Origin of the sequence: Pseudomonas sp. RGM2987 (assembly GCF_022952855.1) — a bacterium.
In the GTDB taxonomy this organism is placed as follows: Bacteria; Pseudomonadota; Gammaproteobacteria; order Pseudomonadales; family Pseudomonadaceae; genus Aquipseudomonas.
The window spans coordinates 1-53,304 of the sequence record NZ_JALJDX010000191.1 but is presented as its reverse complement, the minus strand read 5'-3'; the positions used below and the strand labels follow the sequence as shown (position 1 = coordinate 53,304).

39 protein-coding genes and 1 riboswitch are annotated in these 53,304 nt (G+C 59.6%); of the genes, 12 read left to right on the top strand and 27 right to left on the bottom strand.

The genetic code is table 11. The features are described from left to right. Positions 1–573: 573 nt before the first annotated feature. The 3 genes from RGM2987_RS13220 (at position 574) to RGM2987_RS13210 (ending at position 2,975) form a co-directional block, all read left to right on the top strand. Positions 574–798, top strand: coding sequence for a hypothetical protein (locus RGM2987_RS13220; protein WP_053124246.1), 225 nt, complete (start codon positions 574–576; stop codon positions 796–798). A gap of 275 nt (positions 799–1,073) precedes the next feature. After that, positions 1,074–1,556 (top strand): hypothetical protein, encoded by a 483-nt coding sequence (locus RGM2987_RS13215; protein ID WP_245141763.1) that lies wholly within the window; start codon positions 1,074–1,076, stop codon positions 1,554–1,556. Positions 1,557–1,700: 144 nt separating this feature from the next. Continuing rightward, positions 1,701–2,975, top strand: a complete 1,275-nt coding sequence (locus RGM2987_RS13210) for an outer membrane protein transport protein (protein WP_245141760.1) — start codon at positions 1,701–1,703, stop codon at positions 2,973–2,975. 89 nt (positions 2,976–3,064) lie between these two features. Here the strand turns inward: RGM2987_RS13210 and RGM2987_RS13205 are convergent, their stop codons facing one another. The 3 genes from RGM2987_RS13205 to RGM2987_RS13195 form a co-directional block, all read right to left on the bottom strand. Then, entirely contained in the window at positions 3,065–3,616 is a 552-nt protein-coding gene (locus RGM2987_RS13205; RefSeq protein WP_245141758.1) for a glutathione peroxidase, read from the bottom strand. Positions 3,617–3,796: 180 nt separating this feature from the next. Next, a complete protein-coding gene (locus tag RGM2987_RS13200; RefSeq protein ID WP_245141756.1) occupies positions 3,797–5,005 on the bottom strand; it encodes an MFS transporter in 1,209 nt (402 codons plus the stop codon). Between the two features lie 52 nt (positions 5,006–5,057). Further along, on the bottom strand, positions 5,058–5,462 hold the full coding sequence (locus tag RGM2987_RS13195; protein WP_047736511.1) for a MarR family transcriptional regulator: 405 nt from the start codon (positions 5,460–5,462) through the stop codon (positions 5,058–5,060). Positions 5,463–5,904: 442 nt separating this feature from the next. Here RGM2987_RS13195 and RGM2987_RS13190 point away from each other — a divergent pair, with 442 nt between their 5' ends. Beyond that, positions 5,905–6,180, top strand: coding sequence for a LuxR family transcriptional regulator (locus RGM2987_RS13190; protein WP_280639917.1), 276 nt, complete (start codon positions 5,905–5,907; stop codon positions 6,178–6,180). A gap of 56 nt (positions 6,181–6,236) precedes the next feature. On the opposite strand, the gene RGM2987_RS13185 is transcribed toward RGM2987_RS13190, so the two are convergent. The 6 genes from RGM2987_RS13185 to RGM2987_RS13160 form a co-directional block, all read right to left on the bottom strand. Further along, positions 6,237–7,898: a fibronectin type III domain-containing protein gene (locus tag RGM2987_RS13185; RefSeq protein WP_245141754.1), complete on the bottom strand. Its 1,662-nt coding sequence runs from the start codon at positions 7,896–7,898 to the stop codon at positions 6,237–6,239. 6 nt (positions 7,899–7,904) lie between these two features. Then, positions 7,905–11,558, bottom strand: a complete 3,654-nt coding sequence (locus RGM2987_RS13180; protein WP_245141751.1) for a sugar-binding protein — start codon at positions 11,556–11,558, stop codon at positions 7,905–7,907. A gap of 127 nt (positions 11,559–11,685) precedes the next feature. Continuing rightward, a complete protein-coding gene (locus RGM2987_RS13175) occupies positions 11,686–14,574 on the bottom strand; it encodes a hypothetical protein (RefSeq protein ID WP_245141748.1) in 2,889 nt (962 codons plus the stop codon). A 41-nt stretch (positions 14,575–14,615) separates the two neighbouring features. Further along, positions 14,616–17,012, bottom strand: a complete 2,397-nt coding sequence (locus RGM2987_RS13170; protein WP_245141745.1) for a hypothetical protein — start codon at positions 17,010–17,012, stop codon at positions 14,616–14,618. A 35-nt stretch (positions 17,013–17,047) separates the two neighbouring features. Then, on the bottom strand, positions 17,048–19,441 hold the full coding sequence (locus RGM2987_RS13165) for a hypothetical protein (RefSeq protein WP_245141742.1): 2,394 nt from the start codon (positions 19,439–19,441) through the stop codon (positions 17,048–17,050). 31 nt (positions 19,442–19,472) lie between these two features. Continuing rightward, on the bottom strand, positions 19,473–21,269 hold the full coding sequence (locus RGM2987_RS13160; RefSeq protein WP_245141740.1) for a hypothetical protein: 1,797 nt from the start codon (positions 21,267–21,269) through the stop codon (positions 19,473–19,475). A gap of 174 nt (positions 21,270–21,443) precedes the next feature. Between RGM2987_RS13160 and RGM2987_RS13155 the strand changes: the two genes are divergently transcribed. The 3 genes from RGM2987_RS13155 (at position 21,444) to RGM2987_RS13145 (ending at position 27,697) form a co-directional block, all read left to right on the top strand. Continuing rightward, positions 21,444–21,929, top strand: a complete 486-nt coding sequence (locus tag RGM2987_RS13155) for a hypothetical protein (RefSeq protein WP_245141738.1) — start codon at positions 21,444–21,446, stop codon at positions 21,927–21,929. Positions 21,930–22,160: 231 nt separating this feature from the next. Then, on the top strand, positions 22,161–22,646 hold the full coding sequence (locus RGM2987_RS13150; RefSeq protein WP_245141736.1) for a hypothetical protein: 486 nt from the start codon (positions 22,161–22,163) through the stop codon (positions 22,644–22,646). A 41-nt stretch (positions 22,647–22,687) separates the two neighbouring features. Continuing rightward, the gene (locus RGM2987_RS13145) at positions 22,688–27,697 is read left to right on the top strand and encodes an RHS repeat-associated core domain-containing protein (protein WP_245141734.1); all 5,010 of its coding nucleotides are present in this window, start codon (positions 22,688–22,690) and stop codon (positions 27,695–27,697) included. Positions 27,698–27,858: 161 nt separating this feature from the next. Here RGM2987_RS13145 and RGM2987_RS13140 read toward each other — a convergent pair whose 3' ends face one another. The 13 genes from RGM2987_RS13140 to cobO form a co-directional block, all read right to left on the bottom strand. Beyond that, positions 27,859–29,355, bottom strand: coding sequence for a hypothetical protein (locus RGM2987_RS13140; RefSeq protein WP_245141731.1), 1,497 nt, complete (start codon positions 29,353–29,355; stop codon positions 27,859–27,861). 129 nt (positions 29,356–29,484) lie between these two features. Then, entirely contained in the window at positions 29,485–31,695 is a 2,211-nt protein-coding gene (locus RGM2987_RS13135; protein ID WP_245141729.1) for an autotransporter outer membrane beta-barrel domain-containing protein, read from the bottom strand. A 243-nt stretch (positions 31,696–31,938) separates the two neighbouring features. After that, positions 31,939–33,975 (bottom strand): hypothetical protein, encoded by a 2,037-nt coding sequence (locus RGM2987_RS13130; RefSeq protein ID WP_245141727.1) that lies wholly within the window; start codon positions 33,973–33,975, stop codon positions 31,939–31,941. A gap of 192 nt (positions 33,976–34,167) precedes the next feature. Then, positions 34,168–34,899, bottom strand: coding sequence for an adenosylcobinamide-GDP ribazoletransferase (locus RGM2987_RS13125; protein WP_245141725.1), 732 nt, complete (start codon positions 34,897–34,899; stop codon positions 34,168–34,170). Between the two features lie 2 nt (positions 34,900–34,901). Beyond that, positions 34,902–35,477, bottom strand: coding sequence for an alpha-ribazole phosphatase family protein (gene cobC / locus RGM2987_RS13120; protein WP_245141723.1), 576 nt, complete (start codon positions 35,475–35,477; stop codon positions 34,902–34,904). Beyond that, positions 35,474–36,529 carry a nicotinate-nucleotide--dimethylbenzimidazole phosphoribosyltransferase gene (gene cobT / locus RGM2987_RS13115; protein WP_245141720.1) on the bottom strand — a complete coding sequence of 352 codons (1,056 nt, stop codon included), beginning with the start codon at positions 36,527–36,529 and terminating at the stop codon, positions 35,474–35,476. Before cobT ends, cobC begins: the two co-directional genes overlap by 4 nt. After that, complete coding sequence (gene cobU, locus RGM2987_RS13110) at positions 36,526–37,047, bottom strand: bifunctional adenosylcobinamide kinase/adenosylcobinamide-phosphate guanylyltransferase (protein WP_245141718.1); 522 nt, start codon at positions 37,045–37,047, stop codon at positions 36,526–36,528. The genes cobT and cobU overlap by 4 nt, the downstream gene beginning before the upstream one ends. Positions 37,048–37,211: 164 nt before the next feature. After that, positions 37,212–38,663 carry a cobyric acid synthase gene (locus tag RGM2987_RS13105; protein WP_245141715.1) on the bottom strand — a complete coding sequence of 484 codons (1,452 nt, stop codon included), beginning with the start codon at positions 38,661–38,663 and terminating at the stop codon, positions 37,212–37,214. After that, the gene (gene cobD / locus RGM2987_RS13100) at positions 38,660–39,661 is read right to left on the bottom strand and encodes a threonine-phosphate decarboxylase CobD (protein ID WP_245141713.1); all 1,002 of its coding nucleotides are present in this window, start codon (positions 39,659–39,661) and stop codon (positions 38,660–38,662) included. The genes RGM2987_RS13105 and cobD overlap by 4 nt, the downstream gene beginning before the upstream one ends. Continuing rightward, positions 39,654–40,562 (bottom strand): adenosylcobinamide-phosphate synthase CbiB, encoded by a 909-nt coding sequence (cbiB, locus tag RGM2987_RS13095; protein ID WP_245141711.1) that lies wholly within the window; start codon positions 40,560–40,562, stop codon positions 39,654–39,656. Before cbiB ends, cobD begins: the two co-directional genes overlap by 8 nt. Beyond that, the gene (bluB, locus tag RGM2987_RS13090) at positions 40,559–41,209 is read right to left on the bottom strand and encodes a 5,6-dimethylbenzimidazole synthase (protein WP_245141708.1); all 651 of its coding nucleotides are present in this window, start codon (positions 41,207–41,209) and stop codon (positions 40,559–40,561) included. The genes cbiB and bluB overlap by 4 nt, the downstream gene beginning before the upstream one ends. Beyond that, the gene (locus tag RGM2987_RS13085; protein ID WP_245141765.1) at positions 41,206–42,591 is read right to left on the bottom strand and encodes a cobyrinate a,c-diamide synthase; all 1,386 of its coding nucleotides are present in this window, start codon (positions 42,589–42,591) and stop codon (positions 41,206–41,208) included. The genes bluB and RGM2987_RS13085 overlap by 4 nt, the downstream gene beginning before the upstream one ends. Positions 42,592–42,602: 11 nt before the next feature. Then, complete coding sequence (gene cobO, locus RGM2987_RS13080; protein ID WP_245141706.1) at positions 42,603–43,214, bottom strand: cob(I)yrinic acid a,c-diamide adenosyltransferase; 612 nt, start codon at positions 43,212–43,214, stop codon at positions 42,603–42,605. Between the two features lie 74 nt (positions 43,215–43,288). Next, positions 43,289–43,499, bottom strand: a riboswitch (cobalamin riboswitch). Between the two features lie 150 nt (positions 43,500–43,649). On the opposite strand from cobO, the gene RGM2987_RS13075 reads away from it, so the two are divergent. Both RGM2987_RS13075 and RGM2987_RS13070 read left to right on the top strand, forming a co-directional pair. Continuing rightward, the gene (locus RGM2987_RS13075; RefSeq protein ID WP_245141703.1) at positions 43,650–44,234 is read left to right on the top strand and encodes a hypothetical protein; all 585 of its coding nucleotides are present in this window, start codon (positions 43,650–43,652) and stop codon (positions 44,232–44,234) included. 94 nt (positions 44,235–44,328) lie between these two features. Further along, positions 44,329–45,639 (top strand): sorbosone dehydrogenase family protein, encoded by a 1,311-nt coding sequence (locus RGM2987_RS13070; RefSeq protein WP_245141700.1) that lies wholly within the window; start codon positions 44,329–44,331, stop codon positions 45,637–45,639. Between the two features lie 143 nt (positions 45,640–45,782). Here the strand turns inward: RGM2987_RS13070 and RGM2987_RS13065 are convergent, their stop codons facing one another. The 5 genes from RGM2987_RS13065 to RGM2987_RS13045 all read right to left on the bottom strand — a co-directional run bounded on the left by RGM2987_RS13065 (position 45,783) and on the right by RGM2987_RS13045 (position 50,402). After that, positions 45,783–46,316, bottom strand: coding sequence for a C40 family peptidase (locus RGM2987_RS13065; RefSeq protein WP_245141698.1), 534 nt, complete (start codon positions 46,314–46,316; stop codon positions 45,783–45,785). Between the two features lie 166 nt (positions 46,317–46,482). After that, positions 46,483–47,109: an NlpC/P60 family protein gene (locus RGM2987_RS13060; protein WP_245141695.1), complete on the bottom strand. Its 627-nt coding sequence runs from the start codon at positions 47,107–47,109 to the stop codon at positions 46,483–46,485. 267 nt (positions 47,110–47,376) lie between these two features. Further along, a complete protein-coding gene (gene hda, locus RGM2987_RS13055; RefSeq protein ID WP_003178999.1) occupies positions 47,377–48,081 on the bottom strand; it encodes a DnaA regulatory inactivator Hda in 705 nt (234 codons plus the stop codon). 156 nt (positions 48,082–48,237) lie between these two features. Beyond that, complete coding sequence (locus RGM2987_RS13050) at positions 48,238–49,311, bottom strand: AI-2E family transporter (RefSeq protein ID WP_245141693.1); 1,074 nt, start codon at positions 49,309–49,311, stop codon at positions 48,238–48,240. A gap of 32 nt (positions 49,312–49,343) precedes the next feature. Next, positions 49,344–50,402: a DUF2066 domain-containing protein gene (locus tag RGM2987_RS13045; RefSeq protein WP_245141691.1), complete on the bottom strand. Its 1,059-nt coding sequence runs from the start codon at positions 50,400–50,402 to the stop codon at positions 49,344–49,346. A 365-nt stretch (positions 50,403–50,767) separates the two neighbouring features. On the opposite strand from RGM2987_RS13045, the gene purM reads away from it, so the two are divergent. From purM to RGM2987_RS13030, 3 genes are read left to right on the top strand one after another with little or no spacing between them, the layout of a single operon-like run. Then, on the top strand, positions 50,768–51,826 hold the full coding sequence (gene purM, locus RGM2987_RS13040) for a phosphoribosylformylglycinamidine cyclo-ligase (RefSeq protein ID WP_245141688.1): 1,059 nt from the start codon (positions 50,768–50,770) through the stop codon (positions 51,824–51,826). Beyond that, positions 51,826–52,476 (top strand): phosphoribosylglycinamide formyltransferase, encoded by a 651-nt coding sequence (gene purN, locus RGM2987_RS13035; protein WP_245141684.1) that lies wholly within the window; start codon positions 51,826–51,828, stop codon positions 52,474–52,476. The genes purM and purN overlap by 1 nt, the downstream gene beginning before the upstream one ends. An 8-nt stretch (positions 52,477–52,484) precedes the next feature. Beyond that, the gene (locus tag RGM2987_RS13030; RefSeq protein ID WP_245141682.1) at positions 52,485–53,198 is read left to right on the top strand and encodes a DUF3108 domain-containing protein; all 714 of its coding nucleotides are present in this window, start codon (positions 52,485–52,487) and stop codon (positions 53,196–53,198) included. Positions 53,199–53,304 lie beyond the last annotated feature (106 nt).

The window sequence follows — 53,304 nt, the reverse complement described above, 5'->3', positions numbered from 1 at the left end:
TTTATTTTCCGTCCAATCCGCGGGCGATTGCCGCTTTGTTTGCGCCTGATCTTGAAGCCGCCTTCGCGAGCAAGCCCGCTCCCACAGGGGCAAGGCGATTTGAATATTTTTAACCAACGCCCTTCCCATCCGGCATTCGATCCGTTACTATCCGCGCCGTTAGTACCAAGCTGAAAGTCAATTCCGGGTCGAATACATCTCCAACGGTCAGCCCTCCTCACGGGAAGCCTTACCGATAAAAAGAGACCGATCCCCTCGATGGTTTCCAGGTAAACCTTGCGCCAACACAGCCTTTGATCGAATGCGAAGGGTGTTGCCAGGCTCATTACTCTGACCGAACCAACCTGCAAAATTGATCAGGATCTTCACCCAGGGCCCAGAACCTTTGCCCTTGATGTGTTGCCTGCCCTCCTGAGTACCTACCTGCCGGCCCAAGCGCGCACTTTATACAGCGCTCAAACTGGCTGCTTTGTTCCAGTCGGGTTCTTCGTTCGACCAATGGTGGTCGACGTTACTGGAACGTTTTAACGCTGCACGGTTCTTAACCGTGTCAATTGCAGGAACACCCATAACATGTCCAATCAAATCCATGCACAGGATGCTATCCGCACCCTCACCAACGCTTTTGCTCCAATGAACTGCCTGATCATGGCCGCTCGCAAAGGCTGCTTCAGCTTTACCCTGGTCAACGAACACGGCATCGCTCGCCACAGCGAACGCCTGTACCCCGATCAATACTCCAGCGCAGAACCGCTGCAGGCCGTGATCGAGCGTACCCGTCAGGCACTGGTTGCCTGAGACGCAGGAACAGCTGAAACCTCAAAGGCCCCGCCCAAAAAGCGGGGCTTTTTATTGCCTCGGATTTCTCAAACAAGCGCAACGGCGTAAGCACCAAGGGATATAACGGTTATAACCGTTCGCTGAAGATGTTTTAAAAACAGTCCTTTACAGCTGGAATATGACACTACACTTCAAGTCAAGCGGCTTGATCCGCTTCCGGCGGGGCCTGAACCGATCCACCGCTGCCAAGCCCACACCATCAGGCCCTGCCCTTTTAACGTCTCGAGGGGTTTATGGGTATCGCTGCCAGCGAACTGTGTCGATATGTGATCCGCCCGACGCTTCTTTACCTGGAATGTCACAGTGCAACGGCGGAATCGTTGCTGCTGGGCATCGCAGCCAGCCAATCAGCCTTGGGTGCTGCCTTGCATGGCCGACGCGGGCATGGCCTGTATCGCATCACCGAACCCCGCCACCGCGCACTCTGGGATCATTACCTCGCACAGGATCCGGAGCGCGCCAGCCTGGTGCGGGGCCTGGCCAGCCAGCACGCTTTCCTCAGCGGTCCGCACTTGGAATTGACCGTCAACCTGCGCTACGCCACCGCCATCGCCTGGCTTCTGGTGGAAGAACAAAATACCCCGCTTCCCGAAGCCGATGACCTGCTGGGCATGGCCCGGATCTGGCGACAGACGTTTCATCCCCAAGGGCGCCTGAGGGATTTCGCCTGCGCCTGGCAAAGCTGTGTTTCACCTTTGAATCAGGTCGCCTGCTGACGTGGAATTTGGAAAGTTCCTACAACAGTCTCGAATCTGGTCGGATTGTCCTACAAAACCGCTCTAAATCAGGCCATACAAGCTATAGCGCTTGAACGAAAATATTGGTAATTTTCGCCCCGGTGACCATCAGGAGTTCTAACAATGAAAAAAATCATGCTCAAAACCACCCTTGGCCTTGCCGTGACCTTGGCATCCACTCAACTTTTCGCCAGTGGCTTTGCCTTGAACGAACAAAGCATCAGTGGCATGGGCACTGGTTTCGCGGGTCGTTCGTCTTCTGCCGACGATGCAAGCACCGTATTTGGCAACCCTGCCGGCATGTCGCGCCTCAAGCGCCAGCAAGTGACCGGTGGCTTTGCTGTCATTGACGCCTCTACCGATATCGATGACGCCAGCGGCACTCAATCGGGTACCAACAAGGGCGACATGGTCCCCTTCACCGGCGTTCCGATGGGCTATTACGTCAAGCCTATCGACGACCAGTGGGCTTTCGGCCTGGGCGTCTACGCGCCGTTTGGCTTGATCACCGATTATGAAAACGGCTTCCAGGGCCGCAGTTTCGGCAGCAAGAGCGAAGTGAAGGTCGTCACCTTCCAGCCAACCGTCAGCTACGCCTTCAACGACAAGGTATCGATCGGCTTCGGTCCGACCATCAACCGTCTTTCCGGCTCCCTGGAATCGCAGCTGGGCGTACCAAACCTGCCCGAGGCCGGCGTAGAGATCAAGGGTGACGACATTGGCTACGGCTACAACGTCGGCGTGCTGGTCCAGGCAACCGACACCACTCGTGTCGGCCTGACCTACCATTCCAAGGTCAAATATAAGCTTGAAGGCCACACCGAAGTGACCCCCGGTGCCGGCATGCCTGCTGCCCTGCTTACCAACGGTCGCTACGACGCTTCGCTGGACATTACCACGCCTGAGTCGGTGGACTTTTCGGTCACCCAACAAATCAACGATGCCTGGACCGTCTACGCCGGCAGCACCTGGACTCGTTGGAGCCGCTTGAAAGAAATCACCGTGGAAAACGAAGGCACCGGCAGTGGCGGTGGTCTACTGAACCCTGCTCTGGGCACCATCACCGAAGAACAGAACTGGCACGACACCTGGGCCTACGCCATCGGTACATCCTACCAGTTGAACAAACAGTGGGTACTGCGTACCGGCCTGACCTTCGACCAGTCGCCAACCAATAACACCGACCGTTCGCCACGCATCCCTACCGGTGACCGGACCATCTTCAGCCTGGGCGCCGGCTGGAGCCCGACCGACGACCTGACCATCGACGTGGCTTATTCCTACCTGAAGGAAGAAAAAGTCAAGGTCAGCGGCAGCAACGTTCTGGGTCAGTCCTACAACTCTGAGTACGAAAACAGCGCAAACGGCTTCGGCGTCGGTGCAACCTATCGCTTCTGATGTCGCACGGCGAAGCTGAACCCTTCGCCATTCGAAACAAAAAAAGCCCCGCACTCTGCAAAGAGGCGGGGCTTTTTCGTGGCTGGCGATCAGGGCTTGGAGGCAATGGCGGCTTCCACGGCCTTGATGAACTCGGGATCGTCGGGTTTGATCCGGCTGGAAAAGCTGGCGACCACCTTGCCCTGGCGGTCCACGACGTACTTGTAGAAATTCCACTTCGGCGCGCCGGACTGTTCGGCCAAGTGCTTGAACAGCGGGATGGCATCGCTTCCCCGCACCGGCTGCGGTTCGGTCATGGTGAAGGTCACGCCATAGTTGACGTAGCAGACCTTGGCCGTTTCCGCGCCGTCCTTGGACTCCTGCTTGAAATCATTGGACGGCACGCCCAGTACCTGCAGCCCCTGGTCCTTGTAGCGCTGGTTAAGTGCCTCGAGGCTTTTGAACTGCGGGGCGAAGCCACAGAAGCTAGCGGTGTTGACCACCACCAGCGGTTTGCCGGCGAAGCGTTGGCACAGATCAATGGTTTCCTTGGCCCGCAGCTTGGGCAAGGAACCTTCCAGCAGCGGCGGGCAACCCGCAGCCCAGACGGGCCCGGCCATGGCCAGTAACAGAGTCGGAACAGCAAGCCAGCGCATCAGCATGTCGGTATTTCCTTATAAGCACGTCTTCACGACCTTACGCGCCGAGCCCATCGCCGTCCATCGTTCAGCACGTCCCCATGCCCAGTTGCATCAAGGCCAACCCGCCCTGATGCCAGCCCCACCAGGCCAGTGCCAGCAACAAGCCAGCACCGATGCCAAGCAACCACGGGCCGACGCGACTCATGCCGCCCCCACCTGGACCTGCAGGCGCGCCACCGGACGCTCCCGCACCGGCCAGTTCAACGCCGCCGCCAGCAGACTGAGCAGGATTGACACCTGCCAGATCAAGTCGTAGCTGCCGGTGTGGTCGTACACCACCCCGCCCAGCCAACCGCCGAGGAACGAGCCCAACTGGTGGAACAGGAACACGATCCCACCGAGCATCGACAGATTTCGCACACCGAACAAGGTCGCCACCGTGCCGTTGGTCAAAGGCACCGTCGACAGCCACAGCAAGCCCATCGCCATGCCAAACAGATAGGCCGTGGTGGTGGTCACGGGCAGCCACAGGAACAAACCGATCACCAGCGCCCGCAACAAGTACAACCCGGTCAGCAAGCGCGGCTTGGACATGCGCCCGCCCAGCCAACCGGCGGTGTAGGTACCGACAATATTGAACAGCCCGACCAGCGCCAGCACCGTCGTCCCGACGCTCGCCGGCAGATGTTGGTCCACCAGATACGCCGGCAAATGCACGCCGATAAACACCACCTGGAAACCACAGACAAAGAAACCGATCGCCAGCAGCCAGAACCCGGAATGGCTGCACGCCTCGCGCAAGGCTTCAGACAAGGTCTGCTCATGGCCGACGGTGGGCATTGGCGTGTCCTTGAGCATGCTCACCAGCGGCACAATCAGCGCCACCAGCAAACCCAGCACCAACAGCGCAGCCGACCAGCCGAGCCAACCGATCAACCCCAAGGTGCCCGGCAACATGGCGAACTGGCCGAAGGAACCGGTGGCACTGGCGACGCCCATGCCCATGCTGCGTTTCTCCGGCGGCACCGCCCGACCGACCACGCCCAGGATCACCGAGAACGAGGTGCCGGACAGGCCGATGCCGATCAGCAATCCGGCGCTCAACGACAGCGACCACGGCGAATCCGAAAGGCCCATGAGCACCAGGCCGACGGCATACAGAACCCCACCGATCAGCACCACCTTCGCCGCGCCGAAGCGGTCGGCCAGCGCGCCAGTAAACGGCTGCGCCAAACCCCAGATCAGGTTCTGCAAGGCGATGGCAAAGGCGAACACCCCACGCCCCCAGCCGAACTCGGCGCTCATGGGCGACAGGAACAGGCCGAAGCCATGCCGCACGCCCAGGGACAACGCCAGGATCAGCGCGCTGCCCACCAGGACCCAACCACAGGTACGCCACATCGATGTCATTCTTATTCTCCGCTCGCGGGTATATACCCGCTTGTAATCGAACGAGGCGACGTCACGCCAACTCGTCCAGCAAGGCCAGCAATGCCGTGCGCTTCTCGGCGCCCAGCTTATCGATCAATCGTTGTTGCGCCGCCTCCCAGGCCGGCAATGCCGCCGCCAACCGGGCGTGCCCGGCGTCGGTCAGCACTACGATACGATTACGCAGGTCCTCCCCCTCGGCCAGCGCCACCAACCCCTCGCCCTCCAGCACCCGCAGGTTTCGCCCCAGGGTGCTGCGGTCCAGGCCCATGGCCTCGGCCAGGGAAGAGATACTCGGCTGATCCAGGCGCGCCAGGTTGCTCAGCAAAGAATACTGGGCAACATTGATCCCGAAGCCGTCGAGGGCGCCGTCGTAATACCTGCTGACGCCACGGGCGGCGCGACGCAGGTTGATGCACAGACATTGGGAAGGAAGCATGGGTGCGTGTATATACCCGCGATTGCCGGAATGCAAATTTAAATCTTGAAAGGCGCCCCCTGTGGCGTGGGGATTTATCCCCGCTGGGTCGCGCAGCGGCCCCAGATCCTGGACGCAATCCCCCTGATACGCCGCAGGCGATTGGCTTGAGGGCCGCTTCGCAGCCCAGCGGGGATAAATCCCCTCGCCACAATGAAGCGGTCAAACTGTGAAATTTCCAGCGATATCAAGCGCTTCAGCTCACAACTTTCTCAACGAATTCTCACTGGAGCCTCGCACCTGTCATGTCTGACAGGTTTCAGCGGGTTTGAATCGAGCTATAACGAACCCCTGCCTCCGCCCCACAGGGTCTCAAGCCGGGCCGTGCGAACCATGCCATCCAGCAGTAGGAAGATTCCGCCGCCCCCACGCCATCAATGATGATGAATGGGAGATTTCGTTCATGTACCACACCACCGTTGTTTCCGGACACTCATCGCCCTATCAGGATCGCTTCCAGCCTACTGAGAGCAAGCAACCGCAGAAAATCCGACTGACAAACCGCGAGAAAGAGTTCCTGCAATGGAGCGAGGTCGGCAAGTCCTCCTGGGAAATCGCCATGATCGTCGATTGCAGCGAGGCTAACGTCAATTACCACTTCAATAACATTCGCCGAAAATTCGGCGTCAGTTCGCGTCATCTCGCGGGGAAGATTGCGCGTGAGCAGGGGTTGATCTAAGGGATGACCGACAAGATCCCTATCATGCTGGCCAAACCATGCTATATCCAAAACCGTCAGCCTTTCACTTCGACCTCTATTGAAGCTGGCTCGGAAGCGTTCCCAGAAGTATCCAAAGCACAGACGTCAAATGTATACGTGCCTGGTAGCAAGTCTGCCGCGGTGTAGTGAGCCAGAGGGGTGGTGTCGAAATATTCGCAATTGTTGTAAATGACATAACCACACAGACCGATATCATCCGTTGACGCTTGCCAGGTCAATGTCACTGAGTCGGATGTCGACGCCGTCTGAAGAAGATCCTTCGGGACACTCGGCGGCGTCGTATCTCTGGGCGTATAGGTAAGCGTTATCGCCTCGGACAATTGCCCAAAATAATTAAATGTCTGCAGCTTTATTGAGTACTCGATATCGGGAACGAGATCGTCAAGCCTGCATTCCTTGGCCAAAGCTATATTTCTGTACTCTTCATTGATGTTAATCCTGGTACCGGTCACGGCCTCTCCTTCCCCCTGGGTCCACTGCAGTTGGGCTGAAGTTGAAGTCAGGGGCGTGACACTTACATCTGTTGGTTCGAGGGGAGGCGGGACCGGAGCATCCCCAGTGGTTTTGAATACCGTCACAGGGCCAGGAGCGGAAAGGTTTCCATCTGCATCCCGCGCGCGGACGAACACCCAATAATAGGCGCCGCTGATCAATCCCAGGATTCTCTGGCTGGCAACGGGGCTAAGGAAGATATAAGGAAAACCATTTACGAAAACCCTGTAGCCGGTCACCCCTACATTGTCGCTGGACGGCGGCCATTGCAGGTCCACCGACTGATCGGTGATGTTAGTAGCCACTGGTTTTCCGGGCCGGGTGGGGGCAACGACGTCATTCAGGACGGTTTCAAACGTCGTGGTCTCCGATACCTGTTCATCAAGTCCGGCATAGACCTCGAATCTGAAAACATGTGGAGGAGAACCGGGAGACAGTTCATCAAGTTCGAAATTTAAACCCAGCGGCCCCGCTGAAAAGGGCCTGCCGTTAATCGAAACCTCATGGGTCGGCCAGGCGCCATACATAGGGTCCCAGGACAGCCTGCACATGCCGGCGTGGTGTTTCAGTTTCAAATTCGACGGAGGCCTCAACTGCGTTTTAAACGCGACGCAAGTGGGCTCGGATGAACCGGCTGTATTGAAAGCCACGACCTTCACCCGATAAAGAACGCCACTGCGCAAATGCTCCAGATTGAACGCGGGTTGAGGGGGCTGCCCTACAATAAAATCATTGAGATAAACCCGGTAGCGAACGGTATCGACATTGCTGCTCGATGGCGCCCAATCCAGCCTCGCTGACCCAAACGACACTTCAGTGACCCTGAGTGCCCCCGGTTGGCTGGGAGGCGCAGGCCTTATACGCAAGAAGTGAACGCTGGGCTCCGAGACGATGTTCCCGACTGCAATGGCCCTGATATGAACGATGTAAGGAACATCGGCCGTCAGCCCGATCATTACACAAGGCGAGCGCGCCACTATTTTTGCAGGAAAACCCTCCACGGCCACTTCATACCCAATGGCGTTGGGGCACAAAGGGCACGAGGCATAAGGCTCATCCCAACTCAGCGTGACAGCAGCCGGTGCCTGCGTGTCCCTGACAAGGCCTGGCGCGCAGATTCGGGGCGGTGCTGCCGAAGTTGCGGCAGCACTCTGGCAAGGATCATTGACGGACGAGCGATCCATGTCCACTTATCCAGCAGCGCTGATTTGAGTCAAACGACCCAGGGCGTCGTATTCCAGATGACGACCTTCCTCGTCCTGAATCATATGGCCGTCTGCATCGTACTCGAGCAATATTTCGGGCGGATACCCAGGAATCCCGGTATTGGTCACTTTGCGCAGTTGCGCCGGGTCCCGCGCCGGGTCCTGTGTGTCATAGGTATAACGGGCAGTATTGATACCTTCGGGGGACGTCGTGATCACACGGGTCAGATTGTCGATCGCATCGAATCCGAATACCTGGGAGAGGATGCTTTTGCCATAAGGATCGACAGGCGGTTCGCTGCCCTCACAGGTGTAGAGCACCAAACGCCCCCGCAGATCGTACTCGTAAACTTCCTTGCGCAATAACACCTGTCCCTGGCGCAAGGTTCGCTCGCTCAACGCGTCCACTTCGTTATACACCTGGGTCAGTTGCTGCTCGACGCCGTCAAGGTCAAACGTGCGTTGTATTTCTCGTCCCATCCCGTCGTACTCCAGGCGGGTGGTCACGCTTTGCCCGCTGCTGCTGTCCTCGGTGCGAATGGAACTGAGTTGCGCCAGGCTATCGAAGGTAAAGTCCGAAGACGTGGTGCCCAGGCGCGTCCGCTCGAGAAGGTTCGTTGTCCTGTCATAGGTATATGACTGGGTTTGTGCGAGTACGTCGGTGTAATTCAACAGCAGGCCCAGTCGGCTGTACTCATAGCTCATCGCATAAGTACTCCCCTCTTGCACACGCGTCTCGGCTTTCAAATCGCCGGTCGAAAAGTATTCACGGGAGAGCTCCAGCCCACTTTCCTTGCAACTGACAAGTCGAGCGTTTTTCCCATCGCGTATGTATTCGGCCGTAACATCGCCGGGTAAGCGCCGTTGACTGGGCTCCTCGCCCAACTGAGGTTGGTAGACATAATGGATCAGTTGATTGCTGGCAGTGGTCAGGGTCGCCGGTTGGGACTGCCCGGGCTCGTAGGTAAAACGCTGCTTGCGGCCACCCGTGGTCGATTCGACCATACGCCCCAGCCCATCGAAAACCTGTTGGCCCAATTCGATGCCATCGACACTTATTTCGGTCGGCAGGTCATCTGTACTGTGCAGCGCATAACCACGTCGGACGGTCGCTCCACCGGGCAGGACAGTGGTCAGCATGCGATCGAAGGCATCGTAGGTGTACTCGGTCGTTGCATCACGGGCATCGGTCTCCTTGACGGTTCGCCCGAGACCGTCATAACCGTATCGGTGCCGACTGATCAACGTTCCATCGGTCTCGAAGCGCTCTATGCGATCAGGTTTTTCCAGCAGGTTCAGGTAGGTCACTGTCCTGCCGCTGACTTTGGCATCGGTGCCGCTGCCTTCACGCCATTGGGTCTGGATGGGGCCTGACCATTGCGCAGAACCTATCGGGTTGGTTTCTTCATGGACCTTGACCCTGTCCGGCCCAGTGACACTGCACTGCTGGGCCCACCCGTCGTACTCATAGGTGGAGGTTAGCGCCACCTGTAGCGCACCCCGCCAATCGTATTGTGTTTCCTCGATCAGATTGCCCAACCGGTCATATTTCGCCGAGTAGGTCTGACGGTAATCCTGGGCACGCAGGGGGTTGTCGGCGTCATCGCGCTCCTCATACACCGGGCGGTTGAGCCCGTCGACACGGGCCCGGGTCCGGACGCCCTTGACATCAGTCATCACTTGCTCAGCCCGTTGCCCGTCCAGGGCCGTCAGCAGGTAGGAATAACGGCGTGTGGCTTCGAACTCCGGCTCATCCGGTGCAACGGTTTCGGTCTCCACGCGATTCAGCGCATCGTACGTGTAGCGGATCTTCACGCCATTGTCGTCGCGGGTCAGCAGAGGCTGTCCGTGAAGCAATGAGTCCTCACTGACAATCTTCTTTCGAACTTCGAAGCCAGGCGCATCATCGTGCCCAATAAAGGTTTCGGTGGTCTCAAGCACCGTCCCTCCGGCCATCACGCTGGTGAGGGTGGCGTACTCGTACCGTTGCGTACTGGTGGTGCCATTGAGGGTGGTTCGCTGGCTGAGCAGGCGGCCATGCAGGAATGCATCGCCTGGCAGTTCGTGGTATTCGAGCAGGGTCTGCTGCAAGATGGTTTCACGCGTGCCTTCAACCTGCACCAGGGTTTCGCTGTCGACCGCCAGCCAGACCTCCATCCCGCTGTTGATCAGCGGCGGATGGTCCGTATACCGCCGGCGGGTGCTTAACGTCGGCGCTCCAGGCTCGCCTTGGGGCGACGGGATCACGGTTGTGTCCTTGAGGTTGCGCGTGAAACGGTCGGGCGGGCAGCCGTCTTCGCCATTTTTTGAATAGTAGGTGTAGACGGTCTTGATGCCACTGGGCTCGACCTGCTCGGTCTGGTTGCCGTTTTCGTCGTAGGCGCTGACGGCGGTTTCGGCGCGGTACTGGCTCGCGTCATTGTCCAGCTCCCAACTGGTGGTGACAGCCTTGGGCATCTGGAACTGAGGCAACTGGCGCTCGAACGCCACATCCTCGGCGTAATACCGGGTTGCGACACGCAAGACGCAGTGTTCCTGCGTGGTGATTTCTTCAGTCAGCAAGTGGAAGCGGTTGTAGGTGCGTTCCACCCGGCGCGCCGACTGGCCGCCGGCCATTAAGCTGGCGGTGCTGCCGTATTCATAACTGGCGCTCAGTTTGTACAGCGGGTCCATCCCCTCTTCCCAACTGACGGTTGTACCGGCACCGAGGAAATTGTGGGCGGTGTAGCTGTAGACCATCTCGATCATTGTGTCATCGACGTTCGCCTGGCCGAAGTCCGGGTAGCTGCGATGGCGGGTGACCCGTGGCAGATTGGGCCGCGTGACGCCGCCGGGATAGGGATGCCCGTTGTCGGCGTACTCGATGGTTTCACGGCCGCCGACCGGGGTCTTGACCTCGTGCAGGCAGAGGATGTTGCGAATCGGCCCGTTGCCGTAGCCAAAGCGCCAGGAGCCTTTGTCGGGGGTGGGTAGGACAATTTCAGTGACCCAACCGCTGGCGTTGAGCTTCATTTCATAGCGTGCCAGCGCCGCGCCGCCGGGCCCCACGTCAGGGCGCACGAGAAACTCCACCCATTCATCGCCTGTGTGACGATTGATGCGCAGCAGCTCGCCCTGGGCATCGCTGATGCTTTGCAGACGCTGGCCGCCACGGAACGATGCATACGCCAGCGTCAGGCTGTGACCGGTGGGCGCAGTGAGACTCACGGGCAATGCCACCCGGTCGTTCTGGCTACCGCCGACCTGAAGCACCTCGACCAGCCCCGACTTGTGCAGGACGCGATATCGATCACTGCCGAGATTTTCGAAGTGGAAGGTGTCGAGCTTCTTTTCCCGGATGTCCGGAGTCGTCCCGCTCCCAGTGACCTTGAAGGTCTCCCCGGTGCTCAGGGCCAGGATACTGTCATGAGGGGTAAATTGGGACAGGTTGAGGTTCCAGCCAACCCCAAAGCCGGAGTCCAGGGTGTTGATCGGGTTGAAGGTCAGATTCAAGGGAAACGCCGGGCCGCTGAGCCAATTGCTCTGCACCTCGGGCAAGTCGATGGACAGCGTGTATTGACCGGTGCGTGGGTCAACGCCGCCCTGCACATAACTCATGAAACTGAATGCCTGGGAGTGCACGGCACTGGAAGTGGTCATGGTTTATCTTCCTCATTAAATAACAAGTACCGACATGCTCTTACAAAGACCAAAAGAAAAAGTTAATCGCTGGGTTGTCATGAATAACAACCCAGGTCTACCACAGCGCATCAGCTACTTATGCAAGTTATCTTCTAGACAGAACCAACTTGTTACGACTGTCTTCACGGGTCGGCGATTCGAACGCAACCGCCAGGGAATGCCGATTGCCTTCTTCATCGAGCAGGACAAGATGGACAGCGGGGTCGAGTTTCTGACGATACAGCTTTCGCTTATCACCGCCGGCCCGCCCGTCATACCAATATTCCACGTCATCGGTGCGGTGCAGGCTGATCACCAGTTCACCTTGGCCTGGCGGTTCCCCGTCGAATGAGGTCTTCAGGTCTTTTTGGTAACCTCTCATCATCCCCCACAAGTAAGGATCGAACGATAATCCCTCGGGCGCTGGACTGTCGCTATTCTCAAAGTTGGCAGGATTGAAGGCATAGCCGGTGTAGCTGAAATACGTCTCATCGATCAACTCGCTTTCCCACTGGATCGTCGAAATATTGTTTTCAATAAGCAGAGTACTGAAGAGGATCGGATCGATTCCGCGCCGTGAATAACTGAGGTACCAGTAATCAAGGGATTGACGGTAATAGCTGAAGTAATCCCATTCCGGATTCGTCTGACTAGGTGGTTCATCATGCCCGTCGTCATCCGTCGTCTTGCGCTCACGTTTAAACTCATAGTGAGACAGCGCGGGCGCTGCGGGCCTGATGCCCTGCACCGTCACCTCATGGTTTTCCCCTCTGTCATCCGTGGAGTTATGGGTGCCGTAGGGCGAATCGAATCGCGCAAAGAACGTGTGACTACCTTCGCGTGCAACCTGTATATAAAGCTGACGATAACGTACGCCGTTATTTCTAGGCGTCGGTGGCGCCAGCGCCTCCGTTCGCGCCGCTGTCGCTGAAAAGTACCTGAAGCGGTTTCTTGTCTTGCTGACCGCCCAGTGGAGGTCACTGCCGTATTCAATGCCCTCTTGGCCCACCGGTATGAACGGCACTGTATTGTTGGTTATTTTATCGACCAGCCTGAGCGTCGCCAGCTCGGCATCGCTCACCGGTATGTAGATCTCCTGTCCGCCAATGGTGACTGATTGGGTTGCAATGGTGACAATGACGGGAATTTGTTGGAAGCCATTGCTGAAACAGCGGTCCAGGCCGTTATTGACCGCAACTGAAAACTCCGCAAGCTCCAGCCAGCGAGGTTCCGGCTGCACTTGTTCGGACAGCTGGATAATGCTGAAGCCAGATGCTCTGACCACCCCGTTGACCAAGTAGGAACACCTCACCACACTGATTCGGGATCGAGGTTGGGCCGGCGGTGTGAATACCCCATTGCTATCCACGCTTCCTTCGCCGATCACCGCCCATAGGACGTCATCGTCAGGATGCACATCGGCATACAACTGAATCGGATCGCTGGCGGATATCGCTGCGACATAGGACGGCTCGACCGGCAGCGTGTGGGCCGCACGGAGCAACACGATGCTTGCCTCAATTGTTTCGCTGGTCTGCGTATCAGTCACCAGGATCCTCTGGATAGCCAGCGGGTCGGTCTGGCTGGCGGGCGGGGTGTAGGTCGCACGATTGTTATCGATCACCTCCAGCCTGCCTTGCTCCGGCGAAAGCGAAGGCCAGCGCAAGCTCCCACCGCCCAGGGTCGTCACGGTCAACCCGACAGGCGTGGGGGTGCTCCCAACGCCACGCACGGTCACACGTGGCGAAATATTCATGCTTTCGAAAACCCCAAGCACCAGGCCTGAGCTCTTCGCGGGCTTGCCCCCTTTTGTGTATTGCGCGGTTACTATGATCGGCTGCTGCTCTTTACCCATTCGCGTCTGAATTGGCGGCGTATAAACCCCGCTCGACGTGATATCGCCCACAGAGAGTGGGCTCAGGGGGTTGCTGACGCTCCACTGGGCGCTGACGCTGGAGCCGTCGCTCTTGCGCGCGACAAACGTCTGAGGCCTGCCATCACTCTTCAGGCTGATGAACGCCGGCTCGACGGTTACCGTTTCGGAGGTCGGTTCAATATTGCCCAGCACCAGCAAATCATGGGGCGTATGGCGGCCCTTTTCGATGAAGAAATTATCGCCCGGGAACAGCAGGTTCTTCAGTACGTCGAGCTGTACATCATCGAGCAGTTCGATCCATTCCCTGTTCAGCACCAGCGACGCCGAATACAGGTTCTTTCCTCCTGCTTTGTCATCCGGGATCAGATAAGGGAAGTTGCTGCCTTCAACAGGAATTCCGTCTCCATTTTCATCATGGATTTTCAGGCGGACAAACAACAGAACCGCGCCATCCTCCGGGTTCGCTGAAGTCGGGGCCTTCTGCGTACGAATATAGAAGCCGGTGGGGCTCAATGGGTTATAACCACTGAAGTCAAACAGCCCCAATTCGAAAATGCGTTGATCCTCGGGCAGCACCGCCAAGCGACTTTGAATCAATGCCGCCACGTGTTTATCCACTCCAGGCATGCCGCCCAGATTGCAGGTCATCTGCATGTCACTCGACACATCCAGGGTCACCCGCCCGCGCTTGTCCACTTCCCCCACGATCGGGCTGAGGTTGAGCCTCATCTGGATTTTGTAGCCCATGGCTTCAGTAATACTGAAGCTGGATAGCAAGCGTACCGCGCCGCCCCCCATCGGATGACTCCTGGCGGTGTAGGTGCCACTGACGATGTTCAGGGTCAATGTCACCTTGGACTGGTTCAACGATGCCGACTCGAATGACAGCACCGGCTTGCCCAACAGCAGGCCATCCAATGTCATCGATTCCGTTCGATCATCGATGTACGCCACACCGCTGATGGGCGGAATGAAACGTCCCTCATGCAACCAGGTCAGGTATTGGGTTTCCAGCAAACGGTTGAGTTGCTCGCGACCAAACGCGACGATCGCGCCCCACCCATTGGTGATGGAGCGCCCTGCCATATCATTCAGCAGACTTTCCAGGGAATTGGACATCATCATTCTCCAACTATGAGCGGTAACGGCCGGCAGCCGAACTAGTCGTCGGCACGGAGCATCCGCACCGTTTCGGGCACACTGAACAACGGCAACGGCAAGATGATGTAGCCATCATCCGAAGGGCGACCAGTCTGCGGAGGAGGCGTCAGGACGGTGATGACCAAGAATCTGTCCGGCCCCGCAGGGTCCAGCGTCAGCACGCCGGTGACAGCATCGATTCGCGCGGAACCGCCACCCAGCAGCACCCGCCATTGCTCATTCCAATCACCGGGATTGATCGGGCCATCCTCACCCATGATCGACAACTGGAGTTGGTTCTCCGGCAAGGTGGCCGCTTCATTGATCACCACTTGGTGAATTGCCGGCCGGTGCAGCACCAACACACTGGCCGTCTCCCTTACCCCGGTCCGTGGGTTGGTCACTACGATGGTATCGACGGTGGGCGACGATTTCGGGATGGCAGGCCCCGGCACGTAGCTGTGGTCCTTGTCGGCGGTCGGGTTAGGCCGCACTTCAGCCCCCGAGCTCGGATCCTGGATGCTCCAGTCCAACCGCCCGCCATCCGCGGCGCCGGCTGAAACGTCATGGGCCAATGAATCCCCCGCCGTGGCGATCATGATCAGCGGGTTGACGGCCAGGCTGCGCTTCGAAACGCCGACCAGCGCCGAGCTGGTGTGGGTGCCGTCAGTGGCGGTGATCACGACCCGCACGGAACTGCGCTGGATCTGGGCGTCGGTGGGCGGGGTATACAGGCCCGTGTTGGTGATGGTGCCCTTGGGCACGGTCTCGCCGAGGATGTTGCGCACCGACCAGGACAAACCGCTGCGATGCGGCTCGGTGGCAAACTGGTGGGCAACGGTGTGGGGGATGATGGGCTCCAGTTCGGTGATGCTGAAGGCTGACTGTTTGGGGCCGACGTGGCCGAACAGAGCCCAGTCAGTTGGGGTATGAACACTCTGAAGACTTATCGAATCCTCACCGCGGAAAAGCAGGCTGTTAAGGGTAAAAATATTGAGGCTGGGTAAGGTGGAGATAAAACGCTCGTAGGCTGCCCCCAACGTCGCGGTTAACTTATTCTGATAAATCTCGCGAAGTAAATCATAGTCGTCAGCCGTTAAATAGCGCCAGCCAGTCGAGCTCACCAAATATTGTTGCGCATCAATCTGCTCGTTCCTCCTCGCAAAATTCAAATTCCCATTATCAATCAAAAGCTCAAAACTCAGGGAACCCCCATATACAAATAGAACCTCTGCTGATTCGTTATACGTCACACCTTTATATTTACGAAGAATACTAGGTGGCTGCATTTGTGAGCCGACCACAGCCAAACCGCAATACTTTATTTCCCCTCCCTCCCCCACCCATGACGGATGACCGGGCGTAATAAAGGAGAAGAAGGATGGCCCCCCCTCCCAATTATGATAAAATTTTAACTCAAGATTCGGAATCTCAATATCGAACGTAGAATTACTCACCAACCCCCACGGCTCTTTAATTCCCCCTTTCATTCCACGAATGCCATAAAAAACATTGTCGATAATAATATCCCTATACTCAAATTCGGGCAGTTGATTAATTTTCCTCAATCCATTGGCCATAATTTTCTCTTTGACCATATCGCAGGCAAGCAATACCGTTACGGTATGGCCTTCTGGCAGCAAATACTTAAGGTCCGCATTATCGCCAGGCGGTCTGCCATTGGCATCACCCTCCATGGCAACGAAAACCAATACCGCACCTTCGCCCTCGTCTTCATCGGCTAATAGCCTGGCACCAGAGTCTTTTTTATTGTGAGTGCGGATCACGAACTTAGAAGGCTTCAAGAATTGATCAGGTTCAAACCTCAATTCGTTTAATACGAATGTTCGCTGCGCTTGCGGCAACCCCTTGAAGTGGTTTTTGAAACGTTCGCCCGCCACCCTTTGCAAGCGTTCGGATGGCATATCAATCAACCGGTAATTATCGCCCTCCGAAATATCGAGTTCCACCCGACCCGCCGAGGTGACCGAGCCGGTGCTCGCCAGAAGATCAATATCAAACTTCAGCCCAGGCCCATCCAGCACATCTTTCTCGGCAACCCGGGTCAGTGACCACTGTTGGGCGCCTTCCTGTTTACTGAAAGACAGGTGCGTTCCACCTACTTCTTTCATCGTCAATTTAGCCGAAGATTTCTGCAGGCTGGATCCGGCAAACGACAGTCGCGGCGCGTCCATTTGATAGTTATGCAGAAAGTCCTTTTGTGTCGGCGTCGTCGTGTCCCGTATTTCTTCGGTGATCGGCTGCATGAAGTCACCGGTACTGAAGCGGGTGATATACTCCTGCCGCAACACTTTGTTGGTTTCACTGCGACCATAAGCGAGAATCGCTCCCCAACCTAATGTCCGAGGCTCTTCTTTAAGCCAGTCCAATAAAGTATCAACAGAATTGATTTCCATGGCTGAATCCTCTCAACTGAGAATCGAACAGCAATTTATGGGTTGTCACGCAGCATCCGGATCGTTTCAGGCACACTGAACAACGGCAACGGCAAGATGATGTAGCCATCATCCGAAGCACCACCCGGCCTCGCAGGAGGGGCCAACACGGTGATAGCCACAAACCTGTCGGGCCCCGCAGGGTTCAGCGTCAGCACGCCGGTGGCAGCATTGATTTGTGCGGAACCACCGCCCAGCAGCACTTGCCATTCTTCGTTCCAATCACCGGGATTGATCGGGCCATCCTCACCCAGAATCGATAACTGGAGTTGGTTCTCCGGCAGGGTCACGGCGTCGTTGATCGCCACGTCAAGATACGCCGGCCGGTGCAGCACCAACACACTGGCCGTCTCCCTCACCCCGGTCCGTGGGTTGGTCACTACAATGGTATCGACGGTGGGCGACGATTTCGGGATGGCAGGCCCCGGCACATAGCTGTGGTCCTTGTCGGCGGTCGGGTTAGGCCGCACTTCAGCCCCCGAGCTCGGATCCTGGATACTCCAGTCCAACCGCCCGCCATCCGCGGCGCCGGCTGAAACGTCATGGGCCAGTGAATCCCCTGCCGTGGCGATCATGATCAGCGGGTTGACGGCCAGGCTGCGCTTCGAAACGCCGACCAGCGCCGAGCTGGTGTGGGTGCCGTCGGTGGCGGTGATGACGACCCGCACGGAACTGCGCTGGATCTGCGCGTCGGTGGGCGGGGTATACACGCCCGTGTTGGTGATGGTGCCCTTGGGCACGGTCTCACCTAAAATGTTGCGCACCGACCAGGTCAAACCGCTGCGATGCGGCTCGGTGGCGAACTGGTGGGCAACGGTGTGGGGGATGATGGGCTCCAGTTCGGTGATGCTGAAGGCTGACTGTTTGGGGCCAACGTGGCCGAATGCGGCCAGGTCGCCAGGAAAAAAGGCGCTATCCAATCTGACCGAATCGTTGCCGCGAAATAACAAGCTGTTCAGGGTGAACACGTTGATTTCTACGGCGGGTAAAACAAACTCGTCAATAATCGGATCCAACATTTCCCTCAGTTCTTCTACCAGACGTGCTCGAACCTGAGGAAAAATTTTCACCATGCGCGGGTCATCTTCAAACGAACCTAAGGTTCCGCCAGCGGATATCTGCCGGTCTTCAGCCGCAAAGACAATAGTCCCGTCTTCAGGGTTCGCTGTAAACTTCAAACGCCAACGACCCTCCCATCCCGTCCACAGACGGCCAGATGTCACCCCTTCTGGACTAATGGTAACGTTAGTAGCCTGGTGTCCACTGCCCTTCCACTCCAAATACAAAAAACCTGTGGACCCGCCAGCGATACGCCGAACAGTTAGCGTCGCTTCGATGGGGTACGGATGATCAGCATTAGAAAAGCCAATAATCAAACTGAATAACTTGACCAGTGAAAAGTCTCCAGCTGCCGCATTCGGATCACTGTAAAGGGTCTTATTGTGGGTGCGTCTGTCTCCAAAACCCGTCACTTCAGTAAAACCATCAACAGTATGGAACTCCACCCGAAACGGCTCAAAATTTGTACTGATCTTCCTAAGTCCCTCAGTAAATATTTTTCTGACCAGCATATCATTGGCCAACAGCAACGTTGCCGAGTGCCCTTCCGGCAACAAATACTTAAAATCCGCATTATCACCCGGCGGACTGCCATTGGCATCACCCTCCATGGCAACGAACACCAATACCGCACCTTCGCCCTCGTCTTCATCGGCTAATAGCCTGGCACCGGAGTCTTTTTTATTGTGGGTGCGAATGACAAACTTCGAGGGTTTCAGGAATTGATTCGGTTCAAACCTCAGTTCATTTAACACAAATGTTCTCTGCGCTTGCGGCAATCCCTTGAAGTGGTTTTTGAAACGTTCGCCCGCCACCCTCTGCAAATGTTCGGATGGCATGTCAATCAGCCGGTAATTACTGCCCTCCGAAATATCCAGCTCCACCCGCCCCGCCGAAGTGACCGAGCCGGTGCTGGCCAGAAGGTCGATATCAAATTTGAGCCCAGGCCCATCCAGCACATCTTTCTCGGCAACCCGGGTCAACGACCACTGTTGGGCGCCCTCTTGTTTACTGAAAGACAGGTGGGTTCCACCTACTTCTTTCATCGTCAATTTAGCCGAAGATTTCTGCAGGCTGGATCCGGCAAACGACAGTCGCGGCGCGTCCATTTGATAGTTATGCAGAAAGTCCTTTTGTGTCGGCGTCGTCGTGTCCCGTATCTCTTCGGTGATCGGCTGCATGAAGTCGCCAGTACTAAAGCGGGTGATGTACTCCTGACGCAACACCTTGTTGGTTTCATTGCGGCCATAAGCCAGGATCGCTCCCCAACCTAATGTCCGAGGCGCTTCTTTAAGCCAGTTCAATAAGGTATCAACAGAATTGATTTCCATGACAAGTTACCTTTATCAAAAGGAACCGAATTTAGCGAACCAACGTAGCTGTAGTGTCTCTAAAAAACGTAAACGTTTCCCCGCCGTCAAAACTGACGCGCGCTTTTAGTGAGAACAGTTCATCGAGCTGTAACGTTTGCAAAAAAGTTTTCGGCAGCTTTTCCGTTACCTTCTTGCTTCTAAACTCCGCATCTGTCACTGGCCGGGCATTACGCACCGGATAGACGACTGAGCCGGCACTGCTGATACCCGTGGCCTCCATCGTCAATAATTGCCCCTCGGCCATGAAGGGCCATGCGTCGAAGCCCGAGGACTCGATGACCAGATCGGCACCGTTGAAGGGGACGTTGGCCAAGGACATCTGGTTGCCCGTGATGTGCACAGAGGTCGTCGACGGGTAGCGGTTGGCATCCAGCGGCGTGACCAGCAGGTTGAAATGGACGGAGTCCTCACCATTCACCCGGTAGAACACCGGGAAATAGCGGCCTTGCGCGACCGTGGACATGTTGGCCGCAATGGCGGTGGCAGGAATCTGGAAACGCCTGCCCGACACTGGCGTCGTCGTAACATACCGACCATCATTGGGGTGCCCCTCCCAATGCACCTCCACCGTGCCCGAACCGATTTCCGCCGTGTCGGGCACTCTGACGAAAGTGCCGCTGGTACTGGCCGGCCAAATGCCCTGGTTTTCCCCATTCGCGGTCGCACCCTCGACAATCGGGGCCGGCAGATGCAAGGGTTTGCTGATCTCCAACACCAAAGGTTCGGCCGTTTGGGCAGTGCCGGTCCGGGCATACTGGTAAAGCACCTTAACCTGGCCGTTGCTGTTGGCTGTCAGCCATTGAGGCTCGATGGGAAATTCGATGCGTCCGCTGTCCACGGTCGAGGGATCGACCCGCAGTGCCTGGGTGACACTCTTGGACGGCTCGCTCCCCGTCCAGTACAGCAAGACCCAGTCATCCTCCTGGATGTCCGGATAAGCCGGTTTTACCTGAAGGGTAAGCCCCCCTGGATAGTGCCCCGGGTTGATCGGGCCGCCCTCGTGGCCCTTGACCGTAACGGTAGGCAACAAGGCGGAACCGGGCGCCACGATGTCAATTCTCTGCTGTTCAGACTCGCTGTACTGGGCAGGCGCGGACTGTCCAGCGTACTCGACGCGGTAGCTGATCTCGGCATGTTCACCCTGGATGGCGATAATCTCGATAAAGGGCACGGTAAACGTCAGCGGCTGGTGCACATGCTCGGCCCTGATTGTTCTGGGGTCCTGATGCAGGGGTTCTGGTATGCCTTGGAAGTAGCCTTGCCAACGAAAAGTTACGGTGTCTCCGACACTCATGGCCTGGTAAGGCGGTATCACCGCGATGGCGCCTGACGAACCGATGGCCGCAGCGTCTATCGAACGGTCGTGAGATTCTTTTATTTGCGGAACCGGCAGTTTGCTGACGGCGTCAGGGTGTTTTCCGACGTAACAGAATAGGCGAAGCGATTCCGGGCCTTTTTCATTGGGATCATCCGGCGAACCCACGGAATAGGAATAAAGCGCCCACCCTTGATCCAGTCGTTGAAGCAGCTCATTGGGCAGGTTCACGGGCATACCCCGCTGCGGGGTATATCCGCCGTCGACGGTCACCTTCACTTGAAAGTCGCTGAAGTCAATGGCTTCCCCATAGGCGCCGCACCCTTGCCAATTCAGCCAAAGCGTATCGCCGATGCCTATGCCCGGAAATTTGATATAGGTGAGTAGTGGAGCGCTCCGCAATTGTGCCAGATCGATCCAATCACCCGGCTGTAAGGCCGGTATTGCCGGGCGTGGGTTCAAGTCCGCCATTTGATAATCCTCGGACATTCGGATGCGCTAGAACATTGGAAACCACACTCTAGGTTTCCAGACGAGACACTGTCCACTAACAGAACTGTTAGGTTCCAGATCAATCTTAAGGTGATAACGTTGGGCTAATCCTGTGTGTCTCCCCCTTTATTATTGATAGAGACTCTGCCGCCCATGCCCTCCATCAAAGTGATCGTTGCCGCCTTATTGCTGAGCAGCCAACTGACATATTCAGCTACGGCCTATTCAGCGATGGGCACTATCATATTGAGGGATAAGGACAATGCGATTTGCTCTTTACCCGTGCCAGAGCCCGGTCAAAGTAAAGGCTACAGCTTTGTCAATGCGCCATTGCAATGCGAGGGATGGAATAAGAGAGCACGCACCCTTGAACTGGCGGAAGTCCCGTCAGCCACACGGATTATCTTGAGCGATTCAGTTGATTGCGGGAGATACTCCAGTAATTCATGGCTGGTGCTAAAAACCAGAAAGAAACAGACCAATACCTCCATCATTGCAATTGAATACCTTACGACCTTTCAAAAAGACGCGATCATTGAACCGGGCTTACAAATGATTGATTTGCAAATAAAAACCGAATTCAGGGACAAAGTTTCCTGTGTCCATATCACCACGTCGGCGGCTCCTCCCTCGCCGTAGAAGAAGCTCCAACAGCATCATTCAGGTCACGCTCAGGAAGGCTTCCTGGCCTTGAGAGCCGGCGAAACCATGAACATCTGAATGCAATAGGACACCGGCGATCACTCTGTAGATGTCGAAGACAGACACTGTCCACTAACAGAATTGTTAGGTTTCAGGGAGTCGCTCGAGTGATAACGTTGAGCCTAATGTTGCTGCATCCCACCTTTATTCGATAGGGACATGTCAATCATGCATCACATCAAAGCGACTGCTATCGGCGTATTGTTGGGCATCCACCTGATTTATTCAGCTGCGGCCTATTCTGGAACGGGCACCATTATATTGAGAGACAGTCAAGAGGCTATTTGCTCTTTCCCCCTGCCGGAACCTGGCACAACCCAACGATACAGTTTTCTCTTTGGGCCGGCACCGTGCAGGGATTGGAGTAACAGAGCGCGTACTATCGAATTAGCTGAAATCCCTTCAGCTACCACTATTCTCCTGACCGAAACGGGCGTGTGTTCGAAGACCGAGAACCTCTCATTTATTTCACTGAAAACCACAAAAAAGCAGACCAACACCTCCATCATTGCAATTGAATACCTCTCGACCTTTAAAAAAGATCAAATCATTGAACCCGGCCTGCAAATGGTTGACCTGCAAATAAAAAGCCCACTCCGTGACAAAGTTAACTGCATCGAAGTAACAACATCAGCCACACCACCCCCGCCTTGATTGTGTTCGGCATCTGACTATTCATTTATGAGAAACGGACCATGACTACTTCCAAAGCCGTGAATTCCCAGGCGTTCGGTTTCATGAGTTATGTACAGGGCGGCGTTGACCCACGTACCGGTCAATACACCGTGTCCATCGACTTGCCCGAGGTCAAGAACAATTGGCTCAGCGGCCCGGCGTTTCCGTTGAACCTGACCTTCAACCCGATCAACACCCTGGACTCCGGCTTTGGGGTTGGCTGGAACCTCAACCTGTCCCAGTTCACGCCCCATGACAGTATTCTGGCCTTGAGCACTGGTGAAACATTCAAGGTCACGGGCAGCGGGGCGACACCCGACATCCGGGAAAAGAAACTCGATACCTTCCACTTCGAGAACCTCGGCAGTGAGCGCTATCGCGTCCTGCACAAGTCGGGGATGGTCGAGGTGCTTCAGGTCGGTGGCAGCCAGAATGACCGGGTGGGGTTGCCCGTGAGCATCACCGCGCCCACCGGCCACAGCCTGACCCTGGCCTATGCATCGTTCCGTGGCGGCCAGCGTCTGCAAAGCATCAGCGATGCCCAGGGCGAGCTGCTGCGCATCAATCGTCACACAGGCGATGAATGGGTGGAGATCCTCGTGCGCCCCGACGCCGGCCCCGGCGGCGCGGCCCTGGCACGCTATGAAATGAAGCTCAACGCCAGCGGCTGGGTCACCGAAATCATCCTGCCCACCGCCGACAAGGGCTCCTGGCGCTTTGGCTACGGCAACGGGCCGATTCGCAACATCCTCTGCCTGCACGAGGTCAAGAACCCGGCCGGCGGCCGTGAAACCATCGAGTACGCCGACACCGGGCACCCATATCCCGGTGGCGTCACACGCCCCAACCTGCCACGGGTCACCCGCCATCGCAATTATCCCGACTTCGGCCTGGACACCGCCGATGACACGATGGTCGAAATGGTCTTCAGCTACACCGCCCATAACTTCCTCGGTGCCGGCGCAACCGTCAGTTGGGAAGAAGGGATGGACCCGCTGTACAAACTGAGCGCCAGCTACGAGTACGGCAGTACCGCCAGCTTGATGGTCGGCGGCAGCGCAGTACGCCAGGTCGAGCGCCGCTACAACCGGTTCCACTTGCTGACCGAAGAAGTCACCACGCAGGAACACTGCGTCATGCGTGTTACAACCCAGTATTACGCCGAAGACGTGGCGTTCGAACGCCAGTTGCCTCAGTTCCAGATGCCCAAGGCTGTCACCACCAGTTGGGAGCTGGACAATGACGCGAGCCAGTACCGCGCTGAAACCGAGTTCAGTGCCTATGATGAAAACGGCAACCAGACCGAGCGGGTCGAGCCCAACGGCATCAAGACCGTCTACACCTATTATTCGAAGAACGGCGAAGACGGTTGCCCGCCGGACCGCTTCACCCGACGCCTCAAGGACACCACCGTGTTTCCCTCGCCCCAGGGCGAGCCCGGCGCGCCGACCCTGCGCACCCGCCGGCGTTATGCGGACCATCCGCCGCTGATCAACAGCGGGATGGAGGCCTGGCTGGCGATAGACAGCGAAACCCTGGTACAGGTAGAAGGCGCCCAGGAAACGACCTTGCAGCAGACCCAGCTCGAATACTACGAACTGCCGGGGGACGCGTTCCTCCATGGTCGCCTGCTCAACCAGCGAATCATGCTCAATGGCACCACTAGTACGTATCGGTACGAGTACGACAGGCTCGCCAGCGTGCTGGCCGGTGAGACGGTGCTGGAGACCCGCGAGCTGTTCACCGGCTTCGACGGCATCGAGAAAACCATGTCCCGCCAGGACTCGCTGATCACCGGCGAAACCGTGCTGTCCAACGATCTCGATGGCGTGCAGTTGCTTCGCCAGTACGACGTGCTGGGCCGGGTGATCAAGGAGACTGTCTCACCTGCGTCGCCCGATGCCCGGGCCGAACGCATTTTCACCTATATGTTAGCCAACGCAGACGGACAAAAAGCTTCGCAGAGCATGACAGACGTCAAGGGCGTCACGACTTACAGCCACTTCGATGGCCTGGGACGCGTGGTCTACCAGGAACGGGCCGAGAAGGCCAAAGCGCCCCGCCAGGTTCTGACCGCCGCGTACGACAAGCTGGACAACCTGATTGAAGAAGTCCACTACGACTGGCTGGACGACAATCCCATGCCCCTACGCCAGGGCTTTGAGTACGATGCCTGGGGGTTTGCCCACCGTGTGACCCAGGCCGATGGCGTCGTGAGCCGCTACCTGTGGTCGCCGTTTGGCCGCAAAGGGCCGACCGAACACCGCTGGCTGGAAACGCCGGACACAGAAACGGCGATGCTCATCAGCAACCTGACCGCAGGCGAGTACAACGAATTCGGCAAGCTCGACCGTAGCCAGCGCTTCGACGCGCAGCCGCTGATCGAGCGGTGCCACGAACAGCCAGAACGTCCGGTCGCGGAACATTTGCGCCAGTTGCTTGAAACGAGCGGGCTGCCCGTCGTGGGCGCGGTCGAGTACACCTATGACGGCAAGAGCAACTGCGTCCGGCAAAAAGAGCTGACCGACGGCCAGGAGCGCACGACGCACTTTGCCTACGACGCCCATGACCGCATGAAAACCACGACGCTGCCTGACAACACGCTCATCAACCGGACGTTTGCCGCGCATTGCATTGACGAGCAGATCACCCGCCTCGCCGTGAAGGCCAACGCCAAGCCGGAAGTGGAACTGGGCACCCAGTCGTTTGACAGCCTCCAGCGCCTGACGGAGCGCCGCGTCGGCCCGATGGCCAACCCACGCATCGAGGCGTTTCGCTACACCGGCGGTCAGATGCAGCCCAACCAGCGGATCACACCGGCGAACGATATCTTCGATTACGAATACAAGCCCGAACTGACCCAACAACCGTTGGCGATCATCACTTCCAAGGATGAATCGGCGACGTATGTCTATGACCTCAAGACTGGCGCAATCACCCGTGCGCAAAACACTCATGGTCAGCGCGAATATCGCTACGCCGATACCGGTGAGCTGGAATACGAAAGCTGGACCGACACCGACGGCACACGGATGGAAACCACTTACCGGACCTCCCTGCATGGGCGGCAGATGCTGCGCAGTCATACGGACGGCCTGGACACCCGCTACACCTACGACGATGCCGGACGCGCCGAAACAGTCAGCCAAGGTGCGCTGCAGGCCGAGTTCGCCTACGACACACTCGGCCGCCTACACCGCACCACGACCCGCAGTCCACAATCGACCCTGACCGCCGACGTCAAGTACGACACCCTGGGTCGCGAAATTGAACGGACGTTGGCATTCAACGATCAGCCGCCACGGGTCATTACCCAGGCCTGGCAGGACGACAATCACCTCAAGGAGCGGCACGTCTTCCTGGACGGCCAGAACCTGCTCCACGAGGAGTTTGCCTATGACGCGCGCAGCCGGCTTATCCAGCATAAATGCACGGGCAGCACCCTGCCCAAGGACGCCTATGGCAATGCCATCGCCAGCCAGGTGTTCCGGTTCGATGAGCTGGATAACCTGCTACGAGTGACCACCCAATTCGCTGACAACCTCACCGACGTTGCGGCGTTCACCTATGACGCCGACGATCCTTGCCGGTTGGAGCGCATCACCCACACCTACACCAGCGGCGGCTACCCTGCCCTCCTGGAATTCAGCTACGACGCCAATGGCCATATGCTCAATGATGACCAGAACCGGCAACTGGTCTACGACAACCATGGACGCCTGGTGGCGGTCAAGGATGCCCAAGGGCAGACCCTGCTGAGCTATCGCTATGACGGGCATAACCATCTGGTGGGCGTTCGCCGGGGTAACGAACAGGAAACCCTGCGGTTCTACCAGGGTTATACCCTGAGCCACACCCTGCAAAACGGCACCGGCACCCAGTACCTGTTCCACGATGAGCGCCCTCTGGGTCAGCAGTCCATCAGTGATCATGACCAGGCCGTCTTGCTGATGACCGACGCCAGCCCTAACGTCATCGGAGAATGCTCGCAGTCGCAGGTGCGCACGGCCGTCTACAGCGCCTACGGCGTGCGCAGCAGCGATGACGAATTGCAAAGCCTGCTGGCCTTCAACGGCGAGGTGTGTGAAGACGAGAACAACTGGTACCTGCTGGGGCGCGGCTATCGTGTATACAACCCCAACCTGATGCGCTTCCACAGCCCGGATTCCTACAGCCCGTTCGGCGAGGGCGGAACCAACCCCTATGCCTATTGCCTGGGCAACCCGGTAGCGCTTCGCGATCCGACCGGGCATCGGGTCAGGGGTAGTCGTCCGGATAACCCGGACTATATCGACCCTATCGAGCAGCCGAAGCAGAAATTTTCCTTCTGGGAGAAGATGGGCTTTTGGGTCGCTGCCGCTGTGACGCTGGTTTTGGCGGCCGCTGCCGTCGTGGCAACCGGGGGTGGGGCCGCAGCGGTTGTCGGTTTAGTGATAGTGGGCATCGGAGCGGTAGTCATGTCAGTTGGAGCGGCAACAAATAACATGAACATGGTATCGATTGGCGGCATTCTGCTTGCGATAGGCGGGCTCATAAGTGGTGCTTCTTATATAAAATTCAAATTCCCCGGGGCTGGTGCTGGAGCAGGGGCGGGGGCTGGTGTCGGGGCTACGGCTGGGGTTGGGACTACAGTTGCATCTGTAAGTAAAGGAAGTATGGGTTATGCGAGTCAGGTGAAACTCCCTCGTGTCAATACGCCTATGAACAACGCCAAGGCTCAGCCAAATCATGCCATTCGTAATATCGAGCCCGTCGCTCAAAACTCCAACCAGACGAGTAAGTTTGGGTTAGGCAGTGCCCAAGCCTATCCAGGCGATGATCCAACGATCGACTATAGCGATACTGATATTAGCCGCCGCAACAGTATCACGGGTAACGAGGGCGTTGGCGGTAAAGATTCAAACACCTCTAGCCATGTCCCAGGCCCACCAGCGCGAGAAATATCCAATGCGATAGCAGGAACCTTGAACACACTGCAGAGGAAACAGAAAGAACGGAATACGATTTTAACCAACGGAGTTTGGAGCTGAGGGACTTTTCTAAAGTGTCAACACCTAACACCACCAGGTATAAAACCTAACAGGTTTATACCTGGTGGCGGTCTTTCATATCCTTGAAAAGCAAAATCCACTCTCGCCCCTCAACATGGCCATTTGTTTAAATACTGATAGAGTGCCTTCATCGCGCACTCTCACCCCACCAACGTCAATTGCAACAACGGGAAATTAGGCGCTGCCAACGGCGGCCATGTCTGCCCGCCATCGAAACTCACATAAACCTTTCCGGTCAACGGCTTGTTGCGCTGCAAAGTGTTCAAGAATATTTTGGACACCCTGACGTCCGTGCTGAACCCAATCCCGACAACCATCTCCTGCGCCGTCACCGGGCGCTTTCTCACCGCTTCGAACGAAGAATCCTGGCCTGTCGTGCTGACGCCGGTCATCGTGATCAGGACCCAATGGTCCGTGGTGATGAGCGGCCATTTTTTCAGGGTCAGCCGGGCGCCTTCGGGCGCCACTGAGTTGTAGCTCAAGTTGCCACCGGAAAGGCCGTCGCACTGGACGGCCTCGAGTCGCTGGCTGGGAAGGGTTTGCACTTGCAACTGACGGGTTGCGGACAGGTGTTCCTGCTCCCTGGCGTCAATCACCCCATAGGACACCGGCAACGCCCTGCCGATATGCGCGGCCAGGTACGGCATGTCGACCTGATAACGACGCGAGCCGGAACTGACAGGTTGCTCCACCCGGGTCGCACCCAGGGTTCCCGGCTCCCCCCACTGCACCCAGACCTTTTCACCAGGGTAGATCACCGCCTCTGGCGGCACTTGCACAATAACCACGCCGTTCAGCGGCACCAATGGGTCCAGTGTCTGTTGCTGCCCGGCCCCAACAGCACCTTCGACACTGGGCCACGGCAACACACGCGGTATCGGCGTAGCCTCCACCCCCAGCTCAACCGGCTCGGAACGCAGGCTCAGGTTGCCCGCGCGGTCCTGCACCTCGTACCACACATACCGCCAGCCATCGCCCCCGTCCCGAATCAGATCACCTGGGATCGTGACTTCCACGGGATCGGCATAGTTCTGGTCATCGAGTTCGATGACCCCGCCCTGATCCTGATTACCCGGCGTGGCTCCCCAGTACCAGGTGATTCGGTCCCAGGGTCGGGGGGTCGTATAGGGCGGCAGGTTGGCCCTTACCTCATCGTTGTTCAATTCGAGGTAATGGGCCGTGAGCTTGTTGGGAGGCAGAACTTCAGGGGGGAAAACCAGTTCGCTGCTCGTCGCCAGCACCGCAGGAGTCGTATCGAGGGTAAACGGCAAATCAGCAGATTCGTCCATTTCGTTGTTAAAGGCCTTCGCTGTGTAGCGCAGCCGGTGCTGCCCATCATTGCCGCGCAACAGCCGCTGGGGCAACGTCACAAATTGGTCGGACTCATCGATAGGTGCGCCATACCAGCTTCGGGAATCCACTGGATTGACGTCGTCGTCCAGGAACAGTTCGACTGATTCTTCACCCTCAGTCGGATCGGAGTAGTTCCACAGCTCAAACCAGACCTTGAGGTCGGCGTGTGTGCAGGCTTCCGGGAGCAGATTGATTTCACCGCCAGGGACATCAGGCAACAATTCGTCGATGCGCGGCGCAAGCAACTGGCGGTTGGGAGAGGGGGTGATCGTGGGCTTGCTCATGAACATGACTCCCTAAAAAGCGCGAGGAATACGAGCTCGTGGCCCGACTCCCCGCGTCAAATGAAAGAACATCAAACTCGCGAAACTTTTTGCAGCCTTCTCCGCCGCCGGTCGCCCTCAGCCATTGGATTACCAGCTATAACGCACGCCCACGTTGGCTCCCCAGGGTTGGTCGATCTTATTGCCGTTGCTGTAATCGAAATCGGCATGCACCGACACCTTGTCGGTCACCGTCATGGCCACCCCCGCACCCAGCTCGCCACGGGAACCGGAGAGGTCGTTGTTGAACGCGTTATCGTTGACCTTCACTTCGTTGTTCTTGGCGAATTCATGTGCGTAGGCGGCACGAAGATAAGGCTGCACCACTTTGCCCTCGCCCAGGTTGAAGTTACGCCCGACCGTCGCACCGACTTTGCCCAACAGCGAATGCGTGCGGTCGCCTTCGGCGGACAAACCGTTGTCCAGGTCGTAGTCCTTGCCCTGGATAATCACCCCCGACAATTGCGTATAGGGTTCGACAAAATAGTCGTCGGCCAACTTGATGTGACGGCCAAACTCCAGGGATGCGCCGACACCATGGCTGTCATAGTTGCCCTTGGTCTTCTTGCCGTCGCTGAGTTGTACCTTGGACTCGTTCTGGAACCGGTTGAACTTGAGCACGCCGTCAAAGTAGTAGCCGCTGTCTTCATCCAGCCACGTGGTGTAGGCGCCGAGGTAGTAACTGTCGACTTCGCCTGTCGTCCCCCGACTCAAGTCCAGGTCAGACTTGCTATAGCCGCCCAACATCCCCACCAACCACTGGCCATCACCCATCGGTAACGGTGCGTCGGCACCGAACGACAGGCCCTGTTGGGTTTGTTTGTAAGCCACCCCGGAGCTGGCGTTGACATCGAACTTGTTGCCGTAGGTACGAATCCAGCCACCGGCCTTGCCCTGATCCCTGCGCACTTCGCCCATGCGGCTGCGCAAGGTGGAGAGCTCGCCGTACCAGACGGTGGGTGCGGCATTGAACAGCGCGATCACCGATTGGGTGCCGGGGCTGATGATTTTCGAAGCGGTGTTCAGGTACCAGTCGTTGTCGCCTTGCTTGATCAGGTTGTAGGAGTAGGCACCCAGGTCTACCTCACCGCCGTACAAGGAAAACTGGGCATCGCCACCGCCGATGTGAACCACCGGAATGGAAGCGGCCGCACCCGGCTCGGAGCCGCTGCTGTCCAATGCCACCTGATGGCTACCGGTGGCTGTCCCGGTCACGGTCAATGTATCGACCTGGCCCGTGGCGAAGTTGGTGTGCATGAAAAACGTGCCGTTGCCCGACAGCTCACCCACCGTCAATTTGAAGAACTCCCCAGGGTTGCCGAACTGGATGCCGCCGCCGTTCATGGAGAGCTTTTCCACCTCGCCATCGCCAACCATGATCCAGCGGGCGTCGTTGTTGACCGCCAGGCTCTGGACGTTTTCCAGGCGACCGGTGAGCGTCGCAAAGTTGTCGAAAACCACGTCAGCGCTGCTGCCTTGCTCCACGATGATGTCACCGATCAACTGACTGTTATCGGCCTTGAAGTTCGCCGAAGAGCTATTGACCACTTCCACCAGCGTGCCGTTGCCGCCCACCAGGGTCGAACCGTTGTTGACTTCGACATTCACCCGTTCGTCGTTGGTCTGGGTCTGACCATCAATGAAGATCGCCGAGCCGGCCAGGCCTTCGACGTGGGAATTGTTCAAGATCAAAGCGTTGTCGGCGGACAGGTTCAGGTCGGCGAACAGGTACACCCCGTTGCGCCCTCCGACGATGCTGCTGTCAGTGGCGGCTATCTGACCGCCGAAACTTTGTACACCGACGCCATTGGCGTTGCTGCCAGTGACCGTGGAACCCTGGAGGGTCAATTGGCTCAGGGCGCTGAGGCTTGCCCCTACTCGCCCGCCGATGATTTCGCTGTCGCTGACCACTGCACTGGATGCCCTGTCGGCTGAGCGGGCCAGACGCAGCCCAACGTTGCTGCTGACGATTTTGCTGCCATTGGCGATGGTCGCGGTGCTGCCGGTTAGATCGAGCCCGTTGGCATTGCCTTGGGCAGTGACCTGAGTGTTGCTCAGGTCGATCGTCGATGCTCCAGACGCGCGGATATGATGAGTAGTGGCACCGTTGGCCGTCAGCTTGCTTTCAGTCTCCACCAGGTAATCGTCGATCTTGGTGGAGGCATCAATAGTCTTGGACGTACCATTTTCAATAAGTGTCTGGGCCAGACCGGTCGGGCTGAGCAGCAGCAAAGGCGCGAGGGTCACAAGCTTGAGGACACGCGCGAGGGGGGTGATGGAGAATGAGTGGCTGACGGGCATGGATAACTCCTGGATGAACAAGGCTGTCTGGCAACCGTCGAGCCTGGCGCTTCATTGCCTGGGTCCGAACGATCAAAGGCGGCAATCCTAAGCACTCGCTTCCTGGATATATGTAGGATTTATCTCTGCATTCGTAAGACTTTTCTCATCATTTCCGTACGAAACATCACGTAGGCGCCTCCTGTGTGACGTTGAATCAACAAGCGCACCCGGGCGACAAACGCCCGGGTGCCAGTGACGAGGTCAAGGCCCGGGGACCCTCGGGATCTCGCACGGTTCGTTCAACCCGTGGAATGCTGTACGAACCGTCAACGGCGTCGATTCAAGCAACTCCAAACCGTCATGGTGGGAATACTGGACCTTCACCCGTCCCCTGCGGCTCGGATTTTCGTTAAAAAGCGGCAGGATATGGGTTGTATAAGGTTCCACTCGAATGGTGAAGCCCGTGAGCGGCGTGCCGGCATCACCCAGCACATAATCTTTTTCGAATTCCGCATTGTCGATCGGATCTTCAGGGGCGTTCAGATCCGATCCTCTCATGGGGGTGAAGACGAAATTGATTTCGTCACCATCCTTGAGCACGCCGGTGAGGTCAGGAATGTCGACCCTGAGCGCACCATCGTCTTCAAGGGCCTTACAGCCTGGCCATGGGTTCGTCACCGGATCGATGGTCGGGAAACTCGCAGGCGGGAGCTCAACCGCAATGGCATTGACATCCACCTCGGTTTTTGTAGACGTCAGATCATTCTCAAGGCCTGTCACCCTCAGGCGATAATACACTGGTACTACCGAGCCATTACCGCCGCCCTTGATATAGGACCAAGGGATTTCAACGGTTTGACTCCGGCCCGGTACATGTTCCGGATTTGAATCATCGAAGATGATCTGGGCCTCAACGACACGAGTACCATTCCAGAAAAAATCGATGATATGGCCGTTGACGGCCTGGTCGTACCAAGTGAAGGTGAAATTCGCATCCTTATCCTTGTCGGCCCGCGTCAGCTCGTTGGTCCGGCTGTCATCCCAGTTCGTGACCACACCCTCCTCCAAGTCTGGATGCTCCGTATCCGGCCAGCCGGGGTCTGGCCAGGGAATCCAGGGGATCGGCACTTCGAAGTTGACGTCGATATCGATGTCCTTAGGTCCGAATAGCCGACCTTTGCGAACCACGTGATAGCTGATGTTGGTTTCCTTGTCTCCGGTGGTGTTTTCGCCGTACTCCAAGAGCATGAGGCTTTTCGGTTCCACCGGGACCAGGATCTTGGGAAGCGGGTTAGGCCCGACAGGAACATCCTCCAGCGTCGTGTTCCCCCACTTCACTCGAATGAAGTCGTAGCTCTTGTGGTTGTCATACTGGGGAATCCAGACGCTCACCCCGGCCATGGCGTGTTCAACCACCAATGGCCCCGAATCTGCCTGTGGTACTTCAGGATCCTTGAGATTGCTCGGCGGCGGCCCGAAGGTGAGGCTGATTTTCTGCCAGAGCGACAGGTGGCTGGGATTGGTCGCCTTGTCTATCAGGACGTAGATGAACACGCATTCGGCATCGCCTAGCTTACGAACCTCATCGCCATCGATTTCTATCTCGGAGCCCGTATTACCAGGGGTTACGGGAGGGACATCGCCGTAAAAAATCGGGGTAAGTCCAGCCGTGTCATCAGGAATGTGAGCGGCGTCCACCAGGTAAACAGCGATTTTATCCGTCGCCTGCCAATCGTCATAGGCAGGAATCGTGGCCGTCAATGTGCTGTTGGGGGGCAGGTTGACATCATCGAAGTAGGGGCTGTCAAAGGTCAGCGCCGCCGGCGGGGCATGTTTATAAGGTGGCTCCTGGTCACAATAAATCGGGGTTATCTGAGATTCATTTGGTGGGCTATCGTTATAGGGATATTGGATAAATCCCACCTGACACTGAGCATTCTGCGGAAGGTAATTGGCCTCGATACGCATTTCGTAGGGGAAGGTTTCCGGAAAATCAGTACCCCCGGCCGGTATTTCAAAGACATGATCTGCAACGACATCAAAACGCCCCTCGCCATTGTTAAACACAACTTCGACTTTTTCCGGTGCTTCGGGAGGGGGCAGGATCCACTTGGGAATAAAAACCCTGAGCCCATTCTTTAAATTGGGCCCTTTGAGAAGCCGGAGGACAGGATCGGCAAAGTCATCCGGATCAATTTCTATATAGACAGGAGCCAATTTCGACTGATGCTCGGTACGCATCCTGAGATAAGCACTGTTCGCCTCGCGCCGCTTCAGTCTGATGTCCTCGTTTGCCATGTTATCGCTCTCCCATTGACAACGTTCAGCCGTTGAAACACCAACGGCCACTCAGTTTTCCTGGCAGATCGATCACACCGGACACGACAAGACGCTTCCCATCGCTCTGCGCGGCCGCTGAGGCCTTGAGCGAATTAAGCACCGCTTTTCAATCACCCGATACTGTCAAGGTTGACAGGTCACCCAGGCAGATCAGAGCAACACAATCCCCACCAACACCGCGACTTCCAACAGTTCAAGCAAGGCCCCGGCGGTATCTCCGGTACAGCCCCCCAACCTACGCACCATCATCCCCCGCAAGCCAACGAACACGCCCGACGCAACCACCAGCGCAACCACCCCACCCCACCCTGCCACCAGCACGCAACCCAATGCACATCCTGCCAGCAACTGCCAGCCGGCCCGCCGTGGCAGATGATCAGCCAGCGCCTGCCCCAACCCGCCGGCGCGCACGTAAGGCGTGGTCAGGAATAGCGCGAGCAACGCCCCCCGCCCCAGCACCGGAACGATGAGCAACGCCAGGGTCTGTTCCTGTTCGATCAACGCCAACAGCGCGGTGAACTTGAGCAGCAACACCAACACCAGGGTGACGACGGCAATCGGTCCGCTGCGCGGGTCTTTCATGATCAGCAAGGTGCGTTCGCGATCGCCGAAACCACCGAGCCAGGCATCGGCGCTGTCGGCCAGGCCGTCCAAGTGCAAACCACCGCTGAGCAACACCCACGCCGTCAGCAACAGTGCGGCGTGCAGCAGCGGCGGCGCCCCCGCCAGCAGCGTATTGAGCAGCCACAGCAAACCGCCGAACAACAGCCCCACCAGCGGATAGAACAGCAGCGAGCGGCCCAGTTGCTTGGGCTCGGGCATGCCCGGCAGGCGCACCGGCAGGCTGCTGAGAAATTGCAGGGCGATCCAGAACGGCAGCACGATCAGCCCCCCTCTTCCAGCGTTGGACCGGACGTCACTCGCAGGGCAAATAACGCGCCGTGGCCGACTTCGACATTGAGCAGTTGTTCACGGGGCAAGCCCCGGGCCTGGGCCAGCAGCAGGCGCATCACGCCGCCGTGGCTGACCAGCAGAACCCGCTGACCGGCGTAAGCGGCATGCAGGCGTTCGATGGCCGCCAGCACGCGGTTGGAAAACTCCAGCACCGGTTCGCCTTCGGGCGGCGTGAAGCGGTAGGGATCGGCCCAGAACCGGCCCAGGGCTTCGGCGTCGGTCTCCATCAACGCCGCCGCGCTCCGGCCTTCCCAGGCGCCGAAATGCAGTTCTTGCAGGTCCTTGTCCAACTGCACCGGAATACCGAGACGGGCGCCGAGTTGCTCGGCGAAACGGGCGCAACGTTGCAACGGCGAGCTTATCAGCCGATCCCACGGCCCGCATTGGGCGACCGCCGCTTGCATTTGTTGCCAGCCGTTGGCGGTCAAGGCGTCGTCGAGGCTGCCGCGCAGCCCACCGCCCAGCTCGGTTTCACCGTGTCGCAGCAGGTCCAGGCGCAAGGTCATGCCGGGCGATCCGCCACGGCCGCTTCGGCAAACGTTGCCATCTGCCCGTGCAGGTCGCAGGCCAGGCGCAACAGCGGCACAGCCAGCGCCGCACCACTGCCCTCGCCCAGGCGCAGGCCGAGGTCGAGCAGCGGTTCGGCGCCGAGGGTTTCCAGCAGATGGCGATGGCCGGGCTCGGCGCCGCGATGGCCGAACAGCAGCCAGGGTCGGCACTCGGGGTTGAGGCGCACCGCCACCAGCGCCGCGACGCTGCAGATGAAGCCGTCCACCAACACCGCGACGCCCTGCTGGGCGCAGGCCAGGTACGCGCCGACCAGGGCGGCGATTTCAAAACCGCCGAGGTTGAACAGGGTCTGCAACGGGTCGTTGGATTGGGCGGCGTGCAGCGCCAGGGCGCGCTCGATCACTTGGGCTTTGCGATTGACGCCCGCTGCGTCCAACCCGGTGCCGGGGCCGACCAGATGGACCACCGGACAATCGAGCAGAGCACAGGCCAGGGCGCTGGCGGCCGTGGTGTTGCCGATGCCCATTTCGCCGCCGATGAACAATTGGGCGCCGGCGGCGATAGCGCGGGCAACGCTGTCGCGCCCGGCTTGCAAGGCTTGTTCGCCTTGGCCCTCGGTCATCGCCGGGCCGTGGACGAAGTTCGCGGTGCCGGGGCCGACGTTCAGATGGCGTACGCCGGGCAGGTTCAGCGACGGGGTAACGGTGCCCAGATCCACCACTTCCAGCGAGGCACCCAACTGCCGCGCCAGGACGCTGATGGCCGCGCCGCCGCTGACGAAGTTGTGCAGCATCTGCCCGGTGACTTCCTGCGGGAAGGCCGATACCCCTTCAGCCACCACGCCGTGGTCGCCGGCAAAGATCGCGATCCACAAGCAATCCAGGCGCGGCTTGACCTGCCCTTGCAGCCCCGCGAGTTGCACCGCCACCGCTTCCAGTTGCCCGAGGGAGCCGGCCGGTTTGGTCAGTTGCCGCTGACGGGCCGCGGCCTGTTCCAGGGCCTGGGTGTCGAGGGGCTTGCATGGGTCCAGCCACCAGCGGTGATTCATAACGCAGTACCTTTGAGAGTCAGGGGCAATCCGGCAACGGTCAGCACGACGCGCTGACAACGTTCGGCCAAAGCTTGATGCAGCCAACCGGCTTCATCGACGTAACGGCGAGTCAACTCGCCCAGGGGCACGACACCCATGCCGGTTTCGTTGCTGACAAAAATGATTTCGCCGGGCAGCGTGGCGAGGCAATCCAGCAGGGCTTCGCGCTCGGTGTTCAGTTGTTCGGGGTTGTCGAGCATCAGCAGGTTGGTCAGCCACAGGGTCAGGCAATCCACCAGCAGGCAGCGGTCGGCGGCGGCGTTTTCCCGCAGGACCAGGGCCAGGGCCAGGGGCTCTTCCACCAGTGCCCATTGCGCCGGACGCCGTGCGCGGTGTTGGGCGACACGTTCGTTCATCTCGCCGTCCAGGGGTTGGCTGGTGGCGATGTAGGTCACCGGCAAGCCGGTGTCCGCCGCGAGTTTTTCAGCCAGGCGACTCTTGCCGGAGCGGGCGCCGCCGAGGATCAGTTGGAGCATGGTGGTTTACCTTTTATTGGCGGTGTGGCGACTGACGCCTTCGCGAGCAAGCCCGCTCCCACAGGGGAATGCATTTCAAAGTGTGGGAGTCACTCCCTTTTAGTCCGGTGCCCACAATCAACTGTGGGAGCGGGCTTGCTCGCGAAGGCGCCAGTACACCCACCCTAAATCCCACAGAGCTCACGCAACAGCCCAGTATCCAGATGCTTCTCCACCAGATCCGCCAACCGCTCGATGTCCCGCTCGCGCAAGCCGTGGTAGTCCACCGTCTGCACATCCACCAACCCGGCCCAACGCAGCAACGCACTGCTGGCCTGTGGCGACTCGAACAGCCCATGCAGGTAGGTCCCGAAAATCTGCCCGTCCGGGCTCTGGGCACCGTCACAACGGCCATCGTCCAACTGCACCGCCGGATGTTCCAACGCGGGCCCCGTGGTCACACCCGCATGAATCTCATAGCCACTGACCTCGGCCGCTTCCAGCGCCAGCCGCCCGCGCACATTGCGCAACTGTTTCTCTTGTTCCAGCGTCGTTTCAAACGCCAACAGCCCGAGCCCGGCACTAGAACCCGCCGCTCCTTCCAGGCCCAACGGGTCGTGGACGTGCTGGCCGAGCATCTGCAAACCGCCGCAGATGCCCAGTAATTTTCCGCCGTAGCGCAGGTGACGAGTGATCGCCGTTTCCCAACCATTGGCGCGCAGGTAGGCCAAATCACTGCGCACGCTTTTCGAGCCGGGCAGGATGATCAGGTCGGCCGGCGGGATCGCCTGGCCGGGGCCGATGAATTGCAGGTCGACCTGCGGGTGCAGGCGCAGCGGATCGAAATCCGTGTGATTGCTGATGCGCGGCAGCACCGGCACCACCACTTTGAGTACCTGATCGGCTTTGTCGGTCTGGCGTCGGTCGAGACCGTCCTCGGCTTCCAGGTGCAGGTCCATGACGTAGGGCAATACGCCGATCACCGGCTTGCCGGTGCGCGCCTCCAGCCAGTCGAGGCCCGGTTGCAGCAAGGCGATGTCGCCGCGAAAGCGGTTGATGATGAAGCCCTTGACCCGCGCCTGCTCGCTGGGCGAGAGCAACTCGAGGGTGCCGACCAGATGGGCAAATACGCCGCCACGATTGATGTCGGCAATCAGCAGCACCGGGCAGTCCACCGCCTCGGCAAAGCCCATGTTGGCGATGTCGCCGGCCCGCAGGTTGATCTCCGCCGGCGAGCCCGCGCCTTCCACCATCACCACGGGATAGGCCGCGCTCAAGCGGTCATGGGAGGCCAGCACCGCTTGCATGGCGATGGCTTTGTAATCGTGATAGGCCACGGCGTTCATGCTGGTAACGGCGCGGCCATGGATGATCACCTGGGCGCCGGTGTCGCTATTGGGCTTGAGCAGCACCGGGTTCATGTCGGTGTGCGGTTCCAAGCCCGCCGCCTGGGCCTGCACCGCCTGGGCGCGGCCGATTTCACCGCCGTCAGCGGTCACCGCGCTGTTGAGCGCCATGTTCTGCGGCTTGAACGGCACCACGCCGACGCCCTGGCGGCGGACCCAGCGGCACAACGCCGTGACCAAGGTGCTTTTGCCGGCATCGGACGTGGTGCCTTGCACCATCAACGTGGTCATGGGGTGTCCTTGGCGTAGGCTTCTAAGGCTTGTTCAAGGCGCAAGAATTCGCGGTCATCGGCTGGCAGCCCGAAGCGCAGGCTGCTGGTGCTCGCGAACAGCCGCAAGAGGATGCCGCGACGGGCCATGAAATCGTGAAGATCCTCGGCGTGTCCGGTGGTCAGCCATTGGAACAATCCACAGCCGCCTTGCGGTTTGAATCCGTGACGCTCCAGCGTAAATGCCAACCGTTGGCTGGCTGCTTCGCAGCGTTGGCGTTGGCGGACGTGGGCGGCGCTGTCCAGCAGGCACGCCTGGCCCAGCACCCGGGTCGGCCCGCTGACCGCCCACGGCCCGACCTGTTCAGCCAGCAGCTTGAGCAAGTGCCGCTCGGCCAGGACGAACCCCAGGCGAACTCCGGCCAGGCCGAAAAACTTGCCGAACGAACGCAGCACGATCAACCCGACCTGATGAGCATGCGCCGCCAGGCTCAGTTGCGGGGTGACGTCCATGAAGGCTTCATCCACCACCAGCCAGCCACCGCGCTGGGCCAGGCGGGCATGCCAATCGAGCAGACGCTCGGGGTCCAGGCTCAGGCCCGTGGGGTTGTTCGGGTTGACCACCACCAGCACGTCGAGGCTGTCGAGGCTGTCGAGGAAGAAGTCCACTTCGGCTTCGAGCACTTCGCGCACGATGTAGCCGCTGCGGCGCCAGGCTTCGGCGTGCTCGGCATAACACGGCGACAGCACGCCGACCTTGCCGGCCCGGCGCAGGCGCGGCAGCAGTTGGATCGCCATCTGCGAACCGGCCACGGGCAACAGCTGCTCGGCGCCATAGTAATCGCAGGCTGCCTGTTCCAGGCCGTCGTCGGTTTCCGGCAAACGCGCCCAGGCGCGCAGCGGTATCGCCGGGACGTCGAAGGGCCACGGCGCGAGGCCGCTGGACAAGTCGAGCCAATCGGCCTCGGCGATGCCGTATTGCAGCGCCGCGTTACGCAAGCGGCCGCCGTGCTCAAGCATAGAATTCAGCTCCCAGGCAGAGGATCAGCAACCACAACCATACCCCGCGCTGAACCAATTGCCAGCCACGATCGATGGAGTCGGCGCTCGCTGGCACGCCTTCGCCCAACGGCGGACGCTGGTGCAGCTCGCCGTGATACACCGCTGCCCCGCCCAGCTCGACAGCCAGCGCACCGGCACCGGCGGCCATGACCGGCCCGGCATTCGGGCTGTCCCAAGTCGGGCCTTGGGTACGCCAGCACTTCAAGGCCAGTCGGGTTTTTCCCAGCAGTGCGTAGGTCAGCGCCACCAGACGGGCCGGAATGTAGTTGAGCAGATCATCGATTTTTGCCGCCGCCCAGCCGAAGCGCTCGAAGCGTTCATTGCGATAACCCCACATGGCGTCGAGGGTATTGCTCAGTCGGTACAGCACCACGCCCGGCGCGCCGGCCACGGCGAACCAGAACAGCGCGGCGAACACCGCGTCGCTGCCGTTTTCCAGCACCGACTCGGTGGCGGCCCGGGCCACGGCGGTTTCGTCCAGCTCGGCAGTCTCACGGCTGACCAGATAGCCCACCCGCTTGCGCGCCTCGTCCAGATCGCCGCTGCGCAACGCCCGCGCCACCGGCTCGACATGTTCACCCAGGCTGCGCAGGCCAAGGGCGCAGTACAGCGCGAGGATTTCCACCAGCCAGCCGACCATCGGCGCCCACGACAGCGCCGTCGCCAGCAAGGTCAACGGCACCACGGCGATGAACCACGCCGTCACCCCATGGCTGCGCCAGCCGCGCCCACCGGAATTGAAGCGCTGTTCGATGCGATCGGCAAAGCCACCGAACGCCACCAGCGGATGCCAGCGCCGGGGCTCACCCAGCAGCGCATCCAGCGCCACTGCGGCGGCACTGAGCAAGGCGACACTCATGGGTTCACTCCCCAGCGGTTTTCATACAGCAGTTCATGCAGCGGACGCGGTTGCGCCCAGCCTTCCAGGGCAAGCATCGGCGCCGGGTAGAAGCCTTCGACCGGGCCCAGGCACAGGATCGCCAGCGGTTTGGCCCCGGCGGGCAAGCCGAGCAGATCGGCCAGGGCCTGGGGCTCGAACAGCGAGACCCAACCCATCCCCAACCCTTCGGCGCGGGAGGCCAGCCATAGGTTCTGGATCGCGCAGGACAGTGAGGCGAGGTCCATTTCCGGCAAGGTCCGCCGGCCGAAAATGTGCCGCTCGCGGTCGTCCATCAACGCCGCCACCAGTACTTCGGCACAATCGTTGATGCCTTCGACCTTGAGTTTCATGAACTCATCGCTGCGCTCGCCCAAGGCCTCGGCGGTGCGGATCCGCTCCTGCTCCACCAACTGGTGGATGTCCCCACGCAAGGCGCGGTCGCTGATGCGGACGAAGCGCCACGGTTGCATCAGGCCGACGCTGGGGGCCTGGTGGGCAGCTTCCAGCAAACGGCGCAGCAACGCCGGTTCGACCGTGCCGCCGCTGAAATGGCGCATGTCACGGCGCTCGGCGATGGCACGGTAGATAGCGTCGCGTTCGGCCTGGGGGAATGCGTTGTCGGTCATGGTTTATTCGCGAGCAAGCCCGCTCCCACAGGGAATTGTGAACACCCATCCAATGTGGGAGCGGGCTTGCCCGCGAAGGCGGCTTCAAGATCAGGCGCAAACAAAGCGGCAATCGCCCGCGGATTGGACGGAAAATAAAAATGCACATAGGACGCCGTCATCCGCCCCTCCCGGAAAACCGCCTCCGCCCCACGCCCACCATTGGGACTGTGCCCGCGGGCAATCGGCTCAAGCTCCGTGCTGGTCAACGAATGATGATAAGTGTGTCCACGCAGGGTGCCTTCGGGCAGGTCCACCGATTGCAGCGCCAGGGCCGCCAGGCGTTTTTGCATCTGCGCCTCACCGGCCAGCAAACCGAGCAGTTCGGCGCGGATGCCTTCAACGTCAGTCAAGGAGTCCAGCAGGTACAACATGCCGCCGCACTCGGCGAGCAAGGGTTTGTCGGCGGCATGATGGGCGCGGATCGCCGCCAGCATCGGGGTGTTCTGCGCCAGGGCAACGTGGTGCAGTTCCGGGTAACCACCGGGCAGGTACAGGCTGTCCGCTTCGGGCAGTTCGCTGTCACGAATCGGCGAGAAGAAGCTCAATTGCGCGCCCATGGCCCGCAGCAGGTCAAGGCTCGCACCGTAGGTGAAGGCAAACGCTTCGTCCCGGGCCACGGCGATGCGTACGCCGGCGAGCCATGGCTCGGGGCAGATCACTTCGGGGGCAGCGAACTCGACAGCGGGCGGCAGCGCCACTTCGCAACTGCCGGCCAGGGCATCGGCGGCGGCATCGAGGCGCACATCCAGGTCGTTCAACTCGCTGGCCTGGACCAGCCCCAGGTGGCGGCTGGGCAATTCGATACCGGTTTCCCGCGACAGTGCGCCGTACCAGCGCAGGCCTTCGGTCAGGCTGCCTTCGAGCAACTGCGCGTGGCGCACGGTGCCGACGCGATTGGCCAGGACCCCGGCGAACGGCAAGTCCGGCTGATAACGCGCCAGGCCCAAGGCCAGGGCGCCGAAGGTCTGGGCCATGGCCGTGCCATCGATCACCGCCAGCACCGGCACGCCGAAGTGCCGCGCCAGATCAGCGCTGGACGGCGTGCCGTCGAACAGCCCCATCACCCCTTCGATCAGGATCAGATCGGCTTCGGCGGCGGCTTCCCACAGCAGCCGGCGACTTTCCTGCTCGCCGACCATCCACATGTCCAATTGATAGACCGGCGCGCCACTGGCACGCTCCAGGATCATCGGGTCGAGAAAATCCGGGCCGCACTTGAACACACGCACCTTGTGCCCTTGGTTGCGATGCAAGCGGGCCAACGCGGCGGTGACGGTGGTCTTGCCCTGCCCCGAGGCAGGCGCGGCGATCAACACCGCCGGACAATGGCGGCGGGTCATGGCGGCATCACTCACAGTTCGACGCCTTTCTGCGCCTTGATACCCGCCTGGAATGCGTGCTTGATCATGCCCATTTCGGTCACGGTGTCGGCCAGCTCGATCATCTCAGGCTTGGCGCCACGTCCGGTCACCACCACATGCTGCATCGGCGGACGTGCCTGCAAATCGCTGAGGACTTGATCGAGGTCGAGGTATCCGTGCTTGAGGGCGATGTTCAGCTCATCGAGCACCACCAGGCCGATGGCCGGGTCGCTGAGCAATTGCTGCGAGACGGCCCAGGCCGCTTCGGCGGCGGCGATGTCGCGCTGGCGGTCCTGGGTTTCCCAGGTGAAGCCTTCGCCCATGACATGAAAGCGTACCTGCTCCGGGAAGCGGCGGAAAAACAGTTCCTCACCGGTACTGTTGCGACCCTTGATGAACTGCACCACGCCGCATTGCATGCCGTGGCCCATGGCCCGCGCCAACATGCCGAATGCCGAGCTGCTCTTGCCCTTGCCGTTGCCGGTCAAAACCAGCAGCAGGCCGCATTCATTCGGTGAGTTGGCGATGCGCTCGTCGATCACGGCTTTCTTGCGCAGCATGCGCGCCAGGTGGCGTTCGTCGCGATCAGGCGTGTCGGTCATGGGGAGCTCTCCGTTGGGATTGAAACGGCGGGCGGGCAAAAAGGACGGCAAGACGCCTGGCATCGCCCACCGTGATGCCGTTGGATGAATCAGGCCGGTCTCCGGGCTCATGAGCGGCGCGATGCCGGGTTGCGCGCCTTCCCATGTCCATGGACACAGTGGCTTGTGGACAACCTTGACTCATTTACCGTTGCGGGGGCAGCGCCGGGTTTGTGTGCACTCACCGGCTTCCCTGTTTCACTCTGTCGGCCATCGCCACAGAGCACCTGAAACAAGCCGCGAAGGTTAGAGGGTTGGGGGTGGAGCGTCAATTAAAGCCGGACGCCGGACATTGGCCCGGATCAATAAAGTGACGCCAATCTTGTGCCAGGCTATAGCAAGTGATATCAAAGAGACATTACGACCCGATATCACAAAAATAAGAGGGCAACTGGCATGCAAGGCATGATCATCAGCAATCCGAAACTGGAATTCCTGCGCCCGATGCTGGAGCGCTGGTTCGACTGTATCGACCGCTACAACGCGGTGCGCGGCGATAACGACACCCCTTATTGGTTCGATGAGCGCGCCAACCTCGGCCTGCTGTCCGCTGCCGCATGGATGGCCGAGATGGTCACCCTGCAAAACGCCCCGACCCGCAAGCAGAACGAAGAAGGCGAACGCAACGTCAACGCCGATCTGCTCATCGCCAGCGCCGACGAGCGCGCCTTCATCCAGGCCACCCAGCGCTGGCCCAAGGTCAGCAACCTGAACCTGAGCCAACCGCTGTCGGAAGCCGCCAGCGACGCCAGACGCATCAGCTATGCCAGCGACCTGAAGTTGGGCTGCCTGTTCGTCGCACCACAAAAAGCCCAACAGAGCGCCACGCCAGAAGAGCTGCAAGACATGCTCGACGACTTGCAGAAGGAAAACACCTGCGCCGTGGCCTGGTATTTCCCCTATGCCTACCGCAAGTTGCGCAACGAGAGCGGCCACTATCATCCGGGCATCGCGGTGTTGTTCAAGCAGGCTCATGGCTGACTCCACCCACAAGGTTCTGGCATGACCACAGGTTGAACCATCGCCGGTCTACGCTTCTCTATGAATAACCACGTGCATTCATAGGGAAGCCAGCATGTTCAAGCCACCTCATCTTCTGATCGTCGCCCTCGCCGCCGGGCTCGTTGCTTGTGGCGAGTCGTCGACCTTGCAGGTTTCCGACGGCACCGGCCCGGCGCCGAAACTGCCCGAACCCAACAAGACTCTGATTCCTACCGTCAACATCGCCGAAGCCGTCGGCTGGCCGCAAGGCGCCAAGCCAACCCCGGCCCAGGGCCTGCAAGTCGACGCGTTCGCCGAGGGCCTGGACCATCCTCGCTGGCTCTACGTGCTGCCCAATGGCGATGTGCTGGTGGCCGAGACCAACGCGCCGCCCAAGCCGGACGACGCCAAGGGCATCCGCGGTTGGGTGATGAAAAAAGTCATGGGTCGCGCCGGGGCCGGCGTGCCCAGCCCCAACCGCATCACGTTGCTGCGCGACAGCAATCACGACGGTATTGCCGAAACCCGCACGGTGTTCCTGGAGAACCTGAACTCCCCGTTCGGCATGACGCTGGTGGGCAATGACCTGTACGTTGCCGACACCGACCGGTTGATCCGCTTCCCCTACAAGGAAGGCGACACGCAGATCAAGGCAGAGCCGACCAAGGTCGTCGATTTACCCGGCGGCACTCTTAACCATCACTGGACCAAGAATGTGATCGCCAGCCGGGACGGCAGCAAGCTGTACGTCACCACCGGTTCGAACAGCAATGTCGCGGAGAATGGCATGGAAGCCGAAGAAGGCCGTGCGGCGATCTGGGAGGTCGACCGGGCCAGCGGCCAGCACCGTATTTTTGCCTCGGGCCTGCGCAACCCCAACGGCCTGGCCTGGGAACCGCGCAGCGGCGCGCTGTGGACCGCGGTGAACGAGCGGGATGAGATCGGCAGCGACCTGGTGCCGGACTACATCACTTCGGTCAAGGACGGCGCCTTCTATGGCTGGCCCTACAGCTATTACGGGCAGAACGTCGACGTGCGGGTCGAACCACAGAACCCGGCATTGGTGGCCAAGGCCATCGCGCCGGACTACGCCGTCGGCCCCCACACCGCCTCACTGGGCCTGACTTTCGCCGAAGGCAGCGGCCTGCCTGCGCCGTTCACCGAAGGCGCTTTCATCGGGCAACACGGCTCCTGGAACCGTAAGCCCCACAGTGGTTATAAAGTGATTTTCGTACCGTTCACTGGCGGCAAGCCGGCTGGGCAGCCAGTGGATGTGCTGACCGGTTTCCTCAACGCAGACGAGAAAGCCCAGGGGCGGCCGGTGGGTGTGGTGATCGATAAACAGGGTGGATTGTTGGTGGCCGATGATGTGGGGAACAAGATCTGGCGGGTGTCGGGTAAGTAACCGGTCTTTGAAATAACCCCGTGGCGAGGGAGCTTGCTCCCGCTGGGCTGTGCGGCGGCCCCGGTTCTTGGCGGTTGCTACGCAACCGAACGGGAGCAAGCTCCCTCGCCACAAAATCCATCCGGCTGTGGCGAGCTCAGTTGTCAGGGATTACGCGCCAGATGCTCCGGCTGCAGCACCCGCTTGGCGCTCAGATAGGCCTTCTGCCAATAGGCCTTGGACAAGCTGTCGAGCTTGACCGTGCCGCCGGTAGCCGGTGCATGGACGAAGCGCCCTTCCCCCACATAAATCCCGGCATGACTGACCTGCGAGCCGCCATTGGTGGCGAAGAAAATCAGGTCACCCGTCTGCAACGCATCCTGGCCGACATCCGGCGCGCGCATGCTGATCATCTCGCGGGTGGAGCGCGGCAGGGAAATACCGGCAGCATCGCGGTAAACGTAGCCGATCAGGCCACTGCAATCAAAACCTGAATCCGGCGTGTTGCCGCCCCAGCGGTACGGCGTCCCCACCAAGCCCAGTGCCCGGAAAAGCACATCTTCAGCCGCTGGGGAAAAAGGTTGCGAGGGTGCAAAGACCACGGGGGCCCGTACCGGGGCGGGCGGTGGTGTGCGGCTGGCGCAAGCGCTGAGCAGCGCGGCGAGACACATGAGAGCAAGGCGGGCCGACGTCGACATATGCAGAACAATCCTGATCTGGATGCGGCTTTTTCTGCCGTGGGCATGAAAACAGACCCGCCCGCGTAGTACGCAGGCGGATTGCCATCAATCAATGATCAAGGATTCTAGCGGCTATGAGGCAAACTTCAAGTAACACTTTAAGTTTGCCTTACAAACTGTGCGCTTACTTGCGAGCGGTGACCACAGTCGGTGCCATCGCGAGGGCGCGCTTGGCTTCAATGAAGGTCTTGCTCCAGTAACTATCGCCCAGGCTGTCGATTCGCACGCCACCGCTGCGGCGGCTGCTGGAATGGATGAACTGGTTGTCGCCCAGGTAGATCCCGGCGTGACTGACGCGACCGCGACGACCATTGGTGCTGAAGAACAGCAGGTCACCGGGTTCCAGTTGGTTGCGAGCCACCAGCGGGGCGTTCACGTTGATCATCTCGCGAGTGGAGCGCGGCAGGTTCATGCCGGCCTCTTCGCGGAACAGATAACCGATGAAACCGCTGCAATCGAAGCCGGCCTCGGAGGTGCCGCCGAAACGGTAGCGGGTCCCGATCAGGGACATGCCGCGTTCCAGGATGCTGTCGGCCAGCACGGGGAGCTGATAAGGCTTGCTGCCGGCGAAGGCCGCCAGCTCTTTGTCATCGGCTATTTCTTCCTGGAACAATACGGAGGAAGACTGCGCGGTAACGGAATTCTTGACCTGTGGTTGTTGCACTTGCTGGGTCACTGGAGTGTGGGCAGCGCAACCGAACAACAGGGTAACGAGTGCGAGAGGCACGAGGGGTGCGAAGCGATTTAGCATGGGCACGACCGTGGCTGTAGTAGTAAAGATGGCGAGACTATGCCCTCTATCGAGTCCATTTGCAAATTCAATCGATGCCAATGTGACTTCTCGGTTTCACCCGCACATCTAAGCGCTTAAGCCCATTTTAAACGTCGCGCAGCCTGCAACCCACTGTGGCGAGGGAGCTTGCTCCCGCTGGGCTGCGCAGCAGACCCTTTTTTGTGAGCGCTTCGCACTCAAGCGGGAGCAAGCTCCCTCGCCACAAAAGCGGGCCCCAACAAGCTTTCACCAGCCCAGGGTTTCTTTCAAAAAAGGAATAGTCAGCTTGCGCTGGGCTTGAAGCGAAGCCTGGTCGAGGCGTTCGAGCAATTCGAACAGCGCGCTCATGCTGCGGGTGCCCCGGGTCAGAATGAAATGCCCGACCTCATCGGTCAGATGCAGTCCACGCCGGGAAGCGCGCAACTGCAATGCCCGGAGTTTGTCTTCATCGGAAAGCGGGCGCATCTGGAATATCAGCGCCAGGGTGAGACGGGACTTGAGATCCGCCAGTTTGACAGGTAGCTCCCGCGGCGACGTCGAGGCGGCGATCAGCAACCGCCGACCACTGTCGCGCAGCCGATTGAATAGATGAAACAGCGCTTCCTCCCAATCCGCCTTGCCGGCCACGGCCTGGAGATCGTCCAGGCAGACCAGTTCGTACTGCTCCAGGTTGTCGAGGATTTCAACGCCGCGATCCAGCAATTCGGCCAGCGGCAGGTACACCGCCGGCTCGCCCAACTGCTCGAACCGCAGGCAGGCGGCCTGCAACAGGTGCGTGCGCCCTACCCCATCCTTGCCCCACAGATAAATCAGGCTCTCCGTCCAGCCGGCGTCGGCTTCGCAAAGCCGCTCGACATAGCCGAGTGCAGCGGCATTGGCGCCTGGATAGTAATTGATGAAGGTGGCGTCATCACGCAGACGCACACCTAGGGGCAGCTGAATCGGTTTCATGCTGACTGAACGGTTGCGGGGAACCGTTAGTGGCCTCTGTGTAAAGTTGGCAAAGTTTATACCCGTGGGGCGGACCGCACAATGCGCCGGACCACGAGCAAAATCAAAGGTTTGCAGCGCCAGGGAACGCCGACGACGGTTTCCCTGGCGTTCGCCCTACAGCTCGGGGTCTTCGGCGCCGCTGTAGATGTCCGAATCCTTGTACAGATCGTGCATGTGCCGCACCAGCACCATGATCACCGCAGCCACCGGCAGCGCCAGCAGGATCCCGGTGAAGCCGAACAACTCGCCACCGGCCAGGATCGCGAAGATCACCGCCACCGGGTGCAGGCCGATCCGATCACCCACCAGCAATGGCGTCAGCACCATGCCTTCCAGGGCCTGCCCGACCATGAACACCGCTACGATGCCTACCATCGGGTACAGGTCGCCGCCGAACTGGAACAACCCGGCGATCAACGCCGCGCCAATACCAATTACAAAGCCCATGTACGGCACGATGGCCGCCAGCCCGGCGATCATGCCGATCAGCAGCCCCAACTCCAGCCCCACCAGCATCAGCCCGGCGGCATAGATGAAGCCCAGGGCCACCATCACCAGTAATTGCCCGCGCACGAATGCGCCCAACACTTCGTGGCATTCACCGGTCAGGCTCATGATGTGTTCCTCACGATGACGCGGCAGCAGGCTGCGGATCTTCGCCATCATCAGGTCCCAGTCGCGCAACAGATAGAACGCCACCACAGGGATCAGCACCAGGTTCGCCAGCCAGCCGATCAGCGCCAGGCTCGAGGCCGTGGCCTGGCTCAGGACCACGCCGACGATATCCGTGGTCTGGCCCATGTGCTCGCTGATGGCGGCCTTGACCTTGTCGAACTTCCAGAACCCGTCCGCCAGCCCCAGCTTCGACTGCACCCATGGCACCGCGCTGTGCTGCAACCAATCGAGCATTTGCGGCGCCAGTTCATACAGGCGCACCAACTGCTTGGCGAGCATCGGGATCAACACCAGCAACAGGGCGCCGACAATGAGGGTGAACAGCGCAAACACCGCCACCACGCCCCAGGTCCGCGACAGACCGAATTTCTCCAGGCGATCCACCACCGGGTCGAACAGATAGGCCAACAGCAGCGCAACCAGGAACGGCGTAAGGATCGGGTGCAGCAGATAGATAAACGCGAACAGCAGGGCCACCCCGCCCAACCAGAACCAACGCCGCGTATCGCCCATGAACCACTCCTAGCTATATAAAGAAAGAAAACCTACCAACGGAACCGCAAGTTGGCCGCCGGGGCCGGTGCAGGCGTTGCCAACGGGACTGAGCCATCGGCGGCAGGCTGGGCCGCCGGCTCTGGCGCAACAGGCTCACCGGCCGGGACTTCCTGGAGTTTTGCCAGGGCCAACTGCGCCTTCAGCTGTTCGGCGCTGCCGTTGACCCGATAGACGATCTGGTCGCCATCGACCCGTTGCAGTTGCCCGCCAAACGGTTCGAGCAAGCGTCCAAGGGCGGCGTAGCGTTCAAGGTTCATGCCCTGCACTTGCAGCAACTGTTCAGTCGCCACGCCCGGCTTGGCCACGAAACGCGGCGCCAGACGCTGGTTTACCGCCAGCATGACCGCATCGGCCAGGGCGGCGGCGTCGGCGCCCTGGGCCGTGCCCTGCTCACGCTGATCGCCCAGCCACAGGCGCCAGGTCCCGTGCCACTGCCCGCCTTCCTCCTTGGCGTGAACCGCCAGCAAGGCATCTGCTGCATATCGCTGCGACGCATCGCGCAGTGGCGCCGGGTCGCTGCCTTCCAGGTTCGGCGCGGTGGCGACAAGCTGTTCGCTCAAGTCCGCCAACGGCAGGTGCAGCGCCAGGCCCCGATGTTGCGCGGCGCGCCGTAGCGGCACGGCGCTGGCCTGACCGTCGCCCACCAGGCTGGAACCCTCGGCCGAATCGTTCAACCACCAGCCGAGGATCGACGGTCGGTTCGCGCCCCACAGCGACAGCCCGGCCGAGCGCAAGGCCCGCTCGGTGCTCGCCGGGTCGAAGTCCACCTTGAGGCTTTCCGGCGGGCCGGCATCGTAGCCGTATTGCAGAATGATCTGCTGCGGGTCCTTGCGGATCGCCGCCAGGCCGGGGTTCTGCGCGGCCTTGGCGTCGCCGGTCAGGCGCAGCACCAGCGTATCGAGGGCACGCAATGTCGCCTGGTTACGCTCCTCCGGCGTCTGGTTGCTGACCGGCTCGAGCACTTGATAAAGGCCATTCACTGTTTCGGCATGGCTCGCCAGGCTGATCAGCGACAGGCAGCCCACGGACAAGAATTTGAACAAACGCATGGAAGATTCCCGGACGTAACGGCTGGAACAGGCCGTGTGAAGAAGATTGAGCATGGCTGTGACCACGGCACCCGGCAAAACATTCACCCACCCGGTGCAAGTTTCCCACGGTCATCACCCTCGCCGCTTACTGCTACACCTTATACAGCCGCGCCGCGCAGTACCAATATAAGAAATATCGGTTTTTTTCCGTGGATATGTCCCTGCCCGTCGGCGCGAGGATGGCCGCTGCCCCTCAAGCCTGATAAAATCGCGCGCCTTCGCAGACCGGCAATCGCTGGGCACCCGGAATAATTCGTACAACGGTTATTCAATGGCCCGGGCGGTCGGTCGTTACCCAGAAATCCCCCCTAAAGGCCTGGATCATGAGCAAGCAACCCTCCCTGAGCTACAAGGACGCCGGTGTAGACATCGACGCCGGTGAAGCATTGGTCGAACGCATCAAGAGCGTCGCCAAGCGCACTGCGCGCCCGGAAGTCATGGGCGGCCTGGGCGGTTTCGGCGCCCTCTGCGAGATCCCGGCCGGCTACAAGCAACCGGTGCTGGTCTCGGGCACCGATGGCGTGGGCACCAAGCTGCGCCTGGCCTTGAACCTGAACAAGCACGACAGCATCGGCATCGACCTGGTGGCCATGTGCGTGAACGACCTGGTGGTCTGCGGCGCCGAGCCGCTGTTTTTCCTCGACTACTACGCCACCGGCAAACTGAACGTCGACACCGCCGCCCAGGTCGTGACCGGCATCGGCGCCGGCTGTGAATTGTCCGGCTGCTCGCTGGTCGGTGGCGAAACCGCTGAAATGCCTGGCATGTACGAAGGCGAAGACTACGACCTGGCCGGCTTCTGCGTCGGCGTCGTGGAAAAAGCCGAGATCATCGACGGCTCGAAAGTCGCTGCCGGCGACGCCCTGCTCGCCCTGCCTTCCTCCGGTCCGCACTCCAACGGCTACTCGCTGATCCGCAAGATCATCGAGGTCTCCGGTGCCGACATCGAAAACACCCAGCTCGACGGCCAGCCGCTGAGCGACCTGCTGATGGCGCCGACCCGCATCTACGTCAAGCCGCTGCTCAAGCTGATCAAGGACACCGGCGCCGTCAAGGCCATGGCCCACATCACCGGCGGCGGCCTGCTCGACAACATCCCGCGCGTGCTGCCAAAAGGCGCCCAGGCGGTGGTCGACGTGGCGAGCTGGACCCGCCCGGCGGTGTTCGACTGGCTGCAGGAACAAGGCAACGTCGATGAGACTGAAATGCACCGCGTGCTGAACTGTGGCGTGGGCATGGTGATCTGCGTGGCCCAGGAGCACGTCGAGACCGCCCTGAACGTGTTGCGTGAAGCCGGTGAGCAGCCATGGGTCATCGGTCAGATCGCCACCGCCGCCGAAGGCGCTGCCCAGGTCGAGCTGAAAAACCTTAAGGCGCACTGATGTCCGCAACCTGTAATGTCGTGGTGCTGCTGTCCGGCACCGGCAGTAACTTGCAGGCCCTGATCGACAGCACGCGGACCGGCGACAGCCCGGTCCGCATCCGCGCGGTGATCTCCAACCGCGCCGACGCCTACGGCCTGCAACGCGCCCGGGACGCGGGGATCGACACCCGCGTGTTGGATCACAAGGCGTTCGAAGGCCGCGAAGCCTTCGACGCCGCGTTGATTGAACAGATCGACACCTTCAATCCGCAACTGGTGGTGCTGGCTGGCTTCATGCGCATCCTCAGCGCCGGCTTCGTGCGTCACTACCAGGGCCGCCTGTTCAATATCCATCCCTCGTTGCTGCCCAAATACAAAGGGTTACACACTCATCAGCGAGCGCTGGAGGCCGGCGACACGGAGCACGGCTGCTCCGTGCACTTTGTCACTGAGGAACTCGATGGCGGACCACTGGTCGTACAGGCGGTAATACCGGTAGAGTTGCACGACACGCCGCAAAGCCTGGCGCAACGGGTTCACACCCGCGAGCACCAGATCTACCCGATGGCCGTGCGTTGGTTTGCCGAAGGACGGCTGACCCTCGACGACCGCGGTGCCTCACTGGACGGCCAGTTATTGCCGGCCAGCGGCCATTTGATTCGACACTAGGAGATATTATGCGTCGCGCCCTGCTCTTCGCTTGCGCTCTGCTTGCCCTGCCCCTGGCACAGGCTTCGGAACTTCAACCGTTCTCCGCCAGCTACACCGCCGACTGGAAACAGCTGCCGATGAGCGGCACCGCCGAGCGCAGCCTGACCAAGGAGGCCAACGGCACCTGGAAGCTCAGCTTCAAGGCTTCGATGATGATCGCCAGCCTGACCGAAGAAAGCACCCTGACCCTGGACAAGGACACCTTGCTGCCACAGTCCTACCACTTCGAGCGCGGCGGCCTGGGCAAGGCCAAGAAGGCCGACCTGGACTTCGACTGGAACGCCAAGATGGTCACCGGCACCGATCGCGGCGACGCGGTCAAGCTGCCGCTCAACCGTGGCATGGTCGACAAATCGACTTATCAACTGGCCCTGCAGCACGACGTCGCGGCCGGCAAGAAGAGCATGAGTTATCAGGTGGTCGACGATGGCGAAGTCGATACCTACGACTTCCGCGTGCTAGGCGCCGAGAAGGTAGACACCAAGGCCGGCCAGATCGACGCGATCAAAGTCGAGCGCGTGCGCGATCCGACACAAAGCAAACGCATCACCGTGCTCTGGTTCGCCAAGGACTGGGACTACCTGCTGGTGCGCCTGCAACAGGTCGAGACCGACGGCAAGGAGTACAACATCATGCTCCAGGACGGTACGGTCAACGGCAAGGCTGTGAAAGGCAGCTGATCAACTCCGATATAAAGAAGCCCCGTCAAATGCGGGGCTTCTTTTTGCCTGGAATTCATGGTTACCAAAATAACTGTGTGGGAGCGGGCTTGCTCGCGAAGGCAGC

Coding starts and splice junctions, on each gene's coding strand:
- RGM2987_RS13220 (WP_053124246.1), top strand. CDS start 574: ATGTCCAATCAAATCCATGCACAGGATGCTATCCGCACCCTCACCAAC.
- RGM2987_RS13215 (WP_245141763.1), top strand. CDS start 1,074: ATGGGTATCGCTGCCAGCGAACTGTGTCGATATGTGATCCGCCCGACG.
- RGM2987_RS13210 (WP_245141760.1), top strand. CDS start 1,701: ATGAAAAAAATCATGCTCAAAACCACCCTTGGCCTTGCCGTGACCTTG.
- RGM2987_RS13205 (WP_245141758.1), bottom strand. CDS start 3,616: ATGCTGATGCGCTGGCTTGCTGTTCCGACTCTGTTACTGGCCATGGCC.
- RGM2987_RS13200 (WP_245141756.1), bottom strand. CDS start 5,005: ATGACATCGATGTGGCGTACCTGTGGTTGGGTCCTGGTGGGCAGCGCG.
- RGM2987_RS13195 (WP_047736511.1), bottom strand. CDS start 5,462: ATGCTTCCTTCCCAATGTCTGTGCATCAACCTGCGTCGCGCCGCCCGT.
- RGM2987_RS13190 (WP_280639917.1), top strand. CDS start 5,905: ATGTACCACACCACCGTTGTTTCCGGACACTCATCGCCCTATCAGGAT.
- RGM2987_RS13185 (WP_245141754.1), bottom strand. CDS start 7,898: ATGGATCGCTCGTCCGTCAATGATCCTTGCCAGAGTGCTGCCGCAACT.
- RGM2987_RS13180 (WP_245141751.1), bottom strand. CDS start 11,558: ATGACCACTTCCAGTGCCGTGCACTCCCAGGCATTCAGTTTCATGAGT.
- RGM2987_RS13175 (WP_245141748.1), bottom strand. CDS start 14,574: ATGTCCAATTCCCTGGAAAGTCTGCTGAATGATATGGCAGGGCGCTCC.
- RGM2987_RS13170 (WP_245141745.1), bottom strand. CDS start 17,012: ATGGAAATCAATTCTGTTGATACTTTATTGGACTGGCTTAAAGAAGAG.
- RGM2987_RS13165 (WP_245141742.1), bottom strand. CDS start 19,441: ATGGAAATCAATTCTGTTGATACCTTATTGAACTGGCTTAAAGAAGCG.
- RGM2987_RS13160 (WP_245141740.1), bottom strand. CDS start 21,269: ATGGCGGACTTGAACCCACGCCCGGCAATACCGGCCTTACAGCCGGGT.
- RGM2987_RS13155 (WP_245141738.1), top strand. CDS start 21,444: ATGCCCTCCATCAAAGTGATCGTTGCCGCCTTATTGCTGAGCAGCCAA.
- RGM2987_RS13150 (WP_245141736.1), top strand. CDS start 22,161: ATGCATCACATCAAAGCGACTGCTATCGGCGTATTGTTGGGCATCCAC.
- RGM2987_RS13145 (WP_245141734.1), top strand. CDS start 22,688: ATGACTACTTCCAAAGCCGTGAATTCCCAGGCGTTCGGTTTCATGAGT.
- RGM2987_RS13140 (WP_245141731.1), bottom strand. CDS start 29,355: ATGAGCAAGCCCACGATCACCCCCTCTCCCAACCGCCAGTTGCTTGCG.
- RGM2987_RS13135 (WP_245141729.1), bottom strand. CDS start 31,695: ATGCCCGTCAGCCACTCATTCTCCATCACCCCCCTCGCGCGTGTCCTC.
- RGM2987_RS13130 (WP_245141727.1), bottom strand. CDS start 33,975: ATGGCAAACGAGGACATCAGACTGAAGCGGCGCGAGGCGAACAGTGCT.
- cobC (WP_245141723.1), bottom strand. CDS start 35,477: ATGACCTTGCGCCTGGACCTGCTGCGACACGGTGAAACCGAGCTGGGC.
- cobT (WP_245141720.1), bottom strand. CDS start 36,529: ATGAATCACCGCTGGTGGCTGGACCCATGCAAGCCCCTCGACACCCAG.
- cobU (WP_245141718.1), bottom strand. CDS start 37,047: ATGCTCCAACTGATCCTCGGCGGCGCCCGCTCCGGCAAGAGTCGCCTG.
- RGM2987_RS13105 (WP_245141715.1), bottom strand. CDS start 38,663: ATGACCACGTTGATGGTGCAAGGCACCACGTCCGATGCCGGCAAAAGC.
- cobD (WP_245141713.1), bottom strand. CDS start 39,661: ATGCTTGAGCACGGCGGCCGCTTGCGTAACGCGGCGCTGCAATACGGC.
- cbiB (WP_245141711.1), bottom strand. CDS start 40,562: ATGAGTGTCGCCTTGCTCAGTGCCGCCGCAGTGGCGCTGGATGCGCTG.
- bluB (WP_245141708.1), bottom strand. CDS start 41,209: ATGACCGACAACGCATTCCCCCAGGCCGAACGCGACGCTATCTACCGT.
- RGM2987_RS13085 (WP_245141765.1), bottom strand. CDS start 42,591: ATGACCCGCCGCCATTGTCCGGCGGTGTTGATCGCCGCGCCTGCCTCG.
- cobO (WP_245141706.1), bottom strand. CDS start 43,214: ATGACCGACACGCCTGATCGCGACGAACGCCACCTGGCGCGCATGCTG.
- RGM2987_RS13075 (WP_245141703.1), top strand. CDS start 43,650: ATGCAAGGCATGATCATCAGCAATCCGAAACTGGAATTCCTGCGCCCG.
- RGM2987_RS13070 (WP_245141700.1), top strand. CDS start 44,329: ATGTTCAAGCCACCTCATCTTCTGATCGTCGCCCTCGCCGCCGGGCTC.
- RGM2987_RS13065 (WP_245141698.1), bottom strand. CDS start 46,316: ATGTCGACGTCGGCCCGCCTTGCTCTCATGTGTCTCGCCGCGCTGCTC.
- RGM2987_RS13060 (WP_245141695.1), bottom strand. CDS start 47,109: ATGCTAAATCGCTTCGCACCCCTCGTGCCTCTCGCACTCGTTACCCTG.
- hda (WP_003178999.1), bottom strand. CDS start 48,081: ATGAAACCGATTCAGCTGCCCCTAGGTGTGCGTCTGCGTGATGACGCC.
- RGM2987_RS13050 (WP_245141693.1), bottom strand. CDS start 49,311: ATGGGCGATACGCGGCGTTGGTTCTGGTTGGGCGGGGTGGCCCTGCTG.
- RGM2987_RS13045 (WP_245141691.1), bottom strand. CDS start 50,402: ATGCGTTTGTTCAAATTCTTGTCCGTGGGCTGCCTGTCGCTGATCAGC.
- purM (WP_245141688.1), top strand. CDS start 50,768: ATGAGCAAGCAACCCTCCCTGAGCTACAAGGACGCCGGTGTAGACATC.
- purN (WP_245141684.1), top strand. CDS start 51,826: ATGTCCGCAACCTGTAATGTCGTGGTGCTGCTGTCCGGCACCGGCAGT.
- RGM2987_RS13030 (WP_245141682.1), top strand. CDS start 52,485: ATGCGTCGCGCCCTGCTCTTCGCTTGCGCTCTGCTTGCCCTGCCCCTG.